Raw genomic sequence first — 49,821 nt, 5'->3', positions numbered from 1 at the left:
CCATGGCCGTCGTAACCATGAAGCAGCTGCTTGACAGCGGCGTGCACTTCGGGCACCAGACCCGGCGCTGGAACCCGAAGATGAAGCGCTACATCCTCACTGAGCGCAACGGCATCTACATCATCGACCTGCAGCAGACGCTGACCTACATCGACCGGGCTTACGAGTTCGTGAAGGAAACGGTCGCGCACGGCGGGTCGATCCTGTTCATCGGCACGAAGAAGCAGGCGCAGGAGGCCATCGCCAACGAGGCGCTCCGCGTCGGCATGCCCTACGTGAACCAGCGCTGGCTGGGCGGCATGCTCACCAACTTCTCGACGGTCCACAAGAGGCTTCAGCGCCTCAAGGAGCTCGAGTCGATGGAGCAGACCGGCGGTTTCCAGGGTTTCACCAAGAAGGAAATCCTGATGATGAACCGCGAGAAGGACAAGCTGGAGCGCACGCTCGGCGGTATCCGCGACATGTCCAAGGTGCCCAGCGCCGTGTGGATCGTGGACACCAAGAAGGAGCACATCGCGGTCGGTGAGGCTCGCAAGCTGAACATCCCGATCGTCGCGATCCTCGACACCAACTGCGACCCGGACGAGGTCGAGTTCCCGATTCCGGGCAACGACGACGCGATCCGTTCCGCCGCCCTGCTGACCAAGGTCGTGGCCGAGGCCGCCGCCGCCGGTCTCATGCAGCGCTCCGGTGCTCGCCGCGACGCCGCGGAGGGCCAGGACAAGCCCGAGGTCGCCGCCGACGAGCCGCTGGCGGAGTGGGAGCAGGAGCTCCTCACCACCAACGCCGCCGTCGCGACTGAGGCCCCGGCTCCGGCCGCGGCCGAGCAGCCCGTCCAGTCCTGATCTCCCCCACGAGGTGCCCGCGACAAGCGGGCACCTCGTGACCTAAGCGCGTACATCGCAGAAGGAAAACGATGGCGAACTACACCACCGCGGACGTCAAGAAGCTCCGCGAGCTGACCGCCGCCGGCATGATGGACTGCAAGAAGGCGCTGGACGAGGCTGACGGCGACTTCGACAAGGCCGTCGAGATCCTGCGCATCAAGGGCGCGAAGGACGTCGGCAAGCGCGCCGAGCGCACCACGTCCAACGGCCTCGTCGCCGTCAAGGACGGCGCGATGGTCGAGCTCCGCTGCGAGACCGACTTCGTCGCCAAGAACGCCGACTTCATCGCCCTGGCCGACGACATCGTCGCGCTCGCCAAGGCGAACAAGGTCGCCGACGTCGAGGCCCTCAAGGCCGTCGAGGTCGACGGGAAGACCGTGGACGCGCTGGTCCAGGAGTTCTCCGCCAAGATCGGCGAGAAGCTCGAGCTGGCCAAGGCCGTCGACTACGACGGCACCGTCTCGGTCTACCTGCACAAGCGCGCTGCCGACCTGCCGCCCGCCGTCGGCGTGCTCGTCGAGTACACCGGCGACAACGCCGAGGTCGCCAAGGGTGCCGCGATGCAGATCGCCGCGATGCGCCCGAAGTACGTCACGCGTGACGAGGTCCCCGAGGAGCTCGTCGCCAACGAGCGTCGCATCGCCGAGGAGACCGCTCGCGAGGAGGGCAAGCCCGAGGGCGCGCTCCCCAAGATCGTCGAGGGTCGCGTGAACGGCTTCTTCAAGGACGTCGTGCTCACCGAGCAGGCTTCCGTGACGGACAGCAAGAAGACGGTCAAGGCTCTTCTGGACGAGGCCGGCGTGACGGTTACCCGTTTCGCTCGGTTCGAGGTCGGCCAGAGCTGATTCGCATGAGGGCGGGGTTGCAGGCACCAGCGACCCCGCCCTTGGCGTGTCCACAGAAGTTTCCAGGCCAAAAGCGCGAGGAGAGGACCTGTGAGCGAAGAAGGCAGCCACGGCTACAACCGGGTGATGCTCAAGCTCGGTGGCGAGATGTTCGGCGGCGGTGGCGTCGGTGTTGATCCCGATGTCGTCCAGACAGTGGCCAAGCAGATCGCGGCCGTCCACAAGTCCGGCGTGCAGGTCGCCGTCGTGATCGGTGGTGGCAACTTCTTCCGCGGGTCCGAGCTCCAGCAGCGCGGGATGGACCGTTCGCGCGCCGACTACATGGGCATGCTCGGCACGGTCATGAACTGCCTGGCGCTGCAGGACTTCCTCGAGCGCGAGCACGGCATCGACACCCGCGTGCAGACCTCCATCCAGATGACGCAGGTCGCCGAGTCGTACATTCCCCGCCGCGCGATGCGTCACCTCGAGAAGGAACGCGTCGTGATCTTCGGTGGCGGCGCCGGTCTGCCGTACTTCTCCACGGACACCACGGCCGCCCAGCGCGCGCTGGAGATCGGCTGCGAGATCGTCCTGATGGCCAAGGCCGTCGACGGCGTCTACACGGCCGACCCCAAGATCGACCCGGACGCGTTGATGTTCGACAACATCACCCACCGCGAGGTCCTGGAGCGCGGCCTCAACGTCGCCGACGCGACGGCGTTCAGCCTCTGCATGGACAACAACATGCCGATCCTCGTCTTCAACCTCCTCACCGAGGGGAACATCGCGCGCGCGGTGCGTGGTGAGAAGATCGGCACTCTGGTCAGCACCCCCGGTGGCCGCCCGGCCTTCTAGACCTGGTGGGATCTCTCCAGGACCGGGAATTGGGCACGAACACGCAGAGCAAGGAGCAGTCGTGATCGACGAGACCCTCCTCGACGCCGAGGAGAAGATGGAAAAGGCGGTTTCGGTGGCGAAGGAGAACCTCTCCTCCGTCCGAACCGGTCGTGCGACTCCCTCGATGTTCAACCGAATCCACATTGACTACTACGGCTCGATGACGCCGCTGAACCAGATGGCGAGCATCACCGTTCCCGAGGCGCGCATGGCGGTCGTCAAGCCGTACGACGCGGGCCAGCTCAACGCCATCGAGAAGGCGATCCGGGACTCCGACCTGGGCGTCAACCCGAGCAACGACGGCGCGATCATCCGCATCGTCATCCCGCAGCTCTCCGAGGAGCGCCGCCGGGACATGGTGAAGGTCGCGAAGTCGAAGGGCGAGGACGCGAAGGTCTCCCTGCGCGGCGTCCGTCGCAAGGCGAAGGAAGAGATCGACAAGCTCGTCAAGGACGGCGAGGTCGGCGAGGACGACGGAGCCCGTGGCGAGAAGGAGCTCGAGGCTCTGACCCACCGCTACGTCGCGCAGGTCGAAGAGCTCGTGAAGCACAAGGAAGCCGAACTCCTCGAAGTCTGATGTTCCACTGATGGTTCGCCCGGCCGAGTCGCCGCAGGCGTGATTGCCCAGGCCGGGCGGAGGTCTCGATGGGAGCACAGGTGGCAGGCGGTCCCGCGGACGTCCCCACGTCCAAGCCGTCGCGCGCGGGTCGTGACCTGCGCGCGGCGATCCTGGTCGGGGTCGGCCTCGGCGCCCTGATCCTGGTGTCGCTGCTGACCGTGAAGGAGACCTTCATCGGCATCGTCGCGGCTGCCGCGGCGGTGTCGACGTGGGAGATCACGAACGCCTTCAAGAAGGCCGGCATCAACGTCGCCCTGTGGCCCGCGTTGATCGGTGGCCAGGCGATCATCTGGCTGTCGTGGCCGCTGGAGCGCTCCGGCATGATGACCGCGTTCGTGGTCACCGTGCTGGTGTGCATGATCTGGCGGTTCCGCGGCGGCTCGGACGGCTACCTGCGCGACCTGAGCGCGTCGGTGTTCACCGTCGCGTACATCCCGTTGTTCGCGGCGTTCGCGGCCATGCTCGTCGTTCCCGAGGACGGTGCGGGCCGCGCGTTCGCGTTCATCATCGGAGTGGTGCTCTCGGACGTCGGCGGTTACGCGGCCGGTGTCTTCCTCGGCAAGCACCCGATGGCACCGACGATCAGCCCCAAGAAGTCCTGGGAGGGCTTCGCGGGCTCGTTGACCGCCGGTGCGGTCGGCGGCGCGATCACGGTGACGACGCTGCTCGACGGCCAGTGGTGGCAGGGCGCGCTGTTCGGTGCCGTGCTCGTCGTCACGGCCACCGCGGGCGACCTGGTCGAGTCGCTGATCAAGCGCGACCTCGGCATCAAGGACATGGGCACGCTGCTGCCCGGCCACGGCGGCCTGATGGACCGGATGGACTCGCTCCTCCCGTCCGCCGTCGCCTCCTGGCTGCTGCTGCACCTCTTCGTGCAGTAGTCGGGCATTCAGTCGTCGAACGGGTCGTCGACCTCGCTGCGCGGCTCGGCTTCGATGACGCGGGACTGGTCGATCACGGAGAAGGCCATTCCCGCGTGGTCCTCGACCACGGTGATGCGTCCGAACGGGGTGTCGTAGGGCTCGACGGTCACCCGGCCGCCCAGTTCCAGCACCCGGTAGGCCACCGAGTCGGTGCCGATCTCGGGCGCGGCGTTGAAGTAGACCATCCAGTGGGAGCGCTCTCCGTAGGGGAACTCGCGCCCCATCTTCTGCCGGCCGATCACCTCGGTGCCCTCGACGGACCACGACGCGTAGTCCAGCCGATGCCCGTCGCCGATCTGCGTGATGTCGTAGTGGCACAGCTCGCCGAAGAACTCGTCGGCCGCCGCACCGTCACGGGTGTTCAGCTCGGCCCAGGCGTAGGCGCCGTGCCCGCCCGTGCCGAACCGCCAGTCCGGTGGCACGTGCCGGAACCCGACGACGGCGCCGGTCGGGTCCTCGATCACCGTGCTCTGCGTGTGGTCGGCGGCGTCCTCCGGGTTGCGCAGCACCGATCCGCCGAGGTGGAAAGCCTTCTCCGCGGTCGCGCGCGCATGGGGCGTGACCAGGTACAACCGCCACGCGTCCGGTTCACCCTGCGGCAGTCCGGCGACGGGGATGCCGTCCACCATCGCCACGGTGTAGCCGTCGTCGTCGGCGTAGTGCCAGCCGAACAGGCCGGTGTAGAACTCGATCGCGGCCTTGAGGTCGTCGACGGATCTCTCGACCCAGCACGGACTTCCGGACAGCAACGGCGCGAGCTGGGGCGTGTTGGGCGCGATCGACACTGCCGCCTCCTGCAGGGAAAGAAGTGCCACAACGCTACGCCGTAGTTGGACGAATTCGAACGGTCATCGGCAAATGGAAGCCCTACAGTGTCTTCGTGAGGGGATTCGTGCGAGCGGCGCTGAACGCGGTGCGTCCGGCGGAAGTCGTGCCCAGTCCGAACATCTGGCACTGGCCCGACGTCTACGAGGTCGAAAACCGCGCGCAGGACGTCCACGGCGCGATTTGGGCGGCGTTAAGCGAAGAATGTCTGTTTGGCGGCCGGGACGTGGTGGACGTCGGCTGCGGCGACGGATTCCATTTGCCGCTGATCGCTCGCACCGCGAAGTCCGTCACGGGCGTCGAACCGCACCCGCCTCTGGTCGTCCGGGCCAGGCAGCGGACGGCCGGCTTGGCCAATGCGCGCGTCGTTTCCGGTCCCGCGCAACGACTTCCGCTCGACGACGCCTCTGCCGACGTCGTGCACGCCCGCACCGCCTACTTCTTCGGACCGGGCTGCGAACCGGGACTGCGCGAAACGGACCGCGTGCTGCGGCCGGGCGGCGCGCTCGCGATCGTGGACCTGGACGGCTCGGCCGATCCGTACGGCCCCTGGCTGCGCGCCGACGAGCCGCGCTACGACCCGGCCGTGGTCGAGAAGTTCTTCGCGGACAACGGGTTCTCGCTGCGACGCGTCACGGCGGAGTGGCGGTTCGAGAAGCGGGAGGACCTGGAGGCCGTGCTGCGCATCGAGTTCTCCGCGAAGGTCGCCGAACGGGCGATCGCCTCCGTGAACGGACTGAGTTTTCCGGTCGGCTACCGCGTGCACGTCCGGCGCAAGCCGCAGGGCCTGATCCTCTGACGAGCGCTCCCCGGCCGGGCTCGGCGGCTGCCTGTCGCGCACCGAACGGACGCATTTCGCGTGGCTATCACCGCAGTTCAAGCCCGTCCGAATTGGACTTTCAAATCCGGCGGTAACGCTCCGCGTGCACCCTTCGATCACCCTGGGCAGGGATCGCGACTGCGTTCCCGTTGCCGGGTTTCCGAAAGGTGTCCTCATGGCGGAGATTGGGTTGGCAGAGGCGATTCAGGCTTTGCGAGCCGAACTGGCGGAGTCCATCGCGGGCTCGGCCGACCAGGACATCAAGTTCAAGCTAGGTACGGTCGACCTGGAATTCCAGGTGGCCGTGAGCGACAAGGTCGAAGGCACCGCGGGAATCAAGTTCTGGGTGGTCAACGCCGGGGTGAAGGCGTCGGGATCCAACTCCGCCACGCACACCGTCAAGATCCAGCTGCAACCGAGCAAGGCTGACGGAACCGAGGTCTGGACCGGCGATCGGACCAGCCGGTTCCCGGACTGAGCGCGAGGTCGTTTTGGTTGCTCTGGGCAAGCCCCGGTTGGTGGAGGTACTCGGCGGAGGGGGCGAATACGGTTCCGGATATCGCATCAGCACGCATTTGATCCTCACCGCCGCGCATTTGCTGCACGAGGAAATTTCCAAACACAAGGTGCGGCTCAGTGGCGGCACGCCCACGGACGCGGAAGTCGTGTGGCGGGGCGCGCCCGGCGTCGACATCGCGGTGCTCAGACTGGTTCAACACCCATCAGCTGAAACAAGCCCCGCGGTGTTCGGTGACCTGTCGTCCTCGACCCGCTCGCAAATCGACTTCGAGGCGTCGGGCTATCCGAAGTTCACGACGCGGTCGAGCGCGGAGGACGATCCCGGCGTTCGAGAGTCCAAACACGTCGTCGGCACCATTCAGGCCGAGTCGAACAGCAAGACCGGGTTGCTCGATCTCTCGATCACCACCGCCGCACCGCGTGACACCACCGGTGATCCCTGGGTCGGGATGTCCGGCGCGGCTGTGCGGACTCCGCAGGGCCTGGTGGTCGGTGTGATGTCACGCAGGCTGCCGGCGGCGGGGACGAGCAGTGCCGATGCCGTCGACATCGGCCGTGCGCTGGCAGATCCGCTGTTCGCCTCGATCATTCGCGAGAACGGCTGTTCGGTCGTCGCCGTGGCGGAGCGGCAGTCCGATTCTGTTGTGTCTCATCAGCGCATGGTCGCGGGACTCTCGAAGTTCCGGCGCAATCTGATCGCGGAGCGGTTGCCCTTCGTGGATCCGGGTGACCACGACTCCGCACCCGGCCGCTTGTTCGAACGGTTGAAGGTGGAAGGCGGACGGGGTCTTCTGCTCGTGGGCGTCGCCGGCTCGGGCAAGAGCCGTACGTGTTTCGAGGTCGCACAGGTGGCCGAGAAGCACGACTGGCGAGTTCTGCACGTCAAGCCGGGTGAGCCGCTCGCCACCTACGACGACGTGGACACCGCTGTGCGCGAGTCGGGACTTCCCACTCTCGTGATCGTCGACTACGCGAGCGAGTACCGCGGGTTCGAGCCCGCGGCCCTGTGCGATCGGCTGATCCCCGATGCGCGAGCCAGAGGTCAGCACGTCGCGGTGCTGGCGTCGGCTCGTCCTGGCTGGCTGCTGGTGTCGAAGGCCGACCCGGTCAAGCGAGCGTTCGACCAGGTGCATCTGCGCACGGACCCGGATCACCTGGCCGCCGTCCAGGACGCGATCCTCCTCGTCGAAGCGCCCACGGCCATCGAGAGGTACGGCAGGCCGTGGTTGTCGGCGATATGCGGCAAGAGACCGGTCATCACGATGCTGATCGCACGTGAGATCGAGGCCCGTGTCCTTTCTGGATTGCTGGTGCAGCCGGACCAGGACGTCACCACCAGGTCCGGAGACCTGCTGAGGTGGCTGAACCAGCGACTGGCCGAGGACGAGATGGACGTCCCCGCACCCGAGTCGATGTGGGACGTGGTGAGCCCGACGCCACGCCTGCAGGCGATCAGCGCTCTGGTGGCTTCCTGCCCGCAATCGCGGCCGGCCGTCGAGGCCGCGGCGGCCGTGACCCTCCGCGAACTCGGTCAGCCCGACTCACACGCACCGCACCTGGTCGACGTGCTTCTCCGCATGGGTTGGCTGGAAGACGGAGGCGACGAGCTCGAGGTGGTTCATGACATCGTCGTCGACCAACTGCTGGAACGAGTTCTGCTCAGCTCGCCGGAGAATCGCGTTCGCACCGAGGCCGCGGAAGCGGTGCTGGCACCCTGCTACGCCTCCGCGCGAACCTGCGGCAGATACGCGACGCAGCTGAACAGGCTCATGAGGGACCTCGAGATCGGTGCCGCGACGGCACTCGGAGACTTCTGCCGAACCTGGATGAGACGCCACGCGGCGCGGGTCAACGAGGCCATGTGCGCAGATCCGCTGGCAGGGGGATATGCGCTCGGAGCCCTGCTCGACGGGCCCCCGTGGGGTGACACGCCCGAGGTGCTCTGGCCGGAGCTGATCACGCCGTGGCTGGAGCAGTACGGCGACACGGTGCACGCGAGACACCTGTTCTACAGAGGACTGCGCCTGTACGACGCGGGGCACCTCGTGCCGTCCGCGGTCCAGTGGCTGAACGCGAACATCGATCGCCTGGAAGCGGAGTTCGTGCTCGGCGCGCTCCTGGCTCGCAGGGACTCCGGTGAACACCGGGACGAGATCCTCGATCTGGCGATGACGTGGTTCACCACGTTCTGCCGCGTCAGAGAAGCCCACTTCGCGCTTCGAGGTCTGCTGGGTTGCGCGGATCTCGGCGACCGTCTCACCCCTGTGCTCAAACAAGGGCAGCAGTGGTTGCGGCGGCACCGCGACAAGCCGGAGGCCGGCGGCGTGCTGGCGGCGCTGGTGACCAGAACCGATCTGGGCGACAACCACGCGACCGCGTCGATCAACTGGAGTGTCGCCTGGCTCGGCACCTATCCGGACAACGCGAACACGCACCACGTGCTGGCCGCTCTGGCGACTCGATCCGACCTGCTCGCGGTCACGGATGTCGTGCTGCGACACGCGATGAGCTGGCTCGAGGTTCATCGCACGGCAGCGGAGGCGTCACGCCTGCTGTTCACCCTGATGGCTCGCTCCGATCTCGGCGAGCGGCGGGAGAGGCTCGTCGAGCACGGCATGGCGTGGCTGCGCGTCAACAACCAGCACGGAGGGGCAGGTCAGGTTCTGCACGGCCTGCTCGCGCTCCAGGACTCTGCCGACGTCGACGCGACGGTCTCGGAGGCGCTCACCTGGATCTCCTCGGGGCCCGGCACGTCCAGCGCCATGGCGCTGGCCAAGGCCATGCTCGCCGCGCCTCATCTCGGGCAGCACGGGGACACCGTGCTGGCGGCCGCCGAAACAGTCCTGCGGCACAACTGGGCGGATGCCGAGGCGTGTCACCTGCTGAGAATTCTGCTGTCACGCCCCAACCTGCCCGCGCGCATGGCCGAGTTGAGCGTCGGTCACGCGCTCAACTGGCTGAGCCTCCACGTGGACAGGTCGTTCGCCTGCCACGTCATCGGGCCGGTGCTGGTCGCGCAACTGGGGGACGACCAAACCGCTTCTGCTCTGGCCTACGCGCGACAGTGGCTGGCGCAGTACGAAAACCACCTTCGAGCCGACTTCGTGCTCAAGTCCATGCTCATGCTGCCGCGTCTTTCGAGGGCGACGCTGTCCGCCGTGTCCGGTCATGTGCTCAGGTGGCTCGAAAGCTGCGCGGACGTGGCGGACATCAGTTACACGGTCAGCAGGTTGGTCCTGCGTGCCGGAGTGGATCAGGCGACCGTGTCGAAGCTCGTCAAGTACGCGTTGCCCTGGCTGAAGAACAACCTCGAGGAGGACGGCGCCGGCCACCTGCTGCAGGGTCTGCTCGCGCGGATGGATCTGGCGGCGGACGACCTGGCCGAGGTTCTCGGCCACACCGAGACCTGGTTGGAGACCAACGCCAGGAAGTTCCACGCCACCTACGTTCTGGGGCGGCTCTTCGCGCGTCGTGATCTCGATCCGGACCTCGAGGCTCGCGTGCTGGAGCTGGCTCTGGGGTGGTTGAGGGAATCCGGGTACGGCCGAACCGCTGAGGCGGAATATCTCTTCCGGCCTTTGCTGACGACGGCCGGCCTCTTGCGTGAGTCGGCACCCGTGGTGTTCGGCCATGTCTTCGACTGGATTGATTCGCACCGCGGCCTGACTGATGTCAGTTTCGTCCTCGGTCGTGTGATCATGCATCCCGAAGTCGATGGCGAAACTTTCGCGAAAGCCGAGCGCGTGGCGTTCTCCTGGCTTGACGAGAACCCTGGCCATCGCGGCGCCGGTCACGTGCTGCAGAGCGTTCTGTCCCGGGAAGATCTCGACGGGGCGAGCCTGTCGGCGGTGGTCAAGCGCGCCGAGACCTGGCTGGAGGACAACGCCGGGGAGTTGACCGCCGCGAACGTCCTGGGACGGCTTGTTTCGCGCCGTGATCTCGATCCGGACCTCGAGGCTCGGGTGCTGGAGCTGGCTCTGGGCTGGCTGGGGGAACCCGAGCGCAGCCTGAGCGCTGAGGCGGAGTACCTCATCAAGCCTTTGCTGGCGGTGGCCGGTCTTTCGCGTGAGTCGGCGTTCGTGATGTTCGGCCACGTGTTCGACTGGCTTGATTCGCGCACTGAGTCGGCTGACGTCAGTTACGTCATCAGCCGGATGCTCGCGCATCCCGAGGCCGACGAGCCGACTGCGGCGAAGTTGATGAGGTACTCGATCGACTGGCTGGACCACAAGATCCACGAGGACAGTGCGGGACGTCTGTTGCAGGTCCTGCTCGCCAGGAGAGATCTGGACGAACCCGCCACGGCCGCGCTTCTCGGTTTCGCCGACCTGTGGCTGGCGAACAACACCACGAACCCGAACGCCGGGTTCGTCCTGGGCCGGTTCGTGTCACGTGACGATCTTGGTGTCGCGTACTCCGCCGACGCCTGGATCCACGCCCAGTGCTGGCTCGACCGCAACCAGGGCGCGCCCAGCGGCGTTCACGTCCTGAGAGGACTCCTCAGGAGACCGGACCTGGACTTCGCCGCTGCCCCGGCGTTGTGGGAGTACCTCCTCACCTGGCTCAAGAGCAACGTGACGGTGCCGGATGCGGGCTACATGCACAGCCACACGCTCAAGCATCGCGGCCTCGACGCCGAACAGTCGAAGGTCGTCTCAACGCTCGCGTTGCAGTGGCTGGACCACAACCCCGAACACGGCAGCGCCAACTACGTCCTGCAGCGCATGCTCAAACTGCCGGACCTCGACGAGGCCAGCGCCGGCGCGGTGCTGGGCCACGCCGGCACCTGGCTCGATCGCAACCAGGGGCACCTGGGCGCGAGTCACCTCCTGACCGTCCTGCTCGACGCCGCCGACCGGAACTCCCGGGCGATCGTGGTCGCCAGGGAGAGCGCGATGAGCTGGTTGCGGCTCCAGTCCGCGCACCGGGGGTTCGCCAAGGTGCTCTCCGCGTTGCTCAAGTCGGCAACGCTCAGCGCCGGGCCGGACGTGGCCGAGGTCGCCGACCTGGCCATGGACTGGTTTCGCTGGAACGCCGACGATCCCGGGGTGGGAAGCGTGCTGACCGCTTTGGTCGCTCGCATCGATCAGGAGCCTTACTTCTGCGCCGCGGACGAGGTCGTCCACCAGGCCCATCAGTGGTGCGAGCATCACCTGACCGATCCTGGTCCTGCCCGGTTGCTCGGGTCGCTCGTCAAGGCCGACTGTCCCGCGAACCCGTCCGCGATCATGAGCACCGCTCTGCGGTGGCGAGAGCACAACCGCGCTCACCCGCGGGCTTGGCTCGTCATCGTCCCGCTGCTCCAGTCGAGGCATCTCAACGACGGGCGGCAGCGCGCCGGGGTCGTCGAGTGGGGGCTGGGCTGGGTCGATGACAACCCCGGCGCCTACCAGGCCGGGCACCTGCTCTGGACGTTGCTGTCGACGGACTTCAGCCCGGAGGCCGCGAGGTGCGCGGAGCGGTGGTTCTTGTCGCACCACCGCGAAGCCAGGGCTCACAAGGTCATCGACGCGCTCATCAAGTTCGTGTACCCGTGTGTCTCCGACGCGGAGATCTCAACCACGGTGACGGAGGTGACGGAGTGGATCACCGATCACCTCGGCGACGTGCGGACCGGCAAGTTGATCGGCGAGATGCTCGCCCTGGAACCGTTGCGCGGTCCTGTTGCGGACGAGGTCCTCGATCGTGCCGTGGAGTGGTTGAAGCTCTTCGGGAGCCATCCCGAGGCGGGCGAGGTCGTGGATCTCCTGGTCTCGCATCCGGACCTGGGAGAGCGTGCACCGCAGGCAGCGGTGTTCGCGTTGCGGTGGCGCCAGCACAACCCGGAGGCTCCGGCGATCGGCGACTAGGCTTCGATTCGTGGAGAAGCGAAACGCAGGCAGGTTGAACCGCCAGGTCGGCGTCGTGGGACTGGGCTGCTGGCAGCTCGGCGCGGACTGGGGCGAGGTGGACGAGAGCGACGCGCTCGCGTTGCTGCACGCCGCGGCCGACACGGGGGTCGACTTCTTCGACACCGCCGACGTGTACGGCGACGGTCGTAGTGAGACGCTCGTCGGGCGGTTCCTCAAGGAGCGCAAGGACGACGGGGTGTTCGTCGCCACGAAGATGGGGCGGCGGCTGCCGGCGCAGGTCGCGGAGGGGTACAGCCGGGAGAACTTCCTCGCGTGGAACGACCGGAGCCGCCGCAATCTGGGCGTCGACACGTTGGATCTCGTGCAGCTGCACTGCCCGCCCACCGCGGTGTACAGCCGTGACGAGGTGTACGACACCTTGGACGAGATGGTTGAGCAGCAACGGATTGCCGCCTACGGCGTGTCGGTGGAGAAGGTCGAGGAGGCGCTGGAGGCGATCAGGCGTCCGCACGTGGCCAGCGTGCAGATCATCCTGAACGCGTTCCGGCTCAAGCCCCTCGAGGAGGTGCTGCCCCAGGCCGCGCAGGCGGGGGTCGCGATCATCGCGCGGGTGCCGCTCGCGTCCGGGTTGCTGACCGGGAAGTACGACAGGGCAACGACTTTCGGTGCGGATGATCACCGCAACTACAACCGCAACGGCGAGGCCTTCGACGTCGGCGAGACCTTCTCCGGAGTTCCCTACGAGGTGGGCCTGGAGGCGGTGGAACGCCTGCGGCCGCTGGTGCCGGAAGGTGCCACGATGGCGCAGTTCGCGCTCAGGTGGATCGTGGACCAGTCCGGCGTCACGGTGGTGATTCCCGGTGCTCGCAACGCGGAGCAGGCTCGGGCGAACTCCCAGGCCGCCGGGTTGCGACCGGTGGACGGCAAGGCCGTCGCGGCGGTGTACGACGAGCTGATCCGGCCGCACGTGCACGACCGGTGGTAGGTCACTCCTCGGCGAGGATCGCGTACAGCTTGCGGCGCAGCTCGTTGTAGTGCTCGGCGGCGCGGGTCTTCTGTTCGGGCGTGCCCGCGTGGGAGATCTGCTCCATCGCGGCGCCGAGCAGCCGGACCGCTGTGCGCAGTTCGCCGTCGACCGGGTCGAGCTGGATGTCGATGTCGTTCCAGGGCGGGGCCGTGTGCTCCGCCCTGCCGTGCTCGGTCAGCGTGAACAGCTTCTTGCCTCCTTCTTCCAGTGCGGAGACGAGGCCTTCGTCGGCGAGCATCTGCAGCGTCGGGTAGACCGAGCCGGGGCTCGGGCTCCACACGCCGCCGGTGCGCTTGGCGATCTCCTGAATGATCTCGTAGCCGTGCATCGGCCGTTCTGCCAGCAAGGACAGAACTGCCGCCCGGACGTTGCCGCGCCTCTGTCGGCCGCCCCTGCCGCCGCCCCCGAAGGGACCGCGGCGATGCCTGTGGTGGTGCTCTCTGTGGTGTGGTTTCATCATCATGTCGCTAACGATATATCGGAATCTATCGCGATGCAACGGTCTTGTGTTGGTGAAGTTCGTGGGACACTAGATGTGCTATGACCTCGCTTCCCCTTGTCTTCGACGCGCCCAAGCGCGGCCTGCCGCCGCGCCACCTGGTCGACCTCTCGCCCGCCCAACGCGCGGAAGCCGTTGCGGCCCTGGGGGAGAAGCCGTTCCGGGCGAAGCAGCTGTCGAACCACTACTTCAGCCGCCTGACCGTCGACCCCGCCGAGATGACCGACATCCCGGCCACCACGCGCGACAAGCTCGTCGCCGACCTGATGCCGCCGTTGTTCACGGTCGTGCGCAAGGTCACGGCAGACGAGGGCGCGACGTCGAAGACCCTGCTGCGCGCGCACGACGGCACGCTCATCGAGTCCGTCCTGATGCGCTACCCGGACCGCGCGACGCTGTGCATCTCGTCGCAGGCCGGCTGCGGCATGGCGTGCCCGTTCTGCGCTACCGGCCAGGGCGGCCTGCAGCGCAACCTGTCGACCGCGGAGATCGTGGACCAGGTGCGCCTCGGCGCCGCCGCCATGCGTGACGGCGACCTGCCCGGCGGCCCCGGCCGGCTGTCGAACATCGTGTTCATGGGCATGGGCGAGCCGCTCGCGAACTACAAGCGCATCCTCGAGGCAGTCCACCGCATCTGCGACCCGGCGCCGGACGGCCTGGGCATCTCGCAGCGCCACGTGACGGTGTCGACGGTCGGCCTCGTGCCCGCGATCAAGAAGCTGACCGAGGAGAACCTCCAGGTCCGCCTCGCCGTGTCGCTGCACACGCCGGACGACGAGCTGCGCGACACGCTGGTGCCGGTCAACACCAAGTGGAACGTCGCCGAGGTGCTCGAAGCGGCGCGCGGCTACGCGGACAAGACCGGACGGCGCGTGTCCATCGAGTACGCGCTCATCCGCGACATCAACGACCAGGGCTGGCGGGCGGATCTGCTCGGCAAGAAGCTGCGCAAGTACCTGGGGCAGCTCGTGCACGTGAACCTGATCCCGCTGAACCCGACGCCGGGCAGCAAGTGGGACGCGTCGCCGAAGCCGGTGGAGCGGGAGTTCGTGCGGCGGGTGCGTGAGCAGGGTGTCGAGTGCACCGTGCGGGACACGCGTGGGCAGGAGATCGCGGCCGCCTGCGGTCAGCTCGCCGCCGAGGGCTGAAATCGGTCGCCGTAACCGTTGACCTGCCTCTAGCGTTCCCCGCGATGAAACTCGAGGGGGAACGCTGGCGCACGCTCGTCAGCACGGTGAGGCTGGGCAAGGACGAGTACCGCGTGGTACGGCCTGCCCTGCCGTTGCGTCATGCGCCGCTGTACGAGGGGTACATGGGCGTCGAGATCTGCGTGGACAAAGCGGCTGCACGGACGATTGCCATGGCTTGGGCGTTTGCGATGCGGTCGCCACGCACGTTGGTGTACCTGCCATTGCGGCAGAGCGACCGCGAGTGCCGCAGCAGCGACGGGCCCGCGCTGGACCTGGTGCTGTTGCACCACGGCCTCGGGTTCCGGCGGTCGAAGTGGAAGGACGTGCGCGCCAAGCTGCGGGACGCTCGACCGCACACCGTTGTGTGCCAAGGGATGCCGGAAGAGCGCCCGGTGCCCCGGTGGACGCCGGAGACGCTGCGCGGCGAGATCGCGGAAAGCACCGTGTTCGTCGTGGGTGACAGGCCTGCGTTTCAGGCCGGCGGACGGGCGTTGCGGCAGCTGGTCGAGGACTGCCCGCGGCACATGCACGGGGTTCCCGGCACGCACTGTTGCGCCGAGGTCACCGCCAAGGACCGGCACTGGAACTGGTTGCACGTCGTGTACTGCGACGAGCACCGGGTGAGCACGCGCCGATGAAGCTGACGGGGGAACGCTGGCGCACGCTCGTCAGCACGGTCAGGCTGGGGCGGGACGAGTACCGGGTGGTGCGGCCTGCTCAGCCCGTGAAGCACGCACCGCTGTACGAGTCGTGGGTGGGCGCTGAGTCGTGTGTGGACAAGGCCGCGGCACGGACGATTGCTATGGCCTGGGCGTTTGCGATGCGGTCGCCGCGCACGTTGGTGTACTTGCCGTTGAAGCAGACCGACGCCGCAGAATGTGTCTGGAGCGACGGCCCGTTCCTGGATCTGGTGCTGTTGCACCACAGTCTGGGCTTCCGGCTGTCTAAGTGGAAGGAAGTGCGGGGCAAGCTCGGCCCTGGGCGGCCGCACACCGTCACCTGCCAAGGCTTTGGAGCGGAACCCGACTACGACCGGTTGCACCACAAAGACAACCGGGACGTGCTGCGCGGGGAGATCTCGGGCGACACGGTGTTCATGGTGGGGAGCGCACCTGCGTTCCACTCGCAGGGACAGGAGTTCCGGAGACTGGTCGAGGACGGCCATCAGTTCATGCACGAGAATCCAGGCGAACACTGCTGCGCGGAGATCACCGAAGACCAGCGGCACTGGAAGTGGCTGCACGTGATCTACTGCGAAGAGCATCGCGTACATGCCTGAAGGGACCGCGAAATTGGGTGTCTTGTACGACTACTTCGTCGCGCCGTCGGACGAGCTCGCGGCCGCCACGATCGACGGCGGGCCGGTGGGGGTGTTCAGGACGGTCGAGACCAAGTCGCTCGATCCCGTTGTGGTGATGGGGCAGCTGGAAGAGCTGCTCACCGGCAGGCCCTACGACGAGGTGTTCGAGGACTCGCGGTGCGGCGACGACCTGGCGATCGAAGATGACGGTGAGGTGCTGGTCCTCACCGTCACCGACGGGCTGAGGGACGGGCTCGCCGCGGCCGGGGGGCTCTACGAGATCGCGGCGGCCTGGGCGAAGATCGAGGAGCTGAACGGGTTCGATCCCCTCGTTCTGGCCGAGATCCTGGGTGAGCTCCAGGCCCTGGCCGCGGAAGCCGTCAAGAACGAGGAACGGCTCTACTGCTGGGTGTGCGTCTAGGGCTTCACCTCGGTCAGCACGCCGGTGGCGACGTCGAAGACGAAGCCGCGCACGGAGTCCTTCACCGGCACGAACGGGTTGCCGGTGATGCGCGCGAGTGACTGGCGCACGTCCTCTTCCAGGTCGCCGAACGCCTCGGCGGACCAGGAGGGCTTGATGCCGACCTCGTCCTGGATCGAGCGCTTGAACTCGTCGTCGGTGAACGTCAGCATGCCGCAGTCGGTGTGGTGGATGAGGATGATCTCGCGCGTGCCGAGCAGGCGCTGGCTGATGGCGAGCGAACGGATCTCGTCCTCGGTCACGACGCCGCCGGCGTTGCGGATGACGTGCGCCTCGCCCTCCTGAAGCCCCAGCACGCGGTACACGTCGATGCGGGCGTCCATGCACGCCAGTACGGCCACGTGCTTGGCCGGTGGCAGCGGGAGCGGGCCGGAGAACTGGGCGGCGTACGAAGCGTTGTTGGCGAGCAGTTCGTCGGTCACCGACATGATTCATGTCCTCTCACCTGGATGTATAGGTGAGCAAACTGTTGTATGCGCATACCTGCAACTGCGCCCGGAGAGTGAGAAAGGCCCCCACTCAGACACAAGCGGGGGCCGACACATCTACAGCTGCCAGTTCTGGTTCGCGCCGCCCGTGCACGTCCAGATGTTCAGCTTCGTGCCGTCAGCGGAGGAGTTGCCGACCGCGTCGAGGCACTTGCCGGACTGCGGGTTGCGCAACGTGGTGCCGACGCGTGACCACACCTGCGCCCCGGTTCCGTTGCACGTCCACAGGTGCACGACCGTCCCGTCCGCAACGCCGGACCCGTTGACGTCCATGCACTTTCCCAAGGCGCGCAACGTGTCCCCGACGCGCGACCACTGCTGGGCGCCACTGCCGTTGCAGCCCCACAGCTGGATCGCGGTGCCGTCGGCGGTGCCGGAGTTGCTGATGTCGACGCACTTTCCGCCGATGCCGACGATCGCGCCGGACCCCGACGAGGTCAGGAACTGGCTGCGCGCCACGTTCCAGTGCGTCGCCAGGTAGGAACCAGAAGCGGGGTTGGTGTGGAAGTAGTCGTCACCGCCGCAGTCGAGCTGGTTCTCGGGTGCGCCGGGGCAGACGTTCACCAGGCCGCCGGGCGGGTTCGGGATGCCGCCGTCGTTGTAACACATGATGTCCTGGTCGTCCCAGCAGTGACCGAACGCCGTGGAGTGCGGTGCCGAACGCTGCACGGCGCCCAGCGTGTGCAGCAGTTCGTGGCCACTGGCCTGCCACGTCCAGCAGCCCGTTCCCACTGCGGCGTAAGAAGGTCCGGAGTTGTAGCCGTTCTCGGCGCCGGGCCGGTCGTCGCCCGGCGCGCCCCACGCCACGCCGCAGCCGTCGGAGTCGTGCCAGAACAGGTACTTGCGATCAGTGCGGTTGTAGCCACGAGCAGCCAGTTGATCCGCGACGGCCGAAGGGGAGGACATCGCCGACTGAGGGACGACAACGTTGTCCACCTTCGCGCGGCAGTCGGCCTGCGTCACGAAACGCACGTGCCGAACGCCGCCGCCCAGGCGTGAAGCGGCCTCGACGAACGAGTTGTCGATCTGGTCGGCGAACGTCTGGAACTGACCCACGAGCTGCGAATACCGGTCCGCGGACTGGTCGCCGCGCACGTACACGGCCTGAACGCGCTTGCCGCTCACGCCGTCGCCGTCACACACGACGGACTGGACCGAAAAACCGGGGGAAGGCTGCCGGAACTCGTCCGGCAGGTCGTCCACGATGGGACTGAGCAGGGACAACGCCACGAGCAACACGCCAAAAGACATGAGAGAGACCGCCTTCAACGCGATGACAGGGAAGCGGTCTAGACCATCTCGAACGGTAGCGAACCCGGCACGCACTGTCAGCGGACAGAACCGGACAGGAAACCGGTCGGCACGGGCGTCCGGCTACCATGCGGGCTCGTGGGGGAAGAGACAAGGCTGGTCGCGGGCAGATACGCGACGCTCAGAGAGCTGGGCCGGGGCGGCATGGGGGTCGTCTGGCTCGCCGAGGACCGGGTCATCGGACGGCAGGTCGCGCTCAAGGAGCTGCGGACCACCGAGACCGAGCGGGTGCTGCGGGAGGCCCGCACGGCAGGGCGCCTGAACAGCCCGAACGTCGTCGGCATCTACGACGTCATCGTCGAGCACGGCGCGACGTACCTGGTCATGGAGCTCGTCGAGGCGCCCACGCTCTCCGAGGTCATGACCCGCAGGTCCCTCACCGAGGACGAGGTCGCGGACATCGGTCTGCAGACGCTCAACGCGCTCGAAGCGGCGCACGCGGCGGGCATCGTGCACCGGGACGTCAAGCCCAGCAACATCATGGTGCTGCCCGACGGACGCGTGAAGCTCGCCGACTTCGGCATCGCCCGCGCGATGGACGATCCGGGACTGACCGCGACCGGCGGCATCATGGGTTCACCCGGCTACATGGCGCCGGAGTTGTTCGCGGGCAAGCAGCCGTCACCGGCGAGCGACCTGTGGGCGTTGGGCGCCACCATGTTCCACGCGATCGAGGGCCGCTCGCCGTTCCAGCGCGACACGACCGCGGCCACCATGCACGCGATCATGTACGAGGAGCCGGTCCTGCACCGGACCAGGGGCCCGCTCGCCGACACGATCATGGCCCTGCTCAGCCAGGACGACACCCGCAGGCTCACGGCGGCCCAACTGCGGGAACGACTCAGCGGTGCCACCACCACGGTCAAGCCGCTGACGCCGTCCGAGCAGACCGTCGTCATCGAACCGGTCACGAGCTACGTCACGCCGAACACACCGACGCACGCGGACTGGGACGAGAAACCCAAGTCCCGCAAGAAGATCGGTGTGTTCGCCGGTGCCGCGGCCGTGCTCGTGGTGATCGCGCTCGTCGCCGTGTTCCTGCTCAAACCCGATGCCCAGAAGGGGATCGCCGCCGCCCAGCAGAACATCGGCGCGACGACCACCACGGCCTCGTCGTCGAGCGAGGCGCCGAGCAGCAGTTCCGCCGCCCCGAGCAGCAGCCAGGTGTCGAGCTCCGCGCCGTCGAGCGCCCCGAAGTCGACCCAGGCGCAGGCCCCGCCTCCGCAGACGACGCAGCCGAAGCCGGAGCGCAAGACGGTCGCGATCACCCGCTACATCAAGCAGGGCACGCCGTTCCACTTCAGCGGAGTGCCGGGCGCGGGGCCTCCCGCGGGGTTCACCGCCGAGAACACCGGAGGGCTCGGCAGGCTGCTGGTGAACCCGGAACCGGGGACCAAACCGCTGGTCGCGTGCCGCGTGAAGGGCTCGGGCGACCACATGACGTCACCGTGGCCGGACTGCGAAGGGCACGACAAGCTCTGGGACCTCGGCTACGTCTTCAACGACAGGCCGGCCGACGTTCCCGCGTTGCAGCTGTACCGCTGCATCTTCGAGGGCGCGCACTTCGACTCGCTCGACCCGAAGTGCGAGGGGCAGAAGACGGAGTGGTCCTACGGCTGGGTCGTCACCGGCTAGTGGCGGGCTCCAGGCCGAGGGGTTCGGAACTGTCGAACGTCTCGCGCGCCTCGGCCACGGACTCGTAGTTCTTCTGCGCCCACAACCGCAGCGCGGCCAGCGGCTCGGTGACGCTGCGCCCGAGCTCGGTCAGTTCGTACTCGACGCGCAACGGCACCGAGGGGTAGACCGTGCGCGTGACGAGCCCATCGCGCTCCAACGTGCGCAACGTCTGCGTGAGCATCTTCTGGCTGACGCCCTCCAACCGGCGCTTGAGCTCGCCGAACCGCTTGGGCCCGTCCTCGAGGTCGCCGATCACCAGCGCCGTCCACTTCGACGCGACCATGTCCAGCAGGTCGCGGCACGGACACATCTTGAGATAAACGTCCCTGATCACAGCTAGTTTCTATCAGGTACCTAGTGCACAAGATAGTGCCTAATTGCGAAGAGTGACCAACTCTCCCATGCTTGACAGCATGCGAGCGATCATCCAGAACGAGTTCGGCGGCCCTCTCACCCTCGGCGACGTGCCCAAGCCCGCGCCGCTTCCGACGGAGGTCCTGGTCAGGGTGCACGCCGCCGGCGTCAACCCGGTCGACTGGAAGACCCGCGCCGGCAGCGGCATGGCCGGGATGCAGACCTTCCCGTTCATCAACGGCTGGGACGTCTCCGGTGTGGTCGAGGAGGTCGGTTTCGGCGTCACGACCCTCAAGCCCGGCGACGAGGTCTACGGCATGCCGTGGTTCCCGCGCGCCGCGAGCGCCTACGCCGAGTACGTCACCGCGCCGTCCCGCCACTTCGCGAAGAAGCCGAAGAGCCTCACCCACGTCGAGGCGGCCGCACTCCCGCTGGCCGCGCTCACCGCGTGGCAGATCCTCGTCGACACGGCGGACGTGCAGCCGGGGCAGAAGGTGCTGATCACGGCCGCGGGCGGCGGCGTCGGCCACCTCGCGGTCCAGATCGCGAAGGCGCGCGGCGCGTACGTCATCGGCACCGCGCGTGAGCCCAAGCACGCGTTCCTGAAGGAGATCGGCGCCGACGAGGTGATCGACTACACGGTGGGCGACTACGCCGGGACTGACGTCGACGTGTTCGTCGACCTCGTCGGCGGCTCGTCACCGCAGTCGGTGCGGCCCGGTGGGTTGTTCGTCGGTGTGCCGTCCGGAGTGGACAGGCCGATGCGCGACGACATCAGGACCAGCCCGATCCTGGTCGAACCCGACCGCGCGGGTCTGGAGGCGATCGCGGCGCTGGTCGAGTCGGGCGAGCTCGAGGTGCACGTCGACGCGACGTTCCCCCTGGAAGACGCCGGAAAAGCACATGCCCTGGGCGAGACGGGCCGCACCCAGGGCAAGATCGTGCTCGAGACGCTCTAGCGGCGCCAGGACGTGCGGCGGCGAGCCGTGTCCCACACCAGGAACGCGATGATCGTGACGCCGGTGGCGATGAGGAAGATGTTCTCGGTCTTACCGTGGTGGTTGCCGATCAGCATCAGGAAGCAGAAGCCCGCCGAGAGCCAGCCCGCGATGCGGGTGCCCTTGGGGAACGTGCCGTGCCAGCCCCACTCGTGCGACGGTTCCTCGTGAGGGTCGACGGCAGGACGCTTGTCCAGTTCCGAGGACGTAGCCACGGTTTCCTCCACTGCTCATCCGGATTACGAGGTCATCGTCGCACATGACGACGAGCACGGAGGTGTGAGGTCGCGCGCGCACGACTGACGAGCGAGGTCGGACGGGTTTAGGCTCTTCGAGGCCTACCCGTTCGATCTTGCGAAGGCGCCTCGACTTGACCGGCTTCTCTCCCGCCGAGGCCTCCACCCCGGACACGTTCGCCCCCGTCGAGATCGGTCTCCACGGTGTGCGCAAGCGCTTCTCCGACCAGGTGGCGGTCGACGGCGTTTCGCTGAACGTCCACGAGGGCGAGTTCTTCTCGGTGCTCGGCCCGTCGGGCTGCGGCAAGACCACGGTCCTGCGCATGATCGCCGGTTTCGTCGACCCCGACGAGGGCCGCATCGAGCTCGACGGCAACGACATGGTCGGCGTCCCTCCCTATCGGCGGGACGTCAACACCGTCTTCCAGTCGTACGCGCTGTTCCCGCACATGTCGGTGTGGGACAACGTCGCGTACGGCCTCAAGCGCAAGAAGCTCCGCGGCGACGAGCTGAAGAAACGCGTCGGCGAGCACCTCGAACTCGTGCGGTTGTCGCAGTTCGCCAAGCGCAGGCCCACGCAGCTCTCTGGCGGGCAGCAGCAGCGCGTCGCCATCGCCCGTGCGCTCGCCGCCGGTCCGCAGCTGCTTCTGCTGGACGAACCGCTCGGCGCGCTGGACGCCAAGCTCCGCAAGGAGTTGCAGATCGAGCTGATGCGCATCCAGCGCGAGGTCGGCACGACGTTCCTCTACGTCACGCACGACCAGGAAGAGGCACTGGTCCTCTCGCACCGCGTCGCCGTGATGAACGCGGGCAAGATCGAGCAGGTCGGTTACCCCGAGGACGTCTACGAACGGCCCGCGACCCGGTTCGTCGCCGGGTTCATCGGCACGTCCAACATCCTGGACGCCGAGGTGTCCGGTGTGGACGGTGAGTTCGCCGCGCTCACGGCTCCCGGCGCCACGAACCTGCGCGCCAAGTTCTCCGGCAGCATCAGCCACGGCAAGAAGGTCGCCGCGACCGTGCGGCCGGAGAAGGTGCACCTGTTCAACGAGACCGCCGAGCCGCCGACGGGCTGGTGCGTGCTCCAGGGCGTCGTTCAGGACGTCGTCTACACGGGCGTGTCCACGCAGTTCGTGGTCGACACCCCTGGTGGCGTGCTCACGGCGTTCGTGCAGAACGCCCAGCGCATCGACGACGCGGGCGCGCCCGGCCAGACCGTGCGGATGGCCTGGGACCCCGAGTTCACCGTGCTGCTGGAGCAGAAGGATGGCTGAGCAGGTCCGGATCGCCCGGCTGTGGGACGTCGACAGCCCTCGGGTGACCCGCCGCACGATGCTGGGCTCGATGGCGTTCTTCGCGCTCGCCGCCTGCGCGGTCGGCCCCGCGCCCACGAACACCGGCGGTCCGAGCGAGGGCAGGGCGGTCAACCTGACCGACGAGCCCAAGCTCAACTTCTACAACTGGACCGACTACATCGCGCCGGAGACGTTGCCGGGCTTCACGGCGGTGAGCGGCATCGAGGTCACGTACGACAACTTCTCCACCAACGACGAGATGGAAGCCAAGATCGCGTCCGGCCAGGCGGGCTACGACCTGGTGGTGCCGAGCGACAACTTCCTGCGCCGGTTCCTGCGGTCCGGCCTGCTCCAGCCGCTGGACCACGACGCGCTCGGCAACCTGCGCAACCTGGAGCCGCGGTTCGCCGAGGCCGAGTACGACCCGGGCAACCGGTACTCCGTGCCGTGGGCCTGGGGCACCACGGGCCTGGCGTACTCGAAGTCGCAGATCGGCGGCGACGTCACCGGGTTCGACGCCTTCGACCTGCCGAACGCGCAGGGCCGCAGCTCGATCCTCGACGAGGCCCGCGACGGCATGGCGATCGGTCTGCTCAAGCTCGGCCACGACCCGAACACCACTGACGCGAAGCAGATCGACGACGCGGCGAACTTCCTGCTGTCGTTGAAGAAGAAGCTCGGCCAGATCACCTCCGACGTGATCGAACCGCTGACCTCGGGCCAGGTGCGGCTCGCGCAGTCGTACTCCGGTGACGCGTTCCAGGCGCGTGCCACCAACGACGACATCGGGTACGCCATCCCGACGGAGGGCGGACTGTCCTACGTGGACTTGCTCGTCATCCCGAAGGACGCGCCGCACGCCGCGAACGCGCACCGGTTCATCGACTACGTCCTCGGCGCGGAAGCGGGCGCGGCGCTGTCCAACGCCGTCCGGTACGGCAGCCCCAACGCCGCCGCGAAGCCGTTGATCGACAAGGAACTGCTGAACGACCCGGTGGTCTACCCGCCGGAGGACCAGCTGAGGAAGCTCCCGTTCACCAAGGACCTCGGCGGAGACGCCGAAGCGCTCTACGCCGACGCCTGGACGAAGGTCAAGACCGGCTGACGGGGAACGACTTCATCCCGCGGATCACCACCGAGTCGCGGAACACCACCGGGCCCGTCTGCCGCAGGTCCGGCATCCGGCGGGCCAGCGCGCGGAACGCCACCTCGCCCTCCATGCGCGCGAGCGTCGCGCCCAGGCAGTAGTGGATGCCGCTGGAGAACGCCAGGTGCTCGGGCTTGTGCACGCGCATCACGTCGAACTTGTGCGGCTCCGGGTAGACCTCCGGGTCGCGGTTCGCGGCGGCGATCAGCAGCGTCACGACCTCGTCCTTGCCGATCCGGTGGACCCGCTCGTGCGCAATCCTGCTGGTCATCTGCACCGGCGGCGCCCAGCGCAGCGTCTCCTCGACCACGGCGGACGCCAGTTCCGGGTTGGCCTTGAAGAGCTTCCACTGCGACGGGTGGTCGAGCAGCGCGCGCGTGCCGTTGCCGATCAGGTTGACCGTGGTCTCGAAGCCCGCGACCAGCAGCAACACCAGCGTGCTGAGCATTTCCTGCGGGGTGAGCCTCTTCTCGGCCTCGGCTGCGACCAGGGAACTGATCACGTCGTCACCCGGCGTCCGGCGGCGTTGCGCGATGAGCCGGTCGAACAGTTCGAGCACCTTGTCGTTGGCGTCGGCCATGTCCGCGGTGACGCCGCTGTCGATCGACGCGGCGACGAGCGCGCCGTAGTCCGCGAACTCGGCCGTGTCGGCGTCCGGGATGCCCAGCAGGTCGCTGATCACCGAGATCGGCAGCGGCGCCGCGAAGTCCTCGATCAGGTCGAACTCGTCGCGGTCGAGCAGCGCGTCGGCGACCTTCTCGACGCGCGTGCGGTACTCGTCGATCTTCTTCGGGCTGAACGCCGGCGTCGCGATCCTGCGCAGCCGGGTGTGGTCCGGCGGGTCGAGTTCCAGGAACGACTCGGCCAGCAGGCTGCCGTTGGCCGGACGGCTCCCGTCGGAGTACCGCATGCCGAACCGCCGGTCGCGCAGGATCGTGTTGGCCACCGGGTGGCTCGTCGTGACCCAGTTGCCACCGTCCCCGCTCAGCGGCCCGAGTGCGCGCAGCCGCTCGTAGACCGGATGCGGGTCCTCATGTCCGGTCAGCTGCTCGAACATCACTTACCCCCTCGAACACCGTGGACAGCACGAACCGGGGAGCGTCCAGCGGCGCGAGACGGCCGTCGCTGATCGCCTCCCAGGCGTTGAAGAGCCCGGCGTAGAGGGTGTTGAGGATCCACCACGCGGGCAGGTCGCGGCGCAGCTTGGTGCCCTGCAGCCGGGTGATCAGGTCGAGTACGGGCCGGTCCATCGCACGGATGCGGGCCGCCAGTTCCTCGTCGCGGTCGAGGCCGGGGAAGCGGAGCAGGAACTCCACTCGCGGGCCTAGTGCGACCAGGCGCGTCATGAGGTCTTCCAGTGCGTCGTCGCCGTCGAAGTCGACGTGGCACGCCACCGAGTCGATCAGGTCCAGCGCGTCGCTCGCGAGGGCGCGGACCAGTGCCGTCCGGGTGGGAAAGCGCTTGTGGAGTGTGGTCCTGCCGACACCGGCGGCCCGCGCCACGTCGCCCAGGGACGCGGTCGGGTCCTTGAGCAGCACGGATGTCGCCGTCTGCAGCAGGTGAACACTCATGTTCACAACGGTACACGGATGTTCGCATGGCAGGATGTGCGCTCGTGCTTCGACGCTGGCTGAAGGCCAACGCCCTCCTCACCCCGACCGGGCTCTGGCTGGGGTTCTTCCTGATCGCGCCGCTCGTCGTGGTCGTCGAGTTCAGCTTCGCGACCCGCAACACCGGGGTCGCCCGCGCGGTGCTGCCGTGGACGACGCAGGCGTACCTGACGGCGCTGGACCCGGCGTTCCTGCCGATCTTCGGGCGGACCCTGCTCTACGCCGGCGCCACGACGGTCGCCTGTCTGCTGCTCGGTTTCCCGCTGGCGTGGTTCATCGCGCGACACGGCGGCAGGTACCGCACGGCGTTGCTCGCGGCGGTGCTGATCCCGTTCTGGTCGAGCTACCTCGCGCGGATCTACGCGTGGAAGGCGCTGCTGGACGGCGAAGGGCTCGTGAACACCGTGCTCGGGTGGGTCGGGCTGGACCGTGACGGTGGATTCCTGCTCACGCACGGAGCGGTGGTTCTCGGCCTGACGTACGGCTTTCTGCCGTTCATGGTGTTGCCGCTGTACGTGGCGTGCGAGCGGTTCGACGTGCGGTTGATGGAGGCGTCGTACGACCTTGGGCACGGGCGCGTGTCGACGTTCTTCCGCGTGGTGCTGCCGGGGGTTCTGAGCGGTGTGCTGGCCGGGTCGCTGCTGGTGCTGGTGCCCGCGGCCGGTGACTTCGTGACGCCGAAGCTGCTCGGCGGGGTCGAGCAGTCGACGTTCGGGTCGGTGATCGACGACCAGTTCCGCGGCGGCAACAACTGGCCGCTGGGTTCGGCGATGGCCGTGCTGCTGCTCGTGCTGGTGGTGTTCGTGCTCGTGCTGCGCGGACGGCGTGGGGAGGACGTGCTGTGAACCGTCGTCCGTGGGCGCTCGGCGCTGTCGTGGCCCTGGTCTTCCTGTTCTTGTACGCACCGATCGCGTGGCTCGCCATCGCGTCGTTCAACTCGTCGCGCTCGTTGTCGCGGATCAGCGGGTTCTCGTTGCAGTGGTACGCGGAACTGCTCGACGACACGCGCGTCTTCGCGTCGTTGCAACTGACTTTGCAACTGGCGCTGGCGTCGGCGGCGATCTCCACGGTGATCGGGACGCTGGCGGCGTTCGGGCTGCGCCGCGCGTTTCCCGGCCGTGGGCTGTGGACGGTCCTGCTGTCGCTGCCGTTGGTGGTGCCCGAGGTCGTCATGGGCGTGGCGATGCTGGGGTTCTTCGTGCGGCTCGCCGGGATTCCACTCGGGTTCGGTGCGCTGTTGTTCGCGCACGTGGCGTTCTCACTGAGCTTCGTCGTCGTGGTGGTGCGGTCACGGGTGTCCGGAATGGACGCTCGGATGGAGGAGGCCGCGGCCGACCTCGGGGCGTCGCCGTTCGTGGCCTTCCGGACCGTGACGCTGCCGCTGGTGGCGCCCGCGGTGGTGGCGGGGGCGGCGTTCGCGTTCCTCCTGTCGTTCGACGACGTGGTGATCTCGTCGTACCTGACCGGCGTCGGATCGACGACGTTGCCGGTGTTCGTCTACGCGCAGGCGTCGAAGCGCGGGATCTCACCGGAGATCGTGGCGCTGTCGACGTTGATGGTGACGGCGACGGCACTGCTTTTGATCATCGGCGTGCTGGTCGCGTCGTGGCGCGCTCGCAAGGCGGGGGCTGTCGCTCGGCTGGCCTAACTTACCGCCAGGGCTGTATCTCCGCCTCGGCGCGGACGACTTCTCCAGTGGAGGCCAGTTCCTTGGGGGAGGACGAAGTGCCGCAGCTGCACATCCATTTCACTGATCGGGACGTCGCGCACACGCGGTTGAAACTGGAAACCGACCTGATGTGGGAGATCGCCGGCAGCGTCCAGGTCCTGCAACACGGTGAGGGCGCTCTGTGCTTCGGTCCGTGGCGTCGCCACGTGCGCGCGCTCGCCGCACACGACCGGGACCTGCGGAGCGCGCTGCACACCCTGCTCGAAGATCTGTCCCGCGTCGACCAGAGCGCTGTGCGCCAGGCTTTGCGGGTCTACCGCAGCCGCGCGATCGAGCCGTACCTGCCGATCATCGAGGGCGGGCTGTGCACCGACGCGGCGGTCAGGATCCACCAGTACCTGCACCGCGGCCCGGAAGGACTGCTGAGCACGCTCGGGGCCGCGACCCGCTGGCATCCGCCCGTGCTGTCCGTCGACCACCCGCACGACCGGGTCCTGCGTCTCGACGGACGGGGTCTCACGTTGATCCCCTGTTATTTCGCCCCGCACCACCCGGTGGCCCTGGCCGATCCGCCGGCGCTGGTCTTCCCGATCCGGACCGAGTCCCGCCTGCCGCCCGGCGGGCGCGCGGGCGGTGACCAGCTGACCGCACTGCTGGGCGCCACCAGGGCGTCGATCCTGCGGTCGGTGGTCGGCGGGGGCACCACCACCAGGCTGGCGAGGCTGGTGGGCGTCGCCCCCGCCACGGTGAGCCATCACACCGGCGTGCTGCGCGAGGCGGGCCTCATCGCGACCGAACGCGAGGAGAACTTCGCCCTGCATCTGATCACCCCGCTGGGACTGCGGATGCTCGCCGCGGAGCGCTGAACGCGACCGAGGGCCGCCGCGACGAGCGTCCATTCCGGACACCGCCGCGACGGCCCTCGGCCTCAGATCACCAGCAGGTGTTCCCGGTGACCCACTTGTGGGAGCGGATCAGCACGTTCGGGAAGTTCGGGGCTTCCGCGCCTCGCACGACGTAGTACGCGACGCTCCCGGTGTAGTTCGCGCCCGGATACAGGCACACCCTGGCGTAGGCCGTGCTGGCCCCGGCGTTCTCGACGGCACGCACCGCGCGGGAACCCGACCAGGAACACCGGATGTCCCCGCCCTGCCAGTCGGGGTCGGCGACGCCCCAGCTGCAGCGGCTGCTGCTGCCGTCACCGACCGGCCACGCGCACATGTTGCCGCTGCCGCACGACAAGGCCTGAGCCGAGACGTCGGGCACCGGCGCGCCCACCTCCGCCGGACCGCTCAGGTTGATCTCGGCCGGCTTCGCGACCGCTGCTGACGTCGTCCCCAGCAACGTCATCAGCGCCAAGGCGGCGGCGAACAGCACACACAACGCTTTTCTCATGTTTCCCCCTGAGATTGATGTGCAGGGGGCGGAGCATGCCGAGACGATCATGGGTGGAACGGGTCCTTCGAACCTCGTCTAAGGGGTTCCACGCGACCTGGATCGACCGCCGCGTCAACTTTCGTCGTGTGAATTCGATACTCCAGCGTGCCGCGCGGACGTGGGACGTCTCGTAGCTTGAGAGCGTGATTACTGCTGTGCGGACCAGGGCCGAGGCGTTCCGCGCCGACACCCTGGCCCGGTTCCGGGCGCTGACGCCGGTGCGGCTCATCGGCGACCTGCTCGTCGTGGTCGGCGCGATCCTGCTGGACGTGTGGCCGGGGCCGTGGGCCGAGGCGAAGGCGACGGGCTGGACGATCGTCGCGTACGCCGCCGTCTACGTCGTGCTGCTGCCGTTGCGGCATCTGTTCCCGGCGACGGCCATGATCGCCGGCGCGGCGATCCCGTTCCTCGGACCGGCGATCATGGTCGTGCTGAGCTACACGGCCGGCCGCCGGCTCGAGTCGTGGGTCAAGGCGGTCGTGTCGACCACGCTCACGTTCATCGTCGTCGTGCTGCTGTGGGACTGGGACTCCCGGCCGCTCGACATCGAACCCGTCTACGGGATGCTGATCCTGGTCACGATCTTCGGCGTGGGCGTGGCCCTGCCGTTCCTCGTCGGGCGATATTTGGCGCAACGCGAGGCGCTGATCCAGGCCATGCAGGACCGCGAGGCCCGCATGCGCGGCGAGCACAAGATGCTGTCGCGGCAGGTCCGTCTGCGCGAACGCAGCCGCATCGCCCAGGACATGCACGACAGCCTCGGCCACCGGCTGTCGCTGATCTCCGTGCACGCCGGCGCGCTGGCGCTGGACCCGTCGCTGGGGGACAAGCAGCGCGAGGCGATCGGGGTGCTGCGCTCGGCCGCGCTGACCGGCATGGGGGAGCTGCGGTCGATCATCGGCGTGCTGCGGGCAGAAGACGGTCCCGACGACGACCCCGCGACACGGACCGCGGAGTCCATCGACTCGTTGGTGAGCGACGCGCGCAAGGCCGGTGTTCTGGTCAGTCTGGTGCGCGGCGGGCAGGCACACCCGTTGCCGTCACGTGTCTCTCACGCCGCCTATCGCGTGGCGCAGGAGGGCCTGACCAACGCCGCCAAGCACGCGCCAGGTGCTGCGGTGCAGGTGACGGTGAAGTACGAGCCGGACGCCCTGGTCGTGGAGGTGCGGAACAACCCGTCGCGCAACGGCTCCCCGGTCCAGGAGCCGGGCGTCGGCCTGATCGGCCTCACCGAACGCGTCCGCGTGGCCGGCGGAATCCTGCACGTCGGCGCGCTGCCGTCCGGTGGCTTCCGGATCGCCGCCGTGCTGCCGTACGAGGAGACGCCGCTCCCGGACGAGCCCGAGGACGAGCAGGACGAGACCGAGTCGCCGCGCGGCATCCGCAAGTGGGCGGGCGTCGGCTCCATCGCGGGCGCGTCCCTGGTGCTGACGACCATCATCGGCGGCTTCACCTACCTCGGCGCGCAGCCGGTGACCGAGGTCGTGTCGCAGGAGAACCTCGACCGGATCCAGGAGGGCCAGTCCGAGGCCGACGTGCTCGCGTTGCTCCCGGCCGGCGACGAACCCCTGGTGGCGGACGGCGAACGCAAGTCGCAGGCCGGCCCCGAACCGCCAGGCGCGCGCTGCGTCTACCACATCACCGACGAGCAGTCGTACCTCGCGAAGGGCACCAGGGTGGTGCGTTTCTGCTTCCGAGACGGCAAGCTGGTCGAGAAGAAGATCCACGTGCAGAGGACAGGTCAATGATCCGGGTGCTCATCGCCGACGACGAGCCGCTGATGCGCGCCGGCATCAAGGCCATCCTCGGCACCGCCGACGACATCGAGCTCGTGGCGGAGGCAGGCGACGGCCGCGAGGCGTTGCAGATCGTCCGCGAGCGCCGCGTCGACGTGGCCGTGCTCGACATCCGCATGCCACGCATGGACGGCCTCGCGTGCGCCAAGGAACTGCGCGTCGTCGCACCGTCCGTGCGCGTCGTCATGCTGACGACGTTCGGCGAGGACGACAACATCGTGCGCGCGCTGTCCGATGGTGCCGCCGGTTTCTTGTTAAAGGACTCGGCACCCGAGGAACTGCTCCGGGCCGTGCGTGCCGTCAACAACGGCGAGGCGTACCTCTCGCCGATGGTCACCTCACGCGTCGTCGGCATGGTGGCGACCTCCGGCCAGCCGAAGCGGCAGGAGGCCCAGAAGGCCGTCGAGGGGCTGACCGACCGCGAGGTCGAGGTGCTGGCGCTGCTCGGGCAGGGCATGTCGAACGCCGACGTCGGCGCGAAGCTGCACATGTCGGAGGCGACGGTGAAGACTTACGTGTCGCGGTTGCTGGCCAAGCTGGGGCTGACGAACCGGGTGCAGGCAGCGCTGCTGGCACGGGATGCGGGCATCGCCACCTGACCTACCACAAACGAAAAGGCCGTTCGGGCGTCACCCGAACGGCCTCAAACGTCAGTACGGCTAAGCGTGACTGCGTCGACCCGTCACCAGGCGGTAGATGCCCAGCAGGACCAACGATCCGACGATGGCCAGCAGCCAGGTCCGGAGATCGAAGAACGAGCCCAGATCGGTCCCGAACACCGCAGATCCGATGAATCCGCCCAAGATCGCGCCGACGATGCCGATCAGCATCGTGATGATGATTCCGCCCGGGTCCTTGCCCGGCATGATGGCCTTGGCAATGGCTCCGGCAAGCAGACCGAGCACGATCCATCCGAGGATGCCCACGGAGAGTCTCCTTCCAACGACTTGACGTCGGAGGAATGCCCTCGAACTGGCGACTTCACACCTTCAAGACCGCTCCGTTATCAAAGTAGCGGGCTGTGCCGGGCTCTCAGGCACTCTCCGGAACAATGAGGGGCGATGAGTACTCCACGCACTGTCCTGATCCTGGGCTCGACCGGCTCTGTCGGCACCCAGGCGCTCGACGTCATCCGGCGCAACCGCGACCGCTTCAAGGTCGTCGGACTCGGCGCGGGTGGACGTCAGCTCGACCTGCTCAAGGAGCAGGCGGCGGAGTTCGACGTGAAGACGGTCGCCGTGGCCAACGGCGCCGAGGTGCCCGGTGTCAGGACGCTGACCAGCATGGTCGACCTGATCGAGGCGGCGCCGGCGGACGTCGTCCTCAACGGCATGGACGGGTCCAGGGGGCTTGAGCCGTCGCTCAAGGCGCTGGAGACCGGGGCCGTGCTCGCGCTCGCGAACAAGGAGTCGCTCATCGCGGGCGGGGCGCTCGTGCTGAAGGCGGCCAAGCCCGACCAGATCGTGCCGGTCGACTCCGAGCACTCGGCGCTCGCGCAGTGCCTGCGCGGTGGCACTCAGAACGAGGTGCACAAGCTGGTGCTCACGGCGTCCGGCGGGCCGTTTCGCGGGAAGACGCGGGGCGAGCTCGAGGCCATCACCGTGCAGCAGGCGATGGCGCACCCGACCTGGTCGATGGGGCAGGTCGTCACGATCAACTCGGCGAACCTGGTCAACAAGGGCCTGGAGCTGATCGAGGCGCACCTGCTGTTCGGGGTCCCCTACGACCGGGTCGACGTGGTGGTGCACCCTCAGTCCATCATCCACTCCATGGTCACCTTCACGGACGGCTCGACGCTCGCGCAGGCGTCGCCTCCGGACATGCGGCTGCCGATCTCGCTGGGGCTGGGGTGGCCCGAGCGCGTCGCGGGTGCCGCGTCCGCCTGTACCTTTGACACCGCCACCTCGTGGACGTTCGAACCCCTGGACAGCGTCACGTTCCCGGCGGTCGAGCTCGCGCGGCAGGCAGGCACCACCGGTGGTTGCCTGCCTGCGATCTACAACGCCGCGAACGAGGAGGCACTCGCCTCCTTCGTCGCCGGCGACACGTCGTTCCTGTCGATCGTGGACACCATCGGCCAGGTTCTCGGCGAGGCGAATGACTGGCAGAACGACCCCGCGGACGTCGCGGAGGTCCTGGCCGCCGAGGACTGGGCACGCGCACGTGCCCGCGAGCTGGTTGGAAGGAACTGAGCTTTCCGTGAACACATTCATCAACATCCTCGGGGTGCTGCTGTTCGCGACCGGCATCGCGGTGTCCATCGCGCTGCACGAGTTCGGGCACCTGCTGACCGCGAAGGCCTTCGGCATGAAGGTCACCCGCTACTTCATCGGCTTCGGCCCGAAGCTCTTCTCGTTCCGCAAGGGCGAGACCGAGTACGGCCTGAAGGCGATCCCCGCCGGTGGCTTCTGCGAGATCACCGGCATGACGGCGCTGGACGAGGTGCACCCGGACGACCGCAAGCGCGCCTTCTACAACCAGAAGGTGTGGAAGCGCGTCGTCGTGCTGTCCGCCGGCTCGATCACGCACTTCATCCTCGGCTTCGTCATCCTGCTGATCCTCGCGATGTCGCTCGGCCTGCCGAACAACAAGGACCTGCCGGTTCTCGCCGAGATCACGCCGTGCGTGCAGAACCACACCGTGGGCCTCACCGCGCCGTGCCAGCCCGGTGCCCCGGCTCCGGCCAAGGACGCGGGCCTGCAGCCCGGCGACGAGGTCACGTCCATCGCGGGCAAGCCGATCTCGACCTGGTCCGAGATGCTCAAGATCACCCGTGACCTGAGCGGCCCGACCGAGTTCAAGGTCCTGCGCGACGGCAAGGAGCTGGCGCTCACGGTGAACGTGCCGAAGGTCACCCGCGAGGTGACGGACGGCAAGGGCGGCCGCGAGGTCAAGGAGGTCGGCGCCATCGGCGTCACCTGGCAGCAGAACTTCGAGTACAGCCCGCTCGCGGCGGTCCCGGCGTCCCTGGCGTTCACCGGCGACATGTTCGTGAACACCTGGAAGGGCCTCATGCGCTTCCCGGAGCGCATCCCGGCCGTGGTCAAGGCCATCGGCGGCGGCGAGCGCGACCTCGACACCCCGATCTCCGTCGTGGGCGCGTCGCGCCTCGGTGGTGACGCCGCGGAGCGAGGCCTGTGGGCGTTCTTCATCCTCATGCTGGCGGGCCTGAACTTCTTCGTCGGTGTGTTCAACCTCCTGCCGTTGCTCCCCCTTGACGGTGGTCACATCGCCGTCAACCTGTACGAACGGGTGCGAGACTGGTTGAGGAAGCTGCGCGGGAAGCCCGCCGGCGCCCCGGTCAACTACATGCGCCTGTTGCCGCTCACCTACGTGGTCATCTTCATCGGCGGCGCCATCACGCTGCTGACCGTGACCGCCGACATCGTCAACCCGATCAGGTTGCAATAAGTGATCCACGGAAAGGTGCACAACCCATGAGTGACGGCGTGATGCTCGGAATGCCGGCACTGCCGCCGCCGGTGCTGTCGGAACGTCGCAAGACCAGGCAGCTGATGGTCGGCAACGTCGGTGTCGGCAGCGAGTTCCCCGTCTCAGTCCAGTCGATGACGACCACGTTGACGTCCGACGTCAACGCGACTCTGCAGCAGATCGCGGAGTTGACGGCGTCTGGCTGCGACATCGTGCGCGTCGCCTGCCCGTCGCAGGACGACGCTGACGCTCTGCCCGCGATCGCCAGGAAGTCCCAGATCCCGGTGATCGCCGACATCCACTTCCAGCCGAAGTACGTCTTCGCCGCCATCGAGGCTGGTTGTGCCGCGGTCCGGGTCAACCCGGGCAACATCCGCAAGTTCGACGACCAGGTGAAGGAGATCGCGGCCGCCGCCAAGGACCACGGCACCCCGATCCGGATCGGCGTCAACGCCGGTTCGCTCGACCCGCGCCTGCTCAAGAAGTACGGCAAGGCCACGCCCGAGGCGCTGGCCGAGTCGGCGATGTGGGAGGCGTCGCTCTTCGCCGAGCACGACTTCCACGACATCAAGATCTCCGTCAAGCACAACGACCCCGTCGTCATGGTGCGCGCGTACGAACTGCTGGCCGAGCAGTGCGACTACCCGCTGCACCTGGGCGTCACGGAGGCCGGTCCCGCGTTCCAGGGGACCATCAAGTCGGCCGTCGCGTTCGGCGCGCTGCTGCGCCAGGGCATCGGCGACACCATCCGGGTGTCGCTGTCCGCCCCGCCGGTCGAGGAGATCAAGGTCGGTCACCAGATCCTGCAGTCGCTCAACCTGCGGCCGCGCAAGCTGGAGATCGTCTCCTGCCCGTCCTGCGGTCGCGCGCAGGTGGACGTGTACACGCTCGCAGAGCAGGTCACGGCCGGTCTGGAGGGCATGGAGGTGCCGCTGCGCGTCGCCGTCATGGGCTGCGTCGTGAACGGCCCCGGTGAGGCCCGCGAGGCCGACCTGGGCGTCGCGTCCGGCAATGGCAAGGGCCAGATCTTCGTCAAGGGCAAGGTCATCAAGACAGTGCCCGAGCACGCGATCGTGGAGACCCTCATCGAGGAGGCCATGCGCCTCGCCGAGGAGATGGAACCGGTCGAGGGCGGGACTCCCGCCGTCACGGTCGGCTAGTACCTGAACGACTGAAGGGGCGTCTCACTTCGCGAGGCGCCCCTTCACCGTGTGTCCACGCACAGGCGCACTGTTGGCTGATGCCACACACGCCGTTCATCTGGCACGCTGGAGCCGTGCTGAGGCTGGCCGGAGCGCGCGTTCTCGACGAACGCGACCTGATCGATGTGCGCGGGGTCTTCGACAACGACCCCGTAGCCGCGTGCATGGTCGCGGCAAGGGTGGAGGTGGCCGGCCTCGACCCGTGGCGTCTGGGCGGCGAGATGTGGGGCTCGGACTCCCGGCCTCTGCGCGGCCGGGTCGACGGCCTGTGCTTCTCCGGGCCGAACCTGATCCCGCTCAAGGGCAGCGCGTCGGCGATGCGCATGTTCGCGGACCGCGCCCGCCGCAGGGGCCGCATGTGCTCGAGCCTCGTGGGGCCCGCCGAGCAGGTCCTGACGCTCTGGGACGAGCTGCAGCCCGACTGGGGCCCCGCCCGCGAGGTGCGCGGCGACCAGCCGCTGATGGCCATCTCGTCGAGCCCGAAGATCACCCCGGACCCGCTGGTGCGCCAGGTCCGTCCCAGCGAGATCGGCCGCTACCTGCCGGCCGCGATCTCCATGTTCATCGAAGAGGTCGGCATCGACCCGTGCGCCGAGGACGGCGGTGCGGGCTATCGGGCTCGTGTGTCGGAGCTGATCGCCGCGGGCCGTGCGTTCGCGCGGTTCGAGCACGGCGAGGTCGTCTTCAAGGCCGAGATCGGCGCCATGTCGTCCCGCGTCGGCCAGATCCAGGGCGTCTGGGTCCGCCCTGACCGCAGGGGCGAGGGCATCGGCACCGCCGGAACGGCCGCGGTGGCGGACCGGCTCACCCGAGTCCTCAACCGCACGGCCAGCCTCTACGTCAACGGTTACAACCACGTGGCCCAGGCCGCCTACCGGCGAATCGGTTTCGAACAAGTCGGGCAATACGCCACTGTCCTCTTCTGAACGGGCATACTCGCGCGAGTGCGACTTCTCGCGACGATCACGGTGTTGCTGGTGACGGTGAGCGGCTGTGGGCTGTTCAAGTCGGAACCGGGGGCTCCGGAGATCACCAACGACTTCCTGGCGAAACTCGCGTCCGGTGACGTGCAGGGTGCCGCAGGGATGACCGACAACCCGAACGACGCCAAGGAGACCCTGGACAAGTTCCGGGGAGCGCTCAAACCGGAAGGCCTGACCAGCAAGGTCGACCAGATCCGCAAGAACGGCGAGCTGGCGTCGGAGGCGTCCGTCACGCTCGACTGGAACCTCGGCAAGAACCGCCACTGGACGTACTCGACCAAGTTCGACGTGCGCCAGGAAGGCGACGCCTGGAAGGTGCACTGGGCGTCGTCGGTGGCGCACCCGAAGCTCGCCCCGCAGCAGTCCGTCAAGCTCGCCGAGCTCACCCCGGACCCGGCGCCGGTGCTCGACCGCGACGGCACGCCGTTGCTCGCACCGGAACGCGTCGTCTCGGTGATTCTCGTCGCGAAGGAGGCCGGCGACGTCGCGGCCGTCACGAAGAGCCTCGCGGACGCGCTGAACCCGCTCGACAAGGCCATCACCCAGCAGACGATCACCGACGGCGTGGCGAAGACCCCCGAAGGCCAGGCCTACCAGGTGGCGGCGTTGCGCGACCCGGACTACCAGTCCGTGAAGCCGCTGATCTACGAACTGCCCGGCGTGCGGTTCAGCTCGCAGACGTCGTTGCTGGCACCGAGCCGCAACTTCGCCACCCAGGTGCTGCCCGCCGTGCGCAAGCTGGTCGAGAACGACATCGCCGGCAACGCGGGCTTCCGGGTCAGCACGGTCGACGCGCAGGGCACCGAGGTCGAGGAGCTGCACTCCAAGGCCCCTGAGCCCGCCAAGGCCGTGAACATCGCGCTGTCACGGGCGATCCAGGCCGCCGCCGAGGACGCCGTCGAACCGGTCACGCAGCCCGCGATCCTCGTCGCCATCCAGCCGTCGACCGGCGACATCCTGGCCGTCGCGCAGAACGACCCCGCCGACGCCCAGGGCGCCCTCGCGCTGACCGGCCGCTTCCCGCCGGGCTCCACGATGAAGGCGGTCTCCGCGCTGGCCGTGATCCAGTCCGGCAAGGTCAACGCCGACACCCCGGTGCCGTGCCCCGGCAAGACCACCATCGACGGCCGCCGGATCGTGCCGAACTCCAGCGAGTTCGACAAGGGCACGATCCCGCTGCACTCGGCGTTCGCGTTCTCCTGCAACACCACGTTCGCGACGCTCGCCGTCGACATGACGCCGGAGCTGCTGCCGAACGCCGCGCTGTCGCTCGGACTCGGCGTCGACTTCGACATCGCGGGCCTCACCACGATCACCGGTTCCGTCCCGCCCGCGACCGACGTCGTGGAACGGGCCGAGGACGCGTTCGGCCAGGGCAAGGTGCTCTCGTCGCCGTTCGGCATGGCGCTGGTCGGGGCGTCCATCGCGAAGGGCTCGATGCCGGTGCCGCAACTGGTGCGGGGCAGGGAGACCAAAGCGGACAAACAGCCCGCCGCGCCGCCCGTGGCCGCACTGGATCCGGTGCGCGCGATGATGCGGGAGGTCATCGAGTCGGGCACTGCACCGCAACTCAAGCCGTACGGAGACGTGCGCGGCAAGACTGGTACCGCGCAGTTCGGTGACGGCGTGCACTCACACGGGTGGTTCATGGGCTACCGAGGCGATCTCGCGTTCGCGACCTTGGTGCTCAGTGGAGAGACTTCAACTCCAGCCGTGGACGTGGCGGCGAGGTTCCTCAAGGCGGTGCCGTGATGAGCAAGACCAAGGATCTGACCATGCGTGAACGCCTGCTCCGGGCGGGCATCCTGCTGCCGGCGCCGCGGGTGCCGGAGCCGCGGGCGGAGGACCAGGTTCGGGGCAGCACGCGACTGGGCGGCTAATCTGGAACGCATGCCTGTTCGTGCCCCTCTGCAGCCTGGTGTGCAATCTCCGCGGCGTCAGGTGCCTTCGCGCATCGTGCGTCCCGAGTACGTCGACAAGCCCGCGCCGCAGCGCGGCACCGACCCGTGGGTGCAGACGCCGGAGATCATCGAGGCCATGCGGATCGCCGGGCGCCTCGCGGCCCAGGCGCTGCAGGAGGCCGGCAAGGTCGTCGTGCCGGGCGTGACCACGGACGAGATCGACGCCGTGGCACACGAGTTCCTGTGCGACAACGGCGCGTACCCGTCGACGCTGGGCTACCGCGGCTTCCCGAAGTCGTGCTGCACCTCGCTCAACGAGGTCATCTGCCACGGCATCCCGGACACGACGGTCGTCGAGGACGGCGACATCGTGAACATCGACGTCACCGCGTTCATCGGTGGCGTGCACGGGGACACGAACGCCACGTTCCTTGCGGGCGACGTCTCCGAGGAGGCCAAGCTCCTCGTCGAGCGCACGCACGAGGCGACGATGCGTGCCATCAAGGCCGTGAAGCCCGGTCGTGAGCTCAACGTCGTCGGCCGCGTCATCGAGGCGTACGCGAACCGGTTCAACTACGGCGTGGTGCGCGACTTCACCGGCCACGGCATCGGCCGCACGTTCCACAGCGGGCTCGTGGTCCTGCACTACGACGAGCCGTCGGTGAAGACCGTGCTGGAGCCCGGCATGACTTTCACGATCGAGCCGATGATCACCCTCGGCGACTTCGAGGGCGAGATGTGGGACGACGGCTGGACCGTCACCACGAAGGACAAGAGCTGGACCGCTCAGTTCGAGCACACGATCGTCGTGACCGAGACCGGCTCGGAGATCCTCACAGTTTGCTGATCACTGCCTTCAGCGCGGCCGCGACAGCCGACGGCGACGTCGCGGCCGCCAGGTGGTGCGACTCCAGGCGTTCGACCGGCCAGCCGAGGTCGGTGGCCTTGGCCGCCGCGTCCTCGTAGACCGGCGACAGCTGCACGTACCCGCACGCCCCGGACCACTCGACGCTCGGGCGCTGCTCCTTCAGGAACTCCCACGGCACCTCGGGCGCCTCGTCGCGCATCTCCTCGCGCAGACCGGCGGGCACGAGGACCAACGGGTCCGAGTCGAACCAGCGGTCCCAGCGCGGCAGTTTGCCGTCCCGCACCGACGCCTTGACCTTGTTCACGAGGGCCGGATCGACGGTCTCGCGCCACGACCTGCCCGGCGTCGGCAGGTCGGAGTCGAGGAACACGAGGCCCGCCACCTCCGTCTCGAGCGCGTCGGCGAAGCACGGCAGCAACGGGCCCGCGCCGCTGTGGCCCACGAGCACCAGCGGGCCGCCGACGCCGGAGTCCTCCAGGGCGTCGGCGAAGGCGCCGATCAGCCGCTGGTGCACCGGTGCCTCGTTGATCGTCATCTGCAGGTCGACCAGCAGGACGGCCATCCCGTCGGAGGCCAGTTCGTCGGCGAGCGGGCGCATGCTCGACGGGCCGAGGAACGGGCTGTGCATGAGCACGACGGTGAGCATGGGGGTGATGATGGCAGCATTGGCGTCCATGCGGGGCGCGATGTTGATCTGTGGGACGACCTCGGACGCGGGCAAGAGCGTCCTGGTCGCCGGTCTGTGCCGCTTTCTGGCACGCCAGGGCGTTGACGTCGTGCCGTTCAAGGCCCAGAACATGTCGAACAACTCGTTCGTCACACTCGACGGCGGCGAGATCGGGCGTGCTCAGGCGGTGCAGGCGCGGGCGGCGTTCAAGGAGCCCAGCGTCCGGTTCAACCCGGTGCTGCTCAAGCCCGGCAGCGACCGCACGTCCCAGGTCGTCGTCCTCGGTCAGGCGGTCGGCGAGGTGTCCGCGCTGAGCTACCGCGAACGCAAGCAGCAGCTGCTCGGCACCGTTTTGTCCACTTTGGACGGGCTGCGGCGCGATCACGAGGTCGTCATCTGCGAGGGCGCGGGCTCGCCGGCCGAAATCAACCTGCGCCCCAACGACATCGCGAACATGGGCCTGGCCGTCAACGCCAACCTGCCGGTGCTCGTCGTCGGCGACATCGACCGCGGCGGCGTGTTCGCGCACCTCTTCGGCACGGTCGCGGTGCTGGACGCGGCGGACCAGGCGTTGGTCTCCGGCTTCGTCGTCAACAAGTTCCGCGGCGACGCCAGTCTCCTCGAACCGGGCCTGCACCAGCTCAAGGCGTTGACCGGACGGCCGGTGCTCGGTGTGCTGCCGTGGCGTGAGGAACTCTGGCTCGACGCCGAGGACTCGTTGTCCTACAACGCGGACGGCGTGATCGGCAGGCCGCAGCCGCCGAAGCGCGACTGGTTGAGGGTCGCCGTCATCCGGTTGCCGCGCATCTCGAACGCCACCGACGTCGAGGCGCTGGCCTGCGAGCCCGGTGTCTCCGTGCGGTTCGTGACCGAGCCATCCCGGCTGGCCGACGCGGACCTGGTCGTGCTGCCCGGCTCCAAGGCCACCGTCTCCGACCTCGCGTGGCTCGGGGAAACAGGCCTGGCCCAGGCGATCCGGCGCTTCGACGGCCCGGTTCTCGGCATCTGCGGCGGCTTCCAGATGCTGTCCAAGCGCATCGAGGACGACGTGGAGTCGGGCCGCGGCACGGTCGACGGACTCGGCCTGCTCGACGTCGACATCCGCTTCGATTCACGCAAGACCCTCGCCACGCCGTCGGGCACCGCGTGGGACGAACCCGTCACCGGCTACGAGATCCACCACGGCCAGGTCGTCCGCAGCGCCGAGGAGCCGTTGATCGGAACGGAAGGCGCCCAGGCCGAACGGGTCCTCGGCACCCACTGGCACGGCCTGCTGGAGAACGACGCGTTCCGCCGGAGGTTCCTGCGCTGGGCGGCCGAGCGCGCGGGCCGCGACTTCGAACCGGGTGACGTGAGCTTCCAGGCCGCCCGCGAGGCCCAGCTGGACCTGCTGGGCGACCTGGTCGCCGATCACCTCGACACGAAGGCCGTCATCGACCTGCTGGAACGAGGGGCTCCGGCAGGACTTCCGTTCGTGCCGCCCGGCGCCCCAGCAGCAGCGGAATAGCGAGCCCTGCCAGCACCAGGCCACCGGCCGCCGCCTGCAGCCAGCTCAGGTCCTCGCCGAGGAACGCCCACGCCGAGAGCATCCCGAACACCGGTACCAGCAACGAGAACGGCGCCACGACCGACGACTCGTACTGGCGCAGCAGGAATCCCCAGATGCCGAACCCGAGCAACGTCGAGATCCACGCGACGTACCCGACGGCGCCTGCCCCACTCCAGTCCAGGCGGCCGAGCGCGCTCATGTCCTCGGTCAGTGCCGAGAGTGCGAACAACGGCAGCACCGCCACCGCGCTGACCCAGACCATGAACCGCAGCGTGTCCGCGGGCCGCGCGTACCGCATCAGCACGTTCGACACGCCCCAGCAGGCAGCCGCCGCGATGATCAGCGCGAACCCGAGCAGCGGCGACGAGAGGCCGTAGTCCCACGCGATCACCCCGATGCCCGCGACCGCCAGGGCGATGCCGGTGATCTGCACGGGCTTCGGCCGTTCGCGCAGCACGATCGCCGCGAACACCGTCGTGAAGATCACCTGGCTCTGCAGCACCAGGCTCGACAGCCCGGACGGCATGCCGGCCTTGAGCCCGATGAACAGGAAGCTGAACTTCGCGACGCCCAGCACCAGCCCGACCGCGATGATCCAGCGCCACGGCACCGACGGGCGGCCGACGAAGAAGATCGCGGGCACCGCCGCCGCGAGGAACCTCAGCGCGGAGAACAGGATCGGCGGGAACTCGTCCAGGCCGACCTTGAGCACGACGAAGTTGAAGCCCCAGATGGCGGCGACCAGCACAGCGAGCAGGAGGTGACGGGGACTCATGCCACCAAGCTTGCGCGCAACAACTATTTAGCACCAGTTCCGATACCTAAGGCTTTGGGTTTAGCATTGCTACATGCTCGATCTGGGAAGGCTGAAGGCCCTGAACGCCGTCGCCGTGCACGGCACGGTCGGCGCCGCGGCCGAGGTGCTCGGCTACACGCCGTCCGCGGTGTCGCAGCAGATCGCCAAACTCGAACGCGAGACCCGCACCACGCTGCTGGAACGCAGTGGCCGCGGCGTCCGCCTCACCGACGCCGCCCGGCTGCTCGCCGACACCGCGAGCCAGGTCCTCAAGCTCGTCGAGGAGGCCGAGGTGGCGCTGGAGGAACAGCGGGGCGCCGCGATCGGCCGGCTCTGCATCGGCGCGTTCGCCACGGCCGCGCGCGGACTGCTCCCCGGCGTCCTGGCGGACCTGATCGACCGGCACCCGGCTCTCGACGTGCGGCTCACGGAGATCGACCCGCCCAACGCCACCGAGGCCGTCGCCCGCGGCGAACTCGACCTGGCGATCGTGCACGACTGGGCCAACACGCCGCTGCCCGTGCCGGCGTCGCTGTCCCGCGTCTTCATCGCCGACGACGTCGCCGAGGTGCTGATCCCGGCCGCGAACCCGTTGTCGCGCAGGGAGTTCCTCGAACCCGCCGATCTCGCCGACGAGCGGTGGATCTGCCAGACCGAAGGGTCGATCTGCTACGACTGGCTGGTGCGGACGTTCCACGGCGCGGGCATCGAACCGGTGGTGGCGTACCACATCAGCGAGTACCGGACGCAGATCGCGTTGCTGGCCAAGGGAATCGGGGTCGCGCTGATCCCTCAACTTGGCAGGGGTGAGGTGCCGGACAGCGTCCGGGCCGTGCCGTTGCGGCCCACGCCCACGCGGCGGCTGTACGCGGTGTGGCGGACCCAGGCCTCGCGCAGGCCCGCCATCACCGCGGCGCTCGACGTGATCAAGCAGCTCTCTTAGGGCGCGAGGATCACGTGCGGTTTCTTGGGGGACATCACCTTCAGCACCGCCTTGGCCTCGCGGATCACGCCGGCCATGTCCTTCTTCGTGGTCTTGAAGTACGGCTCGATCGTCAGCGTCGCCGCGTCCTTGTTCTCCACCACGTTCCAGGTGCCGCGCAGGAACCCGTCCACGAGGAACGTCGGCGGGAACACGCCGTTGCGCACCGCGCCCCACCGCGACCGCGCGTCCTCGCTCATGATCCGCTTGCGGTCGGCGTGGCCCAGCAACACGTTGTCGAACGCGGGCAGCAGCCGTGCGGGCGCCGGTACGTCCTCGGACACGATCACGCCGTCCGGCACGTCCAGCAGCACCTTGCCTTCCTCGTTCTTGTACTCCACCAGGTCGAGGTCCGCCGCGTGCGCCTTGAGTCCGATCAACCGGGACCAGGCCTGCATGTCCGCCAAGGTCGCCGGTCCGAACGCCCGCAGGTACCGCTTGATCAGCTCCGGCACCGCCGCCTGCTCGGGCAGCTCGCGCCCGAGCCACGACGCCATCGCGACGTTCTGCGGAACGCCGCCCACGCCCCAGATCCCGCGTGGCGGCACCTGGATCATCGGCACCAGCATCTGCGCCTGCGTGGACATCTCGCGCGCCTTGGCCTCGGGGAAGTGCTCCTCCAGGTGCGCGCCGATCTCCGCGACCGTGCGCGGTTCGGCGTCGATGTACTCGCGCGTGATGCGGGCCAGCTTGTCGAGGTCGATCTCGACGCGGGTGGCCGGCGGCATCACGATCTTCGCCCACTTGTTGAGCTCCGGCTGCAACGCCGTGCGCATCAAGTACACGTCGTTGGCCGAGATCAGGTGCAAAGTGCCGCGCCACAACGTCATCCGGACCAGCGAGCGGTCGATGATGAGCTTGCTCAGCGCGTCGACCTTGTACGGCTTGAGCCGCGTCCACAGCGCGAGGTACGGCGGAATCGGTGCCTGGGCCTGAAGTCCGCCGAGGTGCTCGACGGCCTCCACGATCGGCATGGACGTCCGCTCCAGCAGCAGCTGCCGCGCGAGCAGCGTGCGGTTGAGGGTGCGGGTGGAAAGTGTTGTGCTCACAGTGATCCGAAGAACTTCCTGATGTCTTGGACCAGAAGGTCCGGCTCCTCCATCGCGGCGAAGTGACCGCCGCGGTCGAACTCGGTCCAGTGCACGATCGACGGGATCATCTTCTCCGCCAGCGACCGCACCGGCAGGCTCAGGTCGTGCGGGAAGACCGCGACGCCGGTGGGCACCGTCGACGGCTGCTGCTGGCCCCAGGTCGCCGACTGTTCCTTGTACAGCGCCGCCGACGAGCCCGCCGTGCCGGTGAACCAGTACACGGACACGTTGGTCAGCATCTGGTCGCGGTCCACCGCGTCCTCGGGCGCGCCCTCGTTGTCCGTCCAGTCGTGGAACTTCTCCGCGATCCACGCCAGCTGCCCGACGGCCGAGTCCGTCAGCGCGTAGGAGAGCGTGCGCGGCCGGCTGCGTTGCAGGTGCATGTAGCCGGAGAGGTCCTTCTGGTAGTGGTCGAGCGACTCCAGCGCCCGCAGTTCCTCGGGTGAGAGGTCGTTCACGCCCTGCGGCCGGAACGTCTGCAGCATGTTCACGTGCACGCCGATGACCTGCTCGGGGAACACCCGGCCGATCTCCTGCGCGATGCCGGAACCCCAGTCGCCGCCCTGCGTGCCGTAGCGGTCGTAGCCCAGGCCCTCCATCAGCTTCGCGAACGCCCACGCGACGCGCAGGACGTTCCAGCCGGGCTTCTTCACCGTCCCCGAGAAGCCGAAGCCGGGGATCGACGGGATGACGAGGTGGAAGTCCTCCGACAGCGGCCCGATCACGTTCAGGAACTCGACGAACGAGCCCGGCCAGCCGTGGATCAGCAGCAACGGCGTCGCGTCCGGGTTCTGGGAGCGGACGTGCAGGAAGTGGATGCGCTGCCCGCTGATCTCGGTCGTGAACTGCGGGAAGGAGTTGAGCAGCTCTTCCTGCGCGCGCCAGTCGAACCCGTCGCGCCAGTACTCGGCCAGCGGGCGCAGGTAGCTCAGCGGGATGCCGTAGGACCAGCCGACACCGGGCAGGTCGTCCTCCGGCCAGCGGGTGCCGGCCAGGCGCGAGCGGAGGTCGTCGACGTCGGTCTGCGGGATCTCGATGCGGAACGGCGTGATCTCCATGGCCCCCACGCTATGAGCTCATGCGGACAGCCATTGTCCGCGGTTGCGCGACTCAGCAGAACTTCTCGATCAGCTCCTCGAAGAAACCGCCCGCCTCGATCGCCGCCTTCTCCTGGTCACCGTCCCGGACCGCGTGCAGCAGCCCGGTGTGCGACACCTGGTCGGTACCAGGCTGACTGGTGTCGACAGACGCCGCCACCGAAGCTTTGACGGCCTCGGTCAAGCCCTGGTAGAGCTCGGCTAGAAGCGTGTTGTGCGAGCACTGCACGAGCAGCACGTGGAACGCGGTGTCGTGCTCGATCACCTCAGCCCACTGCTCGTCCTCCATCGCCGCGTCGCGCTTCTGCAGCAACTCGGTGAGGCGTGCCAGTTCGGCGTCCGTGCGGTGCTTCGCGGCCAGGCGCGCGCCCTCCATCTCGAGGGTGCGGCGGACCTGGAGCACCTCCTTCAGTTCCGTCCCGCACATGCGGCGGACCGCGCCGGAGAGCTCGCTGGTCGCGCGGACGAACGTGCCGTCGCCCTGCCGCACCTCCAGCAGTCCGGCGTGGGAAAGCGCGCGCACGGCCTCTCTGACCGTGTTCCGACCCACCCCGAGCGCGGTGACCAGCTCGGGCTCGGGCGGGATGCGCTGCCCGACGGGCCATTCACCAGTCGTGATCGCGCTGCGCATCTGCTCGATCACCTGGTCGACGAGGCCCGCCCGTCGGGTAGTGGCCAACGGCACAGCGTCATCCTTTCATCCGAACATCCTACGTCTGCGATAGTGGTGCCCGTGACGATGAAGCAGACGACTCTTGCCGCACAGACTGCCACCGATCCAGGTCGCAGGGTGACGGTCGTCATGAATCGTCACGTTCCGCTGGTCGGGTCCGCGTTGCTCGCGATCGGGGTCGCCCTCGCTGCCGCGAATCTCCGCCCTGCGGTGACCAGTCTGGCCTCGGTGCTCGGTGATGTCCGCGCCGCCCTTGGGGTTTCGGCCGCTTGGACCAGTGCGCTGACGGCCGTTCCGGCGCTTTGCTTCGGCTTCGCGGCCTTCGCGGCCCCCTGGCTGGGTCGCCGCCTCGGCATGGCTCGTGCGATCGGACTTTCACTGGGGGTGCTCACGCTCGGCCTCGTGCTGCGCGTGATCGACGGTCCGTGGGTCGTGCTGGGCGGCACCTTCATCGCGTGCGCGGGCATCGCGGTGTCCAACGTGCTGATCCCGGTGGTGGTGAAGGCGTCCTTCCCCACGAAGGTCGGCCTGATCACCGGCGTCTACACGGGAACGCTGTCCGCGGGTGCTGCTCTGGCCGCCGCGTTGACGCCTCGGCTGGAGGACTGGCTCGGCTCGTGGCGTCTCGCCGTCGGCGCGTGGGCGTTGCTGTCGCTGGGCGCGGTCGTCGTCTGGTTCGCCGGTGCGCGCCACGGTTCCGCGGCTTCGGTCGTGCGGTCGGCCGCGCCGGTCGAGAAGCGGTCGTTGCTGCGCAGCCCGCTGGCGTGGGTGATCACGGTGTTCTTCGGCCTGCAGTCGTTGTTCGCCTACACCGTCATGGGCTGGCTGCCCGCGATGCTCGTCGACTCGGGCGTCGACCGGAACACCGCCGGCATGCTGCTCGCCGGCTCGATGCTGCTGAGCGTTCCGGTGAGCCTGTTCGTGCCGCCGATCGCCGCCCGGTTCTCCAGCCAGGCGCCGGTGGTGCTGGCGCTGGGAGTGCTGTCGTTCGCCGGAATTCTGGGCATGCTGGTGGCGCCCGCCGCCGCGCCAGGACTCTGGGTGGTGTTGATCGGGTTCGGCATGGGCATGTTCCCGCTGGCGCTGCTCGTCATGTCGTTGCGCACGAAGTCCACTTCGGACACCGCGCGGCTGTCGGCCATGGCGCAGAGCATCGGCTACCTGATCGCGGCCTCCGGGCCGTTCGCGTTCGGCGTGCTCCGCGAGGCCACCGGGACCTGGACCGTGTCGTTGACGCTGCAGCTGGTGTTGCTGGCCGCGTTGACCGTGCTGGGCATGATCGCCGGGCGTCCCCGGTACATCTAGCCAGTCGGTCAGCCGTAGTCGGTCAGGAATCGAGAAGCGGAGCGTTCTCGCTGGTCCTAGCGTTGTCGGCATGGACATCAGCATTCACGCCACGTTCCTCCCGCACACCGATCCCGACGCCTCGCTCGCGTTCTACCGCGACCTGCTCGGCTGGGAGGTCCGCGCCGACGTCGGCCAGGGCACGATGCGGTGGATCACGGTCGCGCCCGTCGGTTCGGGCTCTGCCGTGGTGCTGGAACCGCCCGCCATGGCCGAGGGGCTGACGGACGTTCAGCGCACCGCGATCGCCGAGATGATCGAGAACGGCTCGTACGCGTTCATCAACCTGTCCACGCCCGATCTCGACGGCGTGTTCGACAAGCTTCAGGCCGGCGGCGCGGACGTCGTGCAGGAGCCCGCTGATCAGCCGTGGGGTGTGCGCAACTGCGTGTTCCGGGACCCGGCCGGCAACACCGTCCGGATCCAGCAGGCCTAGTTGGAGACGAACCCGCGGTGCAGCACCGTGAGCTGGTCGGCGAGGTAGCGCGCCCACGCCTTCGCCCGGTCCCAGTCCGGTGCCGCGCCGCCGAAGCTGATCGGCCCGTGGGCGTTGAGCTTCCGGGCCATCCGCGTGACGTCGTTCGGCACCGGGGGAGTGCCGCGGTGGAACAACCACACGGGCGTGTGCTTGAGAGAAACCTTGTGCCGCCGCACGAACCGATGCGCATCGCGCGTGGCGGCGTCACCCAGAATCACGGCACCGAACCCGTACAGCGTTTCGGCCGCGGTGACCGGGAGCACGATGACTCGCAGTCCGCAGCCCGCGAGTTCGGTGCCGATGATCCGGGCGATCTCGTCGGTGGCGGCGACTTCAGAGGTGTAGGCGACGAGGACTTTGTCTGTCATCGCTGCATCCTGAACGGTGATTGCCGTTCGCGGCAGCGGCAGAAGTCCTGTCGTTCAAGGACTTCAGTCCAGCGGCAGGTTCAGCAACGCGTTCTCGACCAGTTCGGGCATCGCCGGGTGGATCCAGTACTGGCCCTGTGCCATGGACTTCGCGTCCAGCCCGAAGCTCATCGCCTGGATCAGCGGCTGAATCACCGTCGACGCCTGCGGGCCGATGATGTGCGCGCCGAGGAGTTGCCCCGTGGCCGGGTCCGCGATCAGCTTCGCGAATCCGGTCGTGTCCTCCATCGCCCAGCCGTACGCGATCGACGCGTAGGCCTGGGTCGCGGTGACGTACCGGATGTCCTTTTCCTTGGCCTGTTCCTCGGTCAGGCCGACGCTCGCGATCTGCGGGCTGGAGAAGACGGCGGCCGGCACGAAGCGGTGGTCGCTCTTGATCTGGTTCTCGGGGTTCTGCAGGTTGTGCCGGACCACCTTGGCCTCGTGGTTCGCGACGTGCTTGAGCTGGTAGTCCGAGCTGATGTCGCCCAGGGCGTAGATGTGCGGCTGGCTCGTGCGCTGGTACTCGTCCACCTTCACGCGGCCGTCGGCGTGCGTGTCGAGGCCGGCGTTCTGCGTCTGGAGCAGGTCGCTGTTGGGCTGCCTGCCCGTGGCGATGAGGAGCTGTTGTGCCTCAACGGTTTCCTCGCCGTTGGGGCCCTCCAGGTGAAGTTTGACGCCGGTGTCCGTTTTTTCGGCGCGGGTGGTCTTGCGGTTGAGCAGGACGTTCCACTTCTGCTTCGCGATGTCCGTGAAGCGGGTGGCGATCTCCAGGTCCTCGTGGCGCAGGAGCAGGTTCGAGCGGGCGATCAGCGTGACCTTCACGCCGAAGCTGCTGAAGACGTGGGCGAACTCCGAGGCGATGAAGCCGCTGCCGACGATGATCAGGCTCTCGGGGAGTTCGTCGAGGCGCATGATCGTGTCGCTGGTGTGGAAGCCCGTGGTGTCCAGGTCCGCGATGTCCGGGATGGTGGGGCGGCTGCCTGCCGCGATCACGATCCGGTCGGCGGTGATGGTCTCGCCGGTGCCCGTGTCGATCGTGTTCGCGTTGATGAAGCTTGCCGTGCCCTCGTAGACCGTCACGTTCGCGTTTTCGTTGGCTCGCCAGTTGCGGCCGCCTTCGGCGATCGGGTCGATCCGGTTGAAGATTCGGTCTCGGATTTCTGGCCAGTGGACTGCGTCCAGTGTGGCGTCCACGCCTAGCTTTTTGGCGTTTGCTGGGGCTGCGGCCTGGTCTGCTGTGTGGACGAACATTTTTGTTGGGATGCAGCCGACGTTCAGGCAGGTGCCGCCGAAGGTCCCCTTTTCCAGGATGGCGATCTGCCAGCCTGCCATGGCGTCCGTCGGGATGCTGTTGCCGGAGCCGGTGCCGATGATGACCAGGTCGAAGTGCCTCACGTGTGGATCCAACCATTTTGGGGTTGGGCGTGTTCCCTTGATGGGGGTTACGTGGGGCTTACGGGATTGCTCGGCGTTGTCAGACCCTGTGAGTAGGTTGAGTTGTAGGGGTTCCCAGATCGGGGGGACGCCTGCGTCAGCGTGGTCACCTTGCTTGCGGCCTGGTTGCGTTGGGTGCTTCCCCTGGGGGCGCTGCCCCCAGACCCCCGGCAATCTGATCGGGGGATAGCGCCACACGCGGGTAGATGGCACGCCTGTTGCGTTGGGCG

The 49,821-nt window shown here is 68.1% G+C and carries 50 protein-coding genes; 33 read left to right on the top strand and 17 right to left on the bottom strand.

Annotated features, from left to right (window positions below):
• The first annotated feature begins 2 nt into the window (after positions 1–2).
• From rpsB to ACH413_RS47675, 5 genes are all read left to right on the top strand, one after another.
• Positions 3–845 (top strand): 30S ribosomal protein S2, encoded by an 843-nt coding sequence (rpsB, locus tag ACH413_RS47695; protein ID WP_360047340.1) that lies wholly within the window; start codon positions 3–5, stop codon positions 843–845.
• Between the two features lie 71 nt (positions 846–916).
• Positions 917–1,732, top strand: coding sequence for a translation elongation factor Ts (gene tsf / locus ACH413_RS47690; RefSeq protein WP_093593403.1), 816 nt, complete (start codon positions 917–919; stop codon positions 1,730–1,732).
• Between the two features lie 126 nt (positions 1,733–1,858).
• A complete protein-coding gene (pyrH, locus tag ACH413_RS47685) occupies positions 1,859–2,569 on the top strand; it encodes a UMP kinase (protein ID WP_396426237.1) in 711 nt (236 codons plus the stop codon).
• 61 nt (positions 2,570–2,630) lie between these two features.
• Entirely contained in the window at positions 2,631–3,188 is a 558-nt protein-coding gene (gene frr, locus ACH413_RS47680) for a ribosome recycling factor (protein ID WP_090066386.1), read from the top strand.
• Between the two features lie 68 nt (positions 3,189–3,256).
• Positions 3,257–4,111, top strand: coding sequence for a phosphatidate cytidylyltransferase (locus tag ACH413_RS47675; protein ID WP_360047339.1), 855 nt, complete (start codon positions 3,257–3,259; stop codon positions 4,109–4,111).
• Between the two features lie 8 nt (positions 4,112–4,119).
• Here the strand turns inward: ACH413_RS47675 and ACH413_RS47670 are convergent, their stop codons facing one another.
• Positions 4,120–4,938, bottom strand: coding sequence for a VOC family protein (locus ACH413_RS47670; RefSeq protein ID WP_360047338.1), 819 nt, complete (start codon positions 4,936–4,938; stop codon positions 4,120–4,122).
• A 95-nt stretch (positions 4,939–5,033) separates the two neighbouring features.
• On the opposite strand from ACH413_RS47670, the gene ACH413_RS47665 reads away from it, so the two are divergent.
• The 4 genes from ACH413_RS47665 (at position 5,034) to ACH413_RS47650 (ending at position 13,154) form a co-directional block, all read left to right on the top strand.
• Entirely contained in the window at positions 5,034–5,777 is a 744-nt protein-coding gene (locus ACH413_RS47665) for a class I SAM-dependent methyltransferase (protein WP_360047337.1), read from the top strand.
• Between the two features lie 196 nt (positions 5,778–5,973).
• Entirely contained in the window at positions 5,974–6,276 is a 303-nt protein-coding gene (locus ACH413_RS47660; protein ID WP_360047336.1) for a trypco2 family protein, read from the top strand.
• Between the two features lie 40 nt (positions 6,277–6,316).
• Positions 6,317–12,166 carry a serine protease gene (locus tag ACH413_RS47655; RefSeq protein WP_360047335.1) on the top strand — a complete coding sequence of 1,950 codons (5,850 nt, stop codon included), beginning with the start codon at positions 6,317–6,319 and terminating at the stop codon, positions 12,164–12,166.
• Positions 12,167–12,176: 10 nt separating this feature from the next.
• Positions 12,177–13,154, top strand: coding sequence for an aldo/keto reductase (locus tag ACH413_RS47650; RefSeq protein ID WP_360047334.1), 978 nt, complete (start codon positions 12,177–12,179; stop codon positions 13,152–13,154).
• A gap of 1 nt (position 13,155) precedes the next feature.
• Here ACH413_RS47650 and ACH413_RS47645 read toward each other — a convergent pair whose 3' ends face one another.
• Positions 13,156–13,542, bottom strand: a complete 387-nt coding sequence (locus ACH413_RS47645) for a PadR family transcriptional regulator (RefSeq protein WP_360047333.1) — start codon at positions 13,540–13,542, stop codon at positions 13,156–13,158.
• Between the two features lie 194 nt (positions 13,543–13,736).
• Between ACH413_RS47645 and rlmN the strand changes: the two genes are divergently transcribed.
• The 4 genes from rlmN to ACH413_RS47625 are packed head-to-tail and all read left to right on the top strand — an operon-like array spanning position 13,737 to position 16,606.
• Positions 13,737–14,843, top strand: coding sequence for a 23S rRNA (adenine(2503)-C(2))-methyltransferase RlmN (rlmN, locus tag ACH413_RS47640; protein WP_360047332.1), 1,107 nt, complete (start codon positions 13,737–13,739; stop codon positions 14,841–14,843).
• A gap of 44 nt (positions 14,844–14,887) precedes the next feature.
• Positions 14,888–15,523 (top strand): hypothetical protein, encoded by a 636-nt coding sequence (locus ACH413_RS47635; protein WP_360047331.1) that lies wholly within the window; start codon positions 14,888–14,890, stop codon positions 15,521–15,523.
• Positions 15,520–16,164: a hypothetical protein gene (locus tag ACH413_RS47630; RefSeq protein WP_360047330.1), complete on the top strand. Its 645-nt coding sequence runs from the start codon at positions 15,520–15,522 to the stop codon at positions 16,162–16,164. The genes ACH413_RS47635 and ACH413_RS47630 overlap by 4 nt, the downstream gene beginning before the upstream one ends.
• Positions 16,157–16,606 carry a hypothetical protein gene (locus tag ACH413_RS47625; protein WP_360047329.1) on the top strand — a complete coding sequence of 150 codons (450 nt, stop codon included), beginning with the start codon at positions 16,157–16,159 and terminating at the stop codon, positions 16,604–16,606. Before ACH413_RS47630 ends, ACH413_RS47625 begins: the two co-directional genes overlap by 8 nt.
• Here the strand turns inward: ACH413_RS47625 and ACH413_RS47620 are convergent.
• On the bottom strand, positions 16,603–17,094 hold the full coding sequence (locus ACH413_RS47620; RefSeq protein WP_360047328.1) for a carbonic anhydrase: 492 nt from the start codon (positions 17,092–17,094) through the stop codon (positions 16,603–16,605). The genes ACH413_RS47625 and ACH413_RS47620 overlap by 4 nt on opposite strands.
• 117 nt (positions 17,095–17,211) lie before the next feature.
• Complete coding sequence (locus ACH413_RS47615) at positions 17,212–18,405, bottom strand: RICIN domain-containing protein (RefSeq protein WP_360047327.1); 1,194 nt, start codon at positions 18,403–18,405, stop codon at positions 17,212–17,214.
• A 138-nt stretch (positions 18,406–18,543) separates the two neighbouring features.
• Between ACH413_RS47615 and ACH413_RS47610 the strand changes: the two genes are divergently transcribed.
• Positions 18,544–20,100 carry a serine/threonine-protein kinase gene (locus tag ACH413_RS47610; protein ID WP_360047326.1) on the top strand — a complete coding sequence of 519 codons (1,557 nt, stop codon included), beginning with the start codon at positions 18,544–18,546 and terminating at the stop codon, positions 20,098–20,100.
• Here ACH413_RS47610 and ACH413_RS47605 read toward each other — a convergent pair.
• The gene (locus tag ACH413_RS47605; RefSeq protein WP_319977861.1) at positions 20,090–20,452 is read right to left on the bottom strand and encodes a helix-turn-helix domain-containing protein; all 363 of its coding nucleotides are present in this window, start codon (positions 20,450–20,452) and stop codon (positions 20,090–20,092) included. The genes ACH413_RS47610 and ACH413_RS47605 overlap by 11 nt on opposite strands.
• A gap of 103 nt (positions 20,453–20,555) precedes the next feature.
• Between ACH413_RS47605 and ACH413_RS47600 the strand changes: the two genes are divergently transcribed.
• Positions 20,556–21,455, top strand: coding sequence for an NADP-dependent oxidoreductase (locus ACH413_RS47600; protein ID WP_360047325.1), 900 nt, complete (start codon positions 20,556–20,558; stop codon positions 21,453–21,455).
• On the opposite strand, the gene ACH413_RS47595 is transcribed toward ACH413_RS47600, so the two are convergent.
• Entirely contained in the window at positions 21,452–21,709 is a 258-nt protein-coding gene (locus tag ACH413_RS47595; protein ID WP_360047324.1) for a DUF2631 domain-containing protein, read from the bottom strand. The genes ACH413_RS47600 and ACH413_RS47595 overlap by 4 nt on opposite strands.
• 155 nt (positions 21,710–21,864) lie before the next feature.
• Between ACH413_RS47595 and ACH413_RS47590 the strand changes: the two genes are divergently transcribed.
• Positions 21,865–23,004 carry an ABC transporter ATP-binding protein gene (locus tag ACH413_RS47590; RefSeq protein ID WP_360047323.1) on the top strand — a complete coding sequence of 380 codons (1,140 nt, stop codon included), beginning with the start codon at positions 21,865–21,867 and terminating at the stop codon, positions 23,002–23,004.
• Entirely contained in the window at positions 22,997–24,130 is a 1,134-nt protein-coding gene (locus ACH413_RS47585; RefSeq protein ID WP_360047322.1) for a spermidine/putrescine ABC transporter substrate-binding protein, read from the top strand. Before ACH413_RS47590 ends, ACH413_RS47585 begins: the two co-directional genes overlap by 8 nt.
• On the opposite strand, the gene ACH413_RS47580 is transcribed toward ACH413_RS47585, so the two are convergent.
• Together ACH413_RS47580 and ACH413_RS47575 are read right to left on the bottom strand one after the other, a co-directional pair.
• Entirely contained in the window at positions 24,117–25,229 is a 1,113-nt protein-coding gene (locus ACH413_RS47580) for a cytochrome P450 (RefSeq protein WP_360047321.1), read from the bottom strand. The genes ACH413_RS47585 and ACH413_RS47580 overlap by 14 nt on opposite strands.
• Positions 25,204–25,743 carry a TetR/AcrR family transcriptional regulator gene (locus tag ACH413_RS47575; protein WP_360047320.1) on the bottom strand — a complete coding sequence of 180 codons (540 nt, stop codon included), beginning with the start codon at positions 25,741–25,743 and terminating at the stop codon, positions 25,204–25,206. Before ACH413_RS47575 ends, ACH413_RS47580 begins: the two co-directional genes overlap by 26 nt.
• Positions 25,744–25,787: 44 nt before the next feature.
• Here ACH413_RS47575 and ACH413_RS47570 point away from each other — a divergent pair, with 44 nt between their 5' ends.
• From ACH413_RS47570 to ACH413_RS47560, 3 genes are all read left to right on the top strand, one after another.
• The gene (locus ACH413_RS47570) at positions 25,788–26,627 is read left to right on the top strand and encodes an ABC transporter permease (RefSeq protein ID WP_360047319.1); all 840 of its coding nucleotides are present in this window, start codon (positions 25,788–25,790) and stop codon (positions 26,625–26,627) included.
• Entirely contained in the window at positions 26,624–27,430 is an 807-nt protein-coding gene (locus tag ACH413_RS47565) for an ABC transporter permease (protein WP_360047318.1), read from the top strand. Before ACH413_RS47570 ends, ACH413_RS47565 begins: the two co-directional genes overlap by 4 nt.
• A gap of 77 nt (positions 27,431–27,507) precedes the next feature.
• A complete protein-coding gene (locus ACH413_RS47560; RefSeq protein WP_360047317.1) occupies positions 27,508–28,317 on the top strand; it encodes a winged helix-turn-helix domain-containing protein in 810 nt (269 codons plus the stop codon).
• A 67-nt stretch (positions 28,318–28,384) separates the two neighbouring features.
• Here ACH413_RS47560 and ACH413_RS47555 read toward each other — a convergent pair whose 3' ends face one another.
• Entirely contained in the window at positions 28,385–28,846 is a 462-nt protein-coding gene (locus ACH413_RS47555) for a hypothetical protein (RefSeq protein ID WP_360047316.1), read from the bottom strand.
• 185 nt (positions 28,847–29,031) lie between these two features.
• On the opposite strand from ACH413_RS47555, the gene ACH413_RS47550 reads away from it, so the two are divergent.
• Complete coding sequence (locus ACH413_RS47550; protein ID WP_360047315.1) at positions 29,032–30,636, top strand: histidine kinase; 1,605 nt, start codon at positions 29,032–29,034, stop codon at positions 30,634–30,636.
• Complete coding sequence (locus ACH413_RS47545; RefSeq protein WP_030479625.1) at positions 30,633–31,283, top strand: response regulator transcription factor; 651 nt, start codon at positions 30,633–30,635, stop codon at positions 31,281–31,283. The genes ACH413_RS47550 and ACH413_RS47545 overlap by 4 nt, the downstream gene beginning before the upstream one ends.
• Positions 31,284–31,343: 60 nt before the next feature.
• Here the strand turns inward: ACH413_RS47545 and ACH413_RS47540 are convergent, their stop codons facing one another.
• On the bottom strand, positions 31,344–31,610 hold the full coding sequence (locus tag ACH413_RS47540) for a GlsB/YeaQ/YmgE family stress response membrane protein (RefSeq protein WP_360047314.1): 267 nt from the start codon (positions 31,608–31,610) through the stop codon (positions 31,344–31,346).
• Positions 31,611–31,745: 135 nt separating this feature from the next.
• Between ACH413_RS47540 and dxr the strand changes: the two genes are divergently transcribed.
• The 7 genes from dxr to map all read left to right on the top strand — a co-directional run bounded on the left by dxr (position 31,746) and on the right by map (position 39,049).
• Positions 31,746–32,876: a 1-deoxy-D-xylulose-5-phosphate reductoisomerase gene (gene dxr, locus ACH413_RS47535; protein WP_360047313.1), complete on the top strand. Its 1,131-nt coding sequence runs from the start codon at positions 31,746–31,748 to the stop codon at positions 32,874–32,876.
• Positions 32,877–32,883: 7 nt separating this feature from the next.
• Entirely contained in the window at positions 32,884–34,095 is a 1,212-nt protein-coding gene (locus ACH413_RS47530; protein WP_360047312.1) for a site-2 protease family protein, read from the top strand.
• Between the two features lie 50 nt (positions 34,096–34,145).
• Positions 34,146–35,276 carry a flavodoxin-dependent (E)-4-hydroxy-3-methylbut-2-enyl-diphosphate synthase gene (gene ispG, locus ACH413_RS47525; RefSeq protein ID WP_036016096.1) on the top strand — a complete coding sequence of 377 codons (1,131 nt, stop codon included), beginning with the start codon at positions 34,146–34,148 and terminating at the stop codon, positions 35,274–35,276.
• A 116-nt stretch (positions 35,277–35,392) separates the two neighbouring features.
• Positions 35,393–36,244 (top strand): GNAT family N-acetyltransferase, encoded by an 852-nt coding sequence (locus ACH413_RS47520; protein ID WP_330273144.1) that lies wholly within the window; start codon positions 35,393–35,395, stop codon positions 36,242–36,244.
• Positions 36,245–36,262: 18 nt separating this feature from the next.
• A complete protein-coding gene (locus ACH413_RS47515; RefSeq protein ID WP_360047311.1) occupies positions 36,263–38,053 on the top strand; it encodes a penicillin-binding transpeptidase domain-containing protein in 1,791 nt (596 codons plus the stop codon).
• Positions 38,053–38,181, top strand: coding sequence for a hypothetical protein (locus ACH413_RS47510; RefSeq protein WP_330273146.1), 129 nt, complete (start codon positions 38,053–38,055; stop codon positions 38,179–38,181). The genes ACH413_RS47515 and ACH413_RS47510 overlap by 1 nt, the downstream gene beginning before the upstream one ends.
• A 10-nt stretch (positions 38,182–38,191) precedes the next feature.
• Positions 38,192–39,049: a type I methionyl aminopeptidase gene (map, locus tag ACH413_RS47505; protein WP_360047310.1), complete on the top strand. Its 858-nt coding sequence runs from the start codon at positions 38,192–38,194 to the stop codon at positions 39,047–39,049.
• On the opposite strand, the gene ACH413_RS47500 is transcribed toward map, so the two are convergent.
• The gene (locus ACH413_RS47500) at positions 39,036–39,716 is read right to left on the bottom strand and encodes a hypothetical protein (protein ID WP_360047309.1); all 681 of its coding nucleotides are present in this window, start codon (positions 39,714–39,716) and stop codon (positions 39,036–39,038) included. The genes map and ACH413_RS47500 overlap by 14 nt on opposite strands.
• A gap of 28 nt (positions 39,717–39,744) precedes the next feature.
• Here ACH413_RS47500 and ACH413_RS47495 point away from each other — a divergent pair, with 28 nt between their 5' ends.
• Positions 39,745–41,244: a cobyric acid synthase gene (locus tag ACH413_RS47495; RefSeq protein ID WP_360047396.1), complete on the top strand. Its 1,500-nt coding sequence runs from the start codon at positions 39,745–39,747 to the stop codon at positions 41,242–41,244.
• Here the strand turns inward: ACH413_RS47495 and ACH413_RS47490 are convergent.
• A complete protein-coding gene (locus tag ACH413_RS47490; protein WP_360047308.1) occupies positions 41,168–42,061 on the bottom strand; it encodes an EamA family transporter in 894 nt (297 codons plus the stop codon). The genes ACH413_RS47495 and ACH413_RS47490 overlap by 77 nt on opposite strands.
• A 73-nt stretch (positions 42,062–42,134) precedes the next feature.
• Between ACH413_RS47490 and ACH413_RS47485 the strand changes: the two genes are divergently transcribed.
• On the top strand, positions 42,135–43,025 hold the full coding sequence (locus ACH413_RS47485; protein WP_360047307.1) for a LysR family transcriptional regulator: 891 nt from the start codon (positions 42,135–42,137) through the stop codon (positions 43,023–43,025).
• Here ACH413_RS47485 and ACH413_RS47480 read toward each other — a convergent pair.
• Genes ACH413_RS47480 through ACH413_RS47470 form a run of 3 tightly spaced genes read right to left on the bottom strand, consistent with a single transcriptional unit; the run spans position 43,022 to position 45,937 of the window.
• A complete protein-coding gene (locus tag ACH413_RS47480; protein ID WP_360047306.1) occupies positions 43,022–44,113 on the bottom strand; it encodes a winged helix DNA-binding domain-containing protein in 1,092 nt (363 codons plus the stop codon). The genes ACH413_RS47485 and ACH413_RS47480 overlap by 4 nt on opposite strands.
• A complete protein-coding gene (locus tag ACH413_RS47475) occupies positions 44,110–45,213 on the bottom strand; it encodes an epoxide hydrolase family protein (RefSeq protein WP_360047305.1) in 1,104 nt (367 codons plus the stop codon). Before ACH413_RS47475 ends, ACH413_RS47480 begins: the two co-directional genes overlap by 4 nt.
• 52 nt (positions 45,214–45,265) lie before the next feature.
• Entirely contained in the window at positions 45,266–45,937 is a 672-nt protein-coding gene (locus ACH413_RS47470; RefSeq protein WP_360047304.1) for a FadR/GntR family transcriptional regulator, read from the bottom strand.
• A 117-nt stretch (positions 45,938–46,054) separates the two neighbouring features.
• On the opposite strand from ACH413_RS47470, the gene ACH413_RS47465 reads away from it, so the two are divergent.
• Both ACH413_RS47465 and ACH413_RS47460 read left to right on the top strand, forming a co-directional pair.
• Complete coding sequence (locus ACH413_RS47465) at positions 46,055–47,230, top strand: MFS transporter (protein ID WP_360047303.1); 1,176 nt, start codon at positions 46,055–46,057, stop codon at positions 47,228–47,230.
• A gap of 70 nt (positions 47,231–47,300) precedes the next feature.
• Entirely contained in the window at positions 47,301–47,705 is a 405-nt protein-coding gene (locus tag ACH413_RS47460; protein WP_360047302.1) for a VOC family protein, read from the top strand.
• Here the strand turns inward: ACH413_RS47460 and ACH413_RS47455 are convergent.
• Together ACH413_RS47455 and ACH413_RS47450 are read right to left on the bottom strand one after the other, a co-directional pair.
• Positions 47,702–48,115, bottom strand: a complete 414-nt coding sequence (locus ACH413_RS47455; RefSeq protein WP_360047301.1) for a hypothetical protein — start codon at positions 48,113–48,115, stop codon at positions 47,702–47,704. The genes ACH413_RS47460 and ACH413_RS47455 overlap by 4 nt on opposite strands.
• 63 nt (positions 48,116–48,178) lie before the next feature.
• Positions 48,179–49,552, bottom strand: a complete 1,374-nt coding sequence (locus ACH413_RS47450; RefSeq protein WP_360047300.1) for a mycothione reductase — start codon at positions 49,550–49,552, stop codon at positions 48,179–48,181.
• Positions 49,553–49,821: the final 269 nt, after the last annotated feature.

The organism is Lentzea sp. NPDC020367 (assembly GCF_044387305.1).
In the GTDB taxonomy this organism is placed as follows: Bacteria; Actinomycetota; Actinomycetes; order Mycobacteriales; family Pseudonocardiaceae; genus Lentzea.
Note: the sequence above shows the minus strand (reverse complement) of the source record. Positions and strands in the feature narration are given on the sequence as shown.

What these genes read in the sequence shown, in the direction of transcription:
- ACH413_RS47555 (WP_360047316.1), bottom strand. Translation starts at nt 28,846, where the DNA reads ATGAGAAAAGCGTTGTGTGTGCTGTTCGCCGCCGCCTTGGCGCTGATG.
- ACH413_RS47510 (WP_330273146.1), top strand. Translation starts at nt 38,053, where the DNA reads ATGAGCAAGACCAAGGATCTGACCATGCGTGAACGCCTGCTCCGGGCG.
- ACH413_RS47465 (WP_360047303.1), top strand. Translation starts at nt 46,055, where the DNA reads ATGAATCGTCACGTTCCGCTGGTCGGGTCCGCGTTGCTCGCGATCGGG.
- ACH413_RS47585 (WP_360047322.1), top strand. Translation starts at nt 22,997, where the DNA reads ATGGCTGAGCAGGTCCGGATCGCCCGGCTGTGGGACGTCGACAGCCCT.
- tsf (WP_093593403.1), top strand. Translation starts at nt 917, where the DNA reads ATGGCGAACTACACCACCGCGGACGTCAAGAAGCTCCGCGAGCTGACC.
- ACH413_RS47455 (WP_360047301.1), bottom strand. Translation starts at nt 48,115, where the DNA reads ATGACAGACAAAGTCCTCGTCGCCTACACCTCTGAAGTCGCCGCCACC.
- ACH413_RS47600 (WP_360047325.1), top strand. Translation starts at nt 20,556, where the DNA reads ATGCGAGCGATCATCCAGAACGAGTTCGGCGGCCCTCTCACCCTCGGC.
- ACH413_RS47605 (WP_319977861.1), bottom strand. Translation starts at nt 20,452, where the DNA reads ATGTGTCCGTGCCGCGACCTGCTGGACATGGTCGCGTCGAAGTGGACG.
- ACH413_RS47460 (WP_360047302.1), top strand. Translation starts at nt 47,301, where the DNA reads ATGGACATCAGCATTCACGCCACGTTCCTCCCGCACACCGATCCCGAC.
- ispG (WP_036016096.1), top strand. Translation starts at nt 34,146, where the DNA reads ATGCCGGCACTGCCGCCGCCGGTGCTGTCGGAACGTCGCAAGACCAGG.
- ACH413_RS47625 (WP_360047329.1), top strand. Translation starts at nt 16,157, where the DNA reads ATGCCTGAAGGGACCGCGAAATTGGGTGTCTTGTACGACTACTTCGTC.
- ACH413_RS47580 (WP_360047321.1), bottom strand. Translation starts at nt 25,229, where the DNA reads ATGTTCGAGCAGCTGACCGGACATGAGGACCCGCATCCGGTCTACGAG.
- ACH413_RS47630 (WP_360047330.1), top strand. Translation starts at nt 15,520, where the DNA reads ATGAAGCTGACGGGGGAACGCTGGCGCACGCTCGTCAGCACGGTCAGG.
- ACH413_RS47620 (WP_360047328.1), bottom strand. Translation starts at nt 17,094, where the DNA reads ATGTCGGTGACCGACGAACTGCTCGCCAACAACGCTTCGTACGCCGCC.
- dxr (WP_360047313.1), top strand. Translation starts at nt 31,746, where the DNA reads ATGAGTACTCCACGCACTGTCCTGATCCTGGGCTCGACCGGCTCTGTC.
- map (WP_360047310.1), top strand. Translation starts at nt 38,192, where the DNA reads ATGCCTGTTCGTGCCCCTCTGCAGCCTGGTGTGCAATCTCCGCGGCGT.
- ACH413_RS47660 (WP_360047336.1), top strand. Translation starts at nt 5,974, where the DNA reads ATGGCGGAGATTGGGTTGGCAGAGGCGATTCAGGCTTTGCGAGCCGAA.
- ACH413_RS47615 (WP_360047327.1), bottom strand. Translation starts at nt 18,405, where the DNA reads ATGTCTTTTGGCGTGTTGCTCGTGGCGTTGTCCCTGCTCAGTCCCATC.
- ACH413_RS47635 (WP_360047331.1), top strand. Translation starts at nt 14,888, where the DNA reads ATGAAACTCGAGGGGGAACGCTGGCGCACGCTCGTCAGCACGGTGAGG.
- rpsB (WP_360047340.1), top strand. Translation starts at nt 3, where the DNA reads ATGGCCGTCGTAACCATGAAGCAGCTGCTTGACAGCGGCGTGCACTTC.
- ACH413_RS47485 (WP_360047307.1), top strand. Translation starts at nt 42,135, where the DNA reads ATGCTCGATCTGGGAAGGCTGAAGGCCCTGAACGCCGTCGCCGTGCAC.
- rlmN (WP_360047332.1), top strand. Translation starts at nt 13,737, where the DNA reads ATGACCTCGCTTCCCCTTGTCTTCGACGCGCCCAAGCGCGGCCTGCCG.
- ACH413_RS47545 (WP_030479625.1), top strand. Translation starts at nt 30,633, where the DNA reads ATGATCCGGGTGCTCATCGCCGACGACGAGCCGCTGATGCGCGCCGGC.
- pyrH (WP_396426237.1), top strand. Translation starts at nt 1,859, where the DNA reads ATGCTCAAGCTCGGTGGCGAGATGTTCGGCGGCGGTGGCGTCGGTGTT.
- ACH413_RS47500 (WP_360047309.1), bottom strand. Translation starts at nt 39,716, where the DNA reads ATGCTCACCGTCGTGCTCATGCACAGCCCGTTCCTCGGCCCGTCGAGC.
- ACH413_RS47495 (WP_360047396.1), top strand. Translation starts at nt 39,745, where the DNA reads ATGCGGGGCGCGATGTTGATCTGTGGGACGACCTCGGACGCGGGCAAG.
- ACH413_RS47675 (WP_360047339.1), top strand. Translation starts at nt 3,257, where the DNA reads ATGGGAGCACAGGTGGCAGGCGGTCCCGCGGACGTCCCCACGTCCAAG.
- ACH413_RS47575 (WP_360047320.1), bottom strand. Translation starts at nt 25,743, where the DNA reads ATGAGTGTTCACCTGCTGCAGACGGCGACATCCGTGCTGCTCAAGGAC.
- ACH413_RS47475 (WP_360047305.1), bottom strand. Translation starts at nt 45,213, where the DNA reads ATGGAGATCACGCCGTTCCGCATCGAGATCCCGCAGACCGACGTCGAC.
- ACH413_RS47490 (WP_360047308.1), bottom strand. Translation starts at nt 42,061, where the DNA reads ATGAGTCCCCGTCACCTCCTGCTCGCTGTGCTGGTCGCCGCCATCTGG.